The organism is Indiicoccus explosivorum, assembly GCF_002167005.1.
Lineage (GTDB): Bacteria > Bacillota > Bacilli > Bacillales_A > Planococcaceae > Indiicoccus > Indiicoccus explosivorum.
Genome location: NZ_NHTN01000016.1, coordinates 1 through 55268 on the forward strand (window position 1 = coordinate 1; position 55268 = coordinate 55268).

Below are 55268 nucleotides of genomic sequence, written 5' to 3' on the forward strand. Positions count from 1 at the left end.
TCTACGACTACAGCTGATCGCGTTTTGTCAGCGATTTTATGCGCGTTCAGCGGAATTTATGCGCGTTCAGCGGGAATTTATGCGCGTTCAGCGAGATTTATGCGCGTTCAGCTATTTTGATGCTGGATATTTACGATGTATTCACGATTTTTATTTTGATTTCTTTTTTCACTGCTCAAACTCTTTAGCACCCGATACGCGACATCCCGTGATTCCAAACCCCAAAATTCACGTAGCCGCCGATTCGTCAGCGGTTCATCTGTAAATGACACATATTCATGCACCGCATCTTCATGCAGGCGCGCATCCGCATGCCCGCATTTCGCACATCGCCAGCTGCGCCGGTCGCGCTTCACGCTGAGCGTCCGGCACGACGGACAGTACACGCCTCGACGCAAATCACTGAACGGAATACTGAACCGCTCACATAGCCGGTTATGAATAAATGACTGATTCGCTGCTTTCAGCGCTATACTCAGCCGATCAGGATTGCCTTCTGCCGATTTCACTGGCGCCGCTTTCAACAATTCGAGCACTGTATCCGGCACTTGCTGCAGTTTGATGACCCGGCAGTTATGCGGCACATTGAGCAGCAGGGCTTTCGGGGAAGTCATCACCACTGCACCTGCAATTGGCACTGCAAACTGATGCCGCGCGAGCCACTCATTGAGGAGGCGCAAGTTTTTCTTCAATTGCCACACAGGGTTCGGCATCACAGTCACGATCCCGTCTTCTTCGCGCGTGAATTCGCCGGTCTTCTCGTCAAAAGACAGACGGCCGCGGATATTTTTTGATTCCAGCAAGAGGGCACAATTTGCTGCCAAGACGAGGCAGTCCATCTGGAACGGGGTTTCATCGACCGTCAGGCTGACACCAGCCATCACCTCGAATTCCGCAAGCGGTTCGACTTCCTCCAGTTTGTTTACAAGCCAGTCCTCGCCGCGGATTCCCGCCTCCGCCTTTCCAAGTTTTTCGGCGATCACGGCGTGCTTCGGATGATGCACCGGCAGCCGCTCCAACAGGCGGCGGAACCCTTCAATTTTATCGAAAGACATCGCCGTCTCCGCGTTCCGGTATCCTTCCGGCTGCTCCCAAACAGTACTTTCCGATCCGTGCTCACACTTCTCCAGATAAGACAGCATGTGCCACCTCCTTCAGCTCATCAATTACATTATCTGCTTCTGCGGTTTTCCATTGGCTGTTCCGTTTCCATATTGTGCGCATCCCGACCGCTTTCGCCGCCGCGATATCATTCATGGGATGGTCGCCGACGAATATCGTTTCCTTTGGTTCCGCGCCGATCGCATCCAAGGCTTTGTTGAAGATTCGGGGATCCGGCTTCCGCAATCCTTCCCGTTCTGAGATGAGGATCACATCGAAAAAATCTTCAATTCCGAGCGATTGGATTGCTGCCAGCTGAAATGCGGTTCGCCCGTTCGTGATCATGCCCAGTGCCAGCTCGTTTGCTTTCAAAGGCGGAGCATGTCCGTCAGCCCGCGGAAAGGCACACAGAAATCGCTGAATTTATTGATATAATCCGCGAGCAGCTGTTCCGATGTAATATGTGAAATACTGAATTCCTTCACGAGACGGGCATAGACCTCGTCCTTCCATACATAGCCATGCGCGTCGAGTTCGATGAACCGCCGGATGAAATCCGCCGGCGGAATTCCCGGCAGCAGCCGCTCGCGCTGATTTTCCACGAATTGCAGAAGTGATGCATCCCGGTCCAGCAATGTTCCGTCCAAGTCGAATAAGACCGCTTTTTTCAAAATAACAGCTCCTCGTCATAATCTTGTTTTCAATCGGGGGGTTCTCGGGTAGAATGAAATAAGAACATACGTTCCTTAGGGGGTGTCACGTATGGCAGTCGTTCAAACGGAGGATTTGCGGTATTTCGAGAAGATGATTTATTTGCCGATGGTGCTGGCTGTGCTTGCGCTCGACCGCGAAGCATTCGAAAAAGGCCCCTTCAAGCTGAAGCGGCCTTATGTACAGCTGGTCGACCGGACCATCCAGCGCGTGCATGCTGAACTGCGGGAGACGAAAATCTATTTGCATAAGCGTCAGATGCGGGTGCTCCGCGGGAAACGTGACGATACGTTCACCGAATACATATTTTACAGGGCCGGTTCTGAAGAGCACCGCCGCTACTTGAATCTGCGCCTCCGCAACCGGGTGGAGGAGCTGATCTGCGTTTATTTCGAAGAAGCTGACAAACTCGGTCAGTCCGTGAAGTACTTCCGCTGAGCGGATGACGGTTCACTGATGAACATCTGGCTCCGGAGCGAGCGCCGGCTTTCTTCGAAGTATTTAATGAGAAAGGAACTGTAGACATACTGCCGGGTGAGCGACTGGATCGATACACTCACCGGAATGGTCAAGCCGTTCACCAGATGGACGACGCTGCTGCCTGCGACTTCCGAAGGTTCGAAGAATGTGATGCCGTGGAAAGCGAACCAGGTGGTGTCTTTGCGCATCGGTGAGCTGATCGGGAAAAACGCGCACGGCGATCCATATTCATGGCCGATGATGATCGGCGGCTTGTGCGGAATGCCGATGGCGTCCTGCGAATACCTGATAGCCTGACGAAGACTCCCGCCGTAGAAACCGCACGTTTTCGAGATGACGCCATAAGGGGAGTCTTGCGCGATGAACTCGCTCCGGTCTTCAATGACGCGCGTGAAGATCCGGTGCCCGTCCATATAAGGCTCCAACACGAGTGTATTGATTGATACAAAGTAATGCAGGGGTAGTTTTTTCCGTCTGCTCAACGCAGCACCTCCTAAAATAGTCCTGCTTTCATTGTAACTTTATTTGGAAACTGCACAAGCTACTTTCAATGAATTATTTTATTTTCAATTTCATTGGAATTTTCAAAAAAATTGTTGCCTCCCCCTTGATTTTCTTGTATACTAACAAAAAGCATTCGGGGTGAGATGAAAATGGAAAACTATCATTCATATGCTGACTTCATGAAAGCCATGAGCCAAACGAAGAAAATGAGCGAGGCTGAAAAGCTGCTCAATGATATCTATCTGGATCTCTTCCTGAAGCACGTGCACCGCTCCCAGCTGGAGGCACTCCTAATGACGAAAATCGATAATGCCCTTGATTCGCGGGATGAAGCCGCGTTTGTGAAATACTCACTTGAGCTGCAGCAGCTGCAGCAGGAGGACGAACTGTAAGCAATGCAGACGGAAAGCGCCGCAGTGATGCGGCGCTTTTTCTTTTCGTCTATACTTCTTGTGAAGGGAGTGATGGCTATGGTGAAACATGCACTTGTCATCGGAGGCAGCGGGATGCTGGCAGGCACCGTCCTTTGGCTTGCCGATGAAGGCGCGCGCGTCTCCGTTGTTGCACGGAATGAGGAAAAAATGCAGCGGATGCTCGCCCGGTCGGTGAACACGGAACGGATCATGCCTGTCTACGCCGATTATACGAACGATCCGGAGCTTGAAGCGGCACTGACAGAGCAGATCCGGAAATACGGGCCGCCTGGGCTGGTGGTTGCCTGGGTTCATTCCAATGCGCCGGAAGCCCTCCCGTCTGTCATCCGGCTGATCAATAAAACCGGCAATCCGTGGAAGCTTTTCCACGTGCTCGGCAGCAGCACGGACCTGGCTTCGATCCAAGAGGGACTGACAGTACCGGAAACTTGCGATTATCACCAAGTACAGCTCGGCTTCGTTCAGGAAGACGGAATATCCCGCTGGCTGACGAATGAGGAAATTTCGGACGGAGTCATTGAAGCGATCCGGGCGGATGAACGGGTGAAGACAGTGGGCACCTTGGAACCATGGGATGAACGACCGTGAAAGGAATGGGGACGATGGAAGTGAAATTGAAGAACGGAGAGGTGATCCACGTCCGCCCTTATGAGGAACAGGATTTCAGCCACATTCACCGGCTGAATGAAAAAGAGGGATGGAAAGGGCTCGCCGAACGGCATGAGGACACAAAAGCGGGCTGGATGAACTCCAATGCGTCGTTCATCGCAGAGAAGGAAGGGCGCGTTATCGGCTGCCTGCGCGGCATGACGGACGGTTTCATCACACTGTTCATTTGTGAACTGCTCGTCGATGCGGACTTCCGGGGCTGGGGAATCGGCAGCGCGCTTCTTCAGTACGCGCACAGCCTCTATCCGGAGACGAGAATGGAGCTGCTGGCCAGCAGCACATCGAAATCTTTTTACGAGAAAGAGCGTTTCCGTCCGTTTTACGGATTCCGGAAGACGATTGGAGAATAGGCTGATTAAAGGGGGAAAAGTGTCAGCAGCTGGACGATTAGCCCGGCTGACGGAAAGGAGGGAGGGGGAGCGATGATGGATTGGACCGGAGCAGCGGGCATCTGTACGAATGATAAAGGGGAACTGCTCATGGTGCTGCAGGGGGCGCCGGGAGAACCTCGGAAATGGACGGTTCCGTCGGGCGGGCTGGAGGATGGAGAAACGTACGGGGAGTGCTGCATCCGTGAATTCCGTGAAGAGACCGGCTACGAGACGGAAGTGGCAGGGGTGCTCCATGTCAAAAAAGGCACATACGAAGAGATCGGCGTAACGTTCACTGTCCATTATTTTCTCGTGGTCATAACAGGCGGCGAACGGTGCATTCAAGACCCGGATGGGCTCATCCATGATGTCGCCTGGAAATCTGCGGACGAAATTGAAGGGCTCGACTTGAGCTTTCCGGAAGATCTGGCATTTATTAAGGAACATTTAATGAAAATTTGAACAAACGGAACAGGAGGTGCTGTCATGATCAGACGGATTCTCACGGATCGGCTCATCTTGCGGGAATTTAAAGTCGGCGACTGGCAGGCGGTGCATGCCTATGCATCCGATGAGGAGGTGTGCCGGTATCAGCCTTGGGGACCGAACACCATCGCGGAATCGCGCGGCTTCGTCCGGCAAGTGCTGATGGACCGGGATAAGGAGCCCCGCACGCGTTTTGCATTCGCCGTAACGACGCGGTCGGAAAAAATGATCGGCGCGGGAGAGCTGAACATCCGGAGCTTTTCACATCACACAGCGGAGATCGGGTACGTCATCCATCCGGACTACTGGGGGCAGGGACTGGCAACGGAAGTCGGGGAACTGCTGCTCGGATTCGGTTTCAAAAGGATGAACATGCACCGTGTGTATGCGACATGCGATGTCCGCAACACGGGTTCCCGGAAAGTGCTCGAAAGAATCGGGATGACACAGGAAGGGAAACTGCGCGATCATTTATTGCTGAGAGACGGATGGCGGGATTCCTATGTCTACAGCGTGCTGGAACATGAATGGAACGGGGGGAGAAAGAATGGCCATTAACGTACGGCGCGCGGCCGCGTCAGATGAGGATGATTTATACATATTAATGAAACAGTACATCACGGATTTCTACAAAAAGGAAGAACCGGCGGAGAAGGACCTGAAAGGACACATCCGCCATCTGCTCAGCCAGCCGAACGAGGGGCTCCAATTTGTGGCAGAAGAAAACGGGCGGCCGCTCGGGTTCGCCACCCTGTATTTTTCCTACAGCACGCTCCAGCTCAAACGCCAGGCAATCATGAATGACCTGTTCGTAGCTGAGGATGCGCGCGGCAAGCGGATCGGTGAGCAGCTGTTCCGGGCGTGCCTTGCCTATGTCCGCGAACATGATTTGGCTTATATGCTGTGGGAGACGGGACGGGACAACACGAAAGCGCAGGCCTTCTACAAAAAGATGGGGGCGGAGCCGGCAGAACAGGTTTTTTACGAAATGGAATAAGCCTGGCTGAAGAAAAAGATCGGCATGACTTAACGTAATAACCTTTTGACAGAGCAGATTAAAAGGAAATTGCCGTCCGGCTATAGAAATGTAATAGTTGAGAGGAAATGAACAGGGGGAGAACGGGATGATCCAATTGAGGGGAATGACAGCGGAAGAGTTTGATGAATACCTGTCCCATGCTATCCCGACTTATGCGGAAGAACATGTGCGGTCTGGCAGATGGACGAAAGAGGAATCGCTGGAGAAATCGAGGCAGGAATATGCAGAACTCCTGCCGGACGGCAAAAGTACAGAAGGGAATTACTTATACACCGTCACCGCGGATGAGCCGGTCGGCATGATTTGGCTCAACCAGAAACAGAACGGTGATGGGTTCATCTTTGATATTTATATTTGGGAGCAGCATCAGGGCAAAGGGTATGGAAAACGGGCGATGCAGCTCATCGAGGAAACGGGCAGGGAACTCGGAATGGAAAAAATCGGTCTGCATGTTTTCGGGCACAATAAGACCGCGCGGGCACTTTACGAAAAGCTGGGCTATGAGACGATGAATGTGATCATGTCGAAGAACATAAAGGGATGAATAAAACAATCCACCGTGCCGATCAGCATGGTAACCGGATTCAATCGGCAGGAAGGAGTCGCCCATGAAAGAAAAAGTGCTGGAAAATACGATAGTGCTCGCGGTTGCAGCTGCGCTGTTCCTCCTCCTGTTCCAGGGACTGAAGTTCGTCTGGAATGCCTGGGTGCCGTGGACAGTGACCACCGACGTACTCGGACTTTTCGTGATTTTGCCGATTCTGCTGATTGCGAGTTACCTGACCTCTGCCCTGGCGGTGGAAAAAATAAAAGAAGCCAACAAGTAGGATCTGCATGCAGCAGTGCCTTCACGATGAGGAGGAAGCCGGATGCGGCCGCGCGCGAATACGCTTGGTTTATTGGAAAAAGACGGGAAATTCCTCGTCGAAGAACAAAATGGGAAACATTCAAAAGGGGACGGCTCCTTTTACCGGCCGATCGGCGGTACAATCGAGCTCGGCGAGTATTCACAGGAGACGCTGAAAAGGGAGTTCCAGGAAGAAATCGGCGCCGGAGTTTTGATCGACCGATACTTGGCATGTATCGAGAATGTGTACAGCATCGGAGAGCTTATCGGACACGAAATCACGCAGCTTTACGCTGTCCGCTTTGAGGATGACCGGTTTTACCGGCAAGAAATGTTCCGCGTGATGGAACCCGGATATAAAACAGTGGCGAAATGGGTGGCAAAGGAGGAACTGCTGGCGGAGGAAACGGTGCTGTACCCCGACGGACTGGCGGAATTGATTGAAAGAGAATTCTAAATCCGGGCGGCTGACTGCATTCAACAAAAGGGGCAGTCGGGTGCCGTTTTTTGGACAGGCGGCACAAAAATGGACTGTATCCATCCTTCATCTTCCGGGTTCTCCCTAGATAAATAAAATACCGATAACTGAATAGTCGGTTTTTGCGTTATAATGAAACCAACTTGCACATGAAGGAGGTGTTGTCATGTCGGCATCTCGTCGATTTGCCGAATACATACAGAAAAACGCTGAATCGCTGGCTTCTGAAGTGGTGGCGGCAGTCGTGGAGCGGATGGATCTGAAAGTGCCTGAGTGGGAGAAGGAACAGGCTTTTGAAATGTTTGTCGGCCTGTTTCATTTTTTCGGTGAATCCATCGTGAATCCGGATGAAGACAGCGTGCCAAGGACCCTCATCGCCTGGAGTAAAAAGAATGCAGCCATGCAAGTGAAAACGGAGCAGGCAGTATCGGAAATCATCGTCCGATATCCGCCGACACGCTCGATTTTCAATGAAATCATTACCCGGATCAGCCTCGAACTCGGCCTGTCGGTCCGGGACAATGCCAACTTGATCTGCCGTATTGATGAACTGCTTGATGCGAGTCTGAACGAAACGATTTTCGCTTATGAACGGTATACGGAACAGCGGAAGCGGGAGACGCAGCAGGAGCTTGCCAAATTGTCCGCGCCGATTGTCCCGGTCAAAGACGACATCGTCATACTGCCGCTGATCGGCAACATCGATATGGAACGGGCCAACTATATTTTGGATCACATTGTGCCGCAGCTCGCCGAACGGGGAGTCACACACGTCATTTCGGATTATTCCGGCGTGTACACGATCAACGAGCAGATAGCGGCGGCGATGGGGAAAATCGGCAATACGCTCCGGATCATGGGCATCCGTGTCATCGTGGCGGGACTCCGGCCGGACCTTGCCCAAGCCATTGTCAACAGCGGACTGGAACTGAAACGGATGGAACCGTATGCGACAGTAAAGCAAGCATTGGAAAGCATCGAATCGTAAACGGAAGAAAAATTCCACAATATATCCTCTGAACTTGAAGCGGCTCCATCCGAGTCGCTTTTTAAATTGTCTGAAACTTATTGGACCTGCTCCCGTATTAATTAATAACGAAAAATAAAATTACCAGTTACCTACCAAAAACTTCAAAGGAACGATAAAATGGAAAGTAATTGACATGCAATTCTGAATACATGGAAGGAGGATGAGAATGAAAAAAGGTTTGCTGGCCATATTGGCGGCTGTCCTGTTGGCTGGCTGTGAAGAAGGTACAGGCGGCGCGCCGATTCAAGTGGAAATGAAACCGCCGGACGTACAGCAGGAGCAGCTCCAAACCTTCACCTACGAGGATTACCGGGGGATAGCGGATCGGGCAGCTGAAAAAATGAAGAAGCTGGCGACCGGGAATGAACTCACGGACCGATGGATTTTCCGCACGACCGCAGCCGATGAACTGCTGTATTCGACGGATTTTACGGACGATGAACTCGTCAAGTTCGCCATTTACGAAAAGGAGAAAAGTGAAGCGTGGAAAGCGTACGCCAAAGAAGCATATGACGTTACAGCGTCGGAGGAAGAAGTGGATCGATTTATAAAAGAGGGGCCGCTCGCAAGTTTCAGGCAGGAAAGCGAAGCTTCCTATAGTGAAAGCGATGTGGCTGAATACCAGGCGACAGCGGATGCGCTCGGACTGACAGCCGAGGAATTTTCCTTTGATTTCCAGCGGGATTTGTATGAACGCAACGTGATCTGGGAAGAGCTGAAACCGAAGTTAAGAGAAAAGTACGGAAGTCAGGCGGACTTGCACGAAGCTTATAATGAAGAACTCGCTGACAACACCAACAAATAAGGGGGACATCATGACAGGCATTTTTTCTCTGTCATCTTTTACCTCATTTCGCTCTATGTTCTGTACCTCATCATCGAAACCGCTGTGAAAAATGGCATCAATAAATCCCGGATCGGCCGCCGGCTCGCGGCGGAATCCGATAAGGAACAGACCCCGCCTTTTCTGGCTGGCGACACGGAACATGACTATTGAATGCCGAAAAGCAGGAAGCATTCCAACAGACCTAATGAAACGAAAGGAGTTCCGACGATGAAACTATCCAAAATCCGATCCGTGCTTTATTTGTCCGCCCGCATTCTGGGGGATATCTCAGCGGTGAAAAATGGCACCATCCACAAACGTGTCGCCCGTCGGACGCTCGGCAAAGCGGCTGGTCGGATCATCGGAAAAATCATCAAGTGATGGACTGAGCACTTAAGGGAGGGATTGATGTGAAGAAAATCGCCTGCTTCCTTGTCCAGGCAGCCAGTGCTGCCAGCATGGCGCTCTGGATCATCCTGGTTTTTTTCAATCCGTACTCGGCCGTGACAGAGTATGAGCCCATTGTGAACACTTTCTTCATGCTGTTTCTGCCCGCGGTCCTTGCGCTTCTGTCCATATTTAAAAGCAAAAAAAGCTGGCTGTTCGCGGCTTTTCTCTGGTCACTGCCGATCAGTCTTTACCTGGCTGGTACACCTGGCATCTTCGCCTTTTTCGGATTGACGAGCCTGGCGTATCTGATCGGGTTTATCCTGCTGCTTTCAGCAAATAAACAGCCGTTTCCGGCAAGGAAGGAGGTGGAATGATGATCATTTACATTTTGTTCGGAATCATCCTGCTCGCCGTGCTGTTCGCTGCGGTGCTGGACTGGCGCCGCAAAAGGCGGCGGGATACCGCTCAGAAATCGATCAATTCCCATGCGAAGGAAGGGGAAGACTCGAACTATACAGGCGGCGGACAAGGCGGTTATGGCGGCGGACTCTAAGAAAGGGAAGCAGGTGGGGAAATGAAGTGGATCATCGCTGCTCTGCTGGCGGTCTCGATGGCTGCCGGCTGGTACGGCTATCAAGGAATGACAGATGAGACACATGCGGGGATGTCCATCATCCCTGAAAAACATGATGATATTCCTTTGTACGAAGGCCTTGAACCGCAACGGAGCCATTATACAGTCCCAGGCGACAAGTGGCGGGAAATCCGGAGTTTTTATGTTGAAAATTTGCCGGAGCTGGGCTGGCGGCTGACATACGAAGGATCTGCATTGGATGACAATGATCCCGGCAATGATTCGAGCGGCTTCATGACGATATGGCGCAAGGAAGGCTTCGATGGGGAGCTCCAGATTTCTGGCGGCTACAACCCATACGAAAAGGCGACAGAAATCATGTTCGACAAGACTGGGATCGTCGTTCAGACGCCCTGGCTGGAATCTATTCCTGACAGTATCTGCATTTACGAGGATGAGACGGCTGATGACTGCGCGAAGACGGAAGATCAGGACATCATCAGGGTCCTGACCGGTTTCGTGAATGAAGGGATTGATCATCATCAGAAAACAGAGCTCGACAATGTCCTGGCGGTGATCGATTTTGGGGATTTGGAAGTGAAAGTGGCGCAGCCTCATGGAAAAGAGGTTTATCTTCAATCGGGAAAAGGACTGAAAGTCATGAAGCCGGAACCGGAATTTCTGACTTTGCTGGAATAAAATCAGATGGATGAACAAAAGCTCCCGGACTGTCGGGAGCTTTCACAGTCAAGTATTCACTTCCGCGGCTTCTTCCGTCCGGACGACAAGGACATCACACGCGCTTGTCCGCACGATGGATTCTGAAACACTGCCGATCAAAAATCGTTCCATATTGCTGTGACCGGTGGCGCCGCAGACAATGAGATCCGCATGGATTTTCTTGGCGATATCCCGGGAAATCGCTTTTTTAGGGGAACCGACAGACACGAGTGTGTTCACTTTCTGCACACCGGCCGCTTCCGCTCTCTGCCGGTACTTGCCGAGGAGCTCTTCGCACCTCTTGTGCGAAAGGTCGGCGTATTGCCGGTCGTACACTTCGATGGCGTCCACACGCGGGTCGATGACAGTCACGATGTTGAGCTGTGCGTCATTCCGTTTGGCGATTCCGATCGATTTCTCCAGTGCCCATTCCGCTTCCTTAGAACCATCGACAGCGACGATAATCTGCTTGTAGTGAATTGTCACGACAGGTATCCCTCCTTCATTTGAATACAGCATAATTGGTGGCGGAAAGAAAAGAAGTGATGAAAATCACTTGGATAGCGGCGGATATGACAAAAAATCAAAAAAGATTGGCCGCTTCCGTTAAGAATAATGTAGCACAAAAAGGATAAGAAAATGTTCATTTTTTGAAACTTTCTGATGACGTTTCCGTAATATGATTATGGAAGTCATCTTACATAACAGGGGGAGAACAAAATGGAAACAGCAGGGGTCATTACGGTCTTTATCGGGGTGCTGGTTATTGCAGCGCTTGCCGGAGCCGGCTATTATTTCTGGATGAAACTCCGTTACCGGACGGCGAAATCGAATGAAGCACTGATCATCACAGGACCGAAACTCGGAAGTCCCGAAAAAGATACGAACATCTTTACAGATGAGGAAGGCCGGTCGATGAAGATCATCCGCGGCGGCGGTTACCGGCTGCGCCGGTTCCAGACATCGACGCCGGTCAATTTGACATCATTTCAGCTGAAACTGTCGACACCGCGCGTCTATACGAATGGCGGAGTGCCGATCGTGGCGGATGCGGTCGCCATGGTGAAAGTTGCGGACACGCTGAACGGCATCGCGAACTATGCGGAGCAGTTTCTCGGAAAAGCACAGAGTGAAATCGAGTCGGAAATCATTGAAGTGCTCGGCAGTAACTTGCGGGCGATCCTGTCTAAAATGACAGTCGAGGACATCAACAGCAACCGTGAGAAATTCAACGCCGACGTGCAGGAAATCGCCCAGCAGCAGCTGGACCTCATGGGCTTCAAGATTACGTCGCTCGGACTGACGGATATCCGGGATGCGGATGAGCAGAACGGATACTTGGACAATCTGGGCCGTCCGCGCATCGCTGAAGTGCGGAAACAGGCGGAAATCGCGGAAGCGAACACGGAACGCGAGACGCGGATCCATCGGGCGCGGACCGATCAGGAAGCGAAAGAGGAAGAATACATCCGCCAGATCGCGATTGCGGAATCGAAGAAAGCGAAAGATCTGAAAGATGCGGCGTTCAAAGAAGAGACGGAGCGCGCACGGGCAAAATCGGAACAGTCGTATGAATTGGAAAGAGCGAAACTTGCGAAAGAAATCCAGGACGAGCAGCTGAACTTGAAGTTCCTCGAGCGTGAGCGCGCAGTCCAGCTGGAAGCGGAAGAAAGCAAGGTCCGGAAGACGAAAGCCGACGCCCAGTACTACGAGACGACCCGTGCAGCGGAAGCCTCAGCGCGCAAAGCGACTATCGACGGGGAAGCGAAAGCGAAAATCCGGCGGGACGAAGGAGCCGCGGAAGCCGAAGTCATCCGCGAACGCGGGAAAGCGGAAGCGGAAGCCCGGAAACTCCTTGCTGAAGCGATGGAAGAACACGGCGATGTCATCATCACTGAGAAGCTGATCGAAATGCTGCCGGTGTTCGCGGAAAAAGTTGCACAGCCGCTCAACAATATCGATTCAGTTAAGATCATTGACTCCGGGAATGGACAGGGCATCCCGTCATTCGGCAAAAGCGTGACGAAGACGATGGTCGATATGCAGGAGCCGCTGCGGGAAATGACCGGCATCGACATCGGCGAACTGTTGAAATCCTATGCAGGCGGAGACAGGAAAAAACAAGTGTTTTATTCCCCGGGCGGTTCATTGCCGGCCGGATCTGAAGAAGCGGCCTCATTGGAAATAGAAGAAGAGAAGGATGATTCAGAGAAGTAAAGCGCCGAACGAAAAGGGTGATCCGCTCCGGATCACCCTTTTCATGTGGAGGTATATTGAAACACAAGACCAACACGGAATGGAGTGTTGCTATTGTGGAAGGAAAGGAAATTCCGTATATTCCGCTCATCGAAGGGTAGGAATGTTTCAGCTGTGATGGATTTCCATCGGCTTCAATAGATAAAAAGGATTTCAGTCCGGTCTTATCGAAAGAGAAGGCGTTAGATTAAGCGGAGATGAAGGGGGTGGAGGACAAGTATGAAGAACATTATACTCGTGATGGCAGCTTTAGTTTTGAATGGCTGCAGTGAAATTGAGGAGACACAGAATCCGGAAGCGGGAGCGGCTGAGGTGCCGGTGGCGGAACAGCCGGCTGCATCCGCAGAGCCTGAAGAACCGCCGGCAAAAACACCGAACGAAGCAGATGCTGCTAAACCAACAGCGCAGGAAGAAGCGATACCGATCGGGACACCGTCGTATACGATCGGTCTGGCTATGGATGAAAGCGGCGAATTTGATATTAGGGCACAGGTCAGCCTTGTGAATGAATCCGGAGAACCGCTTCAAAATCTCGGGTTTTATTTTGTGCCGAACGTCCTGACAGAAGAAGGCGGACTGGATGTACTTCAGGATTTCGCGGAATTGGAGATAACGGCCGTGACAGCCGGCGGAATGGAGACCGCATATGACTTGAGCGGCAACCGGCTGATTGTCCAGCTTCCGGAAGTGCTGGAACCCGGCGGGGAAGCTCAAATCCAAGCGGATTATGCGATGACGCTTCCGGAAAACAGCGGGCGGCTTTCCAAGGAAGGGGACAGCTATTTCCTTGCACAGTGGTATCCGATGCTCGGCCGCTATAACGGAGACTGGATGGTCGAGGATTTCGATATTAAAGGGGAATCTTATGATGCCATCTATGGGGATTTTCTGCTTGAATACAAGTTGCCCCGCCCTTACTTAGTGGCAAGTTCGGCGGTAGATGAAGCCGATGAAGCGGTGACTTCCGGCACACTGGAAGGCAAGATGATCAAAGATTTCTATCTCGCATTCCTCGGACCGGATGACTGGACGGCGATTGCAGCGGAAGCGAATGAGACAGAACTGCGGATTTTCATGCCGTCCGGGACAGATTACGCCTCGAAAGTTGCGGATTCGGCAGTCGAAGCGTTCACTTTTTTCGAACAGCGGATCGGTGATAATCCGGCTATGCAGCTCGATATCATCGCCAACAATGGCGCGATGGAATATCCCAATATCGTGGAAGTGAGGGATGCACCGGAGGAGTTCGAGCCGACGCTCGTGCATGAGATCGGGCATCAGTGGTTCTACTATTTGGTTTCGAATGATCCTTTTCATGAGGCGTTTCTGGATGAAGGGATCACCGAGTGGGCCTCTGCCATGTACTTGGAGGATTTAGGAGACGACCGGGCGTTTGAACTGTCCCGAAAATTGATGGAACACAATCCGGTCCGGGAAACGGTGAACATGGGATTGGATGAGTTCGATCAGGGCGAGTACTATTCGACTGTCTATGGGAAGGTTCCGCTATTGCTGGAAGAGTATTTCGATGCGAACGGCGGACATGAACAGGCGTATGAGTTCCTGGCGGCATACTACGACGAATTCCAGTATGAGTATGTCGACACGGAGACGTTCGCGGCTTTTTTCGAACAGCAGCTGGAAGGGGATCAGCAGACGTTTTTGAACAGCTGGCTGAAGCTGGAGGAATGAAGACGGGGACCGAAGCGGCCCGGCGGTAACGGAATGACTGGTGATTCTTAATAGGGAAGGACTGAGGAAATGGAACCGAAAGTGAAAGTGCTGGAAAGTGACAAGATTTATTTGCGTCCGTTCGAACCGGGAGATGCACCGATTTTGTACCAAGCAATGAATAGCGATAAAAAATTGCGGCGCCTCACAGGGACACATAAGGTTTTCACGCTCCAGGAGATCGAGGATTTCATCCGCTCTTCAGCGGCGGACAGCACCCGTGTCGGATTCGCGATCGTGACACAGGACGATGATACACTTGTCGGTGATGCGGCGCTGAACGAAATGGTGTTCCCGAATAACCGGGATGCGAATTTCCGGATTGCCATATTCGATGCTTTCACGAGTAAAGGCTACGGCTCGGAAGCGGCTGAACTGATGCTCGAATACGGATTCGGCATTTTGAACTTGCACCGCATCGAGCTGGATGTCTATTCCGTCAATGAAAGGGCGGCGCACGTATATGAAAAACTCGGTTTCAAGAAAGAAGGCGTGAAGCGGGAGAACTGGTATTATGATCACCAATATTACGATTCGGTCATGATGAGCATTCTGGAGCATGAGTATCGGGAACGGAAAAAGAAATAAATTTTTCCGCAGCATTGCGTGCTGAACCTTTGAAGGAGGACAGAGCTACTGAAATAAAAAACCAATACGGTCAGCGGGGACGGAGAAAACCGTCCTCTTTTTATTGGAAAGATTCGGTTAAACTGGGTCATTAGAACCTTTTTCCGCTAAACTGCTGTAATTTACAGGAAAACGTGTTTTCATGGAAGAAATAGATAAATGGATATGAAATGGAAAAATGTTCACTGACGATAAAAATTTTTCTCTCACCTGTAACTAATTTTAAGCTGAAGAGTCAAATCGATAAATGGAAGAGGAAGAAAAAATGGAATAGCTCAGGAGTCACCAGTAGAACGGCAACAGGTCCTTATTCGGAAAGGAGAGCGGAAATGCCTTTTTTGAACGAAACGATCGGGCAAATCACGGTTTACGGAAGTCTGTCGATTGCGCTGTTTTTCGGTTTCTGCTTGCTGGCAGCAGAAGGGGTGAAAAAATAAAACAGGACATCCAACGGAACGGAAATTCTCTTTTAAACGTGGTAATACCAGTCAGGTCGGATACAGACAAGAAAAAGGGGGGAGAGGAGTGGCCAGGAATGCACTTCTGATTTTGTCGCTGCTGATTGCCCTGGCGGCCGGGGGGTATGCAGTTGCGAACGCCAGCTCTCCGACGCAATCGGATTCGGAGATGCAGGTAGCGGCGGTGAACACCGGACTCAATGAAGACGGGGACGCAGTAGTAAAAGTGTTTTTCACGTTCGATTTGGACAAAAAACAGATCTGGCCGCGACAGCACATGGTACAGATCAAGTGGACGGAAGGATGGGACCTCGCCAGCTATAACCTAATGGAAAATGGCAGATACGAGAATCAGGATATTCCGGCGGTGTCCCCGGAAGGACTGGGGTATTTGGATGTTCCTCTTGAACCGGAGAGGCACTTGGACGGACAAGGCCGCGGACAAGGGTATTTCATCCTGACTTCAGGGGATAAGGACATCATCCGTCAGCGCGTCAATTCGAGTGTCAGCGTCGGCTTCTATTACCAGAGTTTTGTCAAGGAGTTCAAGTTGGCCGATTCGACGGCTTGGAATAACCTGACCGCCCTCGGCTTTTATTGAACTTGCTGGAGTCCGGAAAGTCATCTGCAGTTCAAAATGCTTCAACTTAACAGGTTCTTGAAGAAAACTCAGCCGTCAGCCGGCTGAGTTTTTTTGTTCATTAAATAATGGAAATAGTGAAACGAATTTCCATCTGCCTCGTATAAATAACTGAGGGGAGGAGAGGTCGGATGAAACATATAGGGACGCTGGCAGGTACACTCGCGGTTCTTTCGCTGATCAATTGGGGACTCACGCTTTTATTTCCGGTGAATTACGTGGATATCGGTATCCCGCTCGCGGTTCTGGCAGTATTCATCGCCCATAGTTTCGGCAATAGCGGCGGCGGTATAGGAACCAGGCAAGTGGATATGGAAGTGCGGGGAGAGACCGGCATTCAAATGAAACTGGAAAATCAGACTTCCGAAAGGTCCTTCATCTTTTTCGGTACACTCGTGTATTTGTTGGGGATTCTGCTGCTGGCCGTCGCAATCTATTGGGAATACTTTTTCTCCTAAATAAGCGGAACGCGTATTTTGTCAAAAAAGTATGACAAATGACGGATCTGCTATGGTAGGATGAAGGCAAAACAGCGACGGAAGCGCAGGGATTGAATGGGGAGGACAGAACAGGATGACGGTGACGATAAGGAAAGCTGAACAGGAAGATATTCCGGGAATCCAGCGTACAGCAAAAATCAGCTGGCAAAACACGTATAGAGCGCTGATCCCAAGCCACGTACAGGAGCAGTTCATTGAGAATGCCTATTCCGATGAAATGATGCAGAAGCGACTGGAGCGGTCGATTCTGATTGTAGCGGAAGAAGACGGAGAGATCATCGGTTTCGCGAACGGGTTTACGAACAGCGAAAAAGCGGAACTCGCAGCGATTTACCTGCTGCCGGAAGTGCAGGGAAGAGGGATCGGAACCCGTCTGCTGGAAGCGGTCGTGCTGAACCTGGACGGCTACCAGGAACTCTTTGTTGAAGTTGAAAAGGGGAATGATAGAGGAGAACAATTTTATGAAGCGAAAGGATTTCGATTTGTAAGGGAATATGAGGACGAGCTGTTCGGACATAAACTCCGGACTAAGCAGCTGGTACTTCCAATCAACTGAGTGGCAGGAAGATGGGGCGGATTTTTCAGACAGCGGCTCCGAAGTCATTGGAATGCGGAATCCATAGTGTGACTGATTGTATAGCGGGTATAACAGAAACCAAAGACCATTAATCCGGCAGAAGGAATGGAGGGGTTTTGGTGACAAGTGTGCCTTTGATTATGCTGTTGCTTATCGGTTATGCTGTCTACATGTTCGATAACAACGAAAAACGGTTTCCGATTCCGGTGATATTGCTGCTGGTCGGTATCGGTCTCTATTTTATGCCTTTTTTTCAGACGATCGAGCTGACGGAGACACTGATTTATCATGTTTTTTTGCCGGGTCTTTTATTCGCGTCAGCTTATCAATTTTCGACTTCGGCGCTGAAGAAAAATGCGCGTGTCATTTTCACGCTAAGCACATTGGGACTGCTGCTGACAGCAGTGCTGCTGGGCGCAGGAATTTATTACATCGGCAATTTTTGGTTCGATATTTCGTTCATCGAGGCGATGGTAGTATCGGCTGTACTTACACCGACGGATCCGGTATCCGTCGTAGCGATTCTCAAACAGTCGACGGATGATGAAAGCATAGCGAATATCGTGGAAGGCGAATCGCTCATCAACGACGGAACCAGTATCGTCCTGTTCACTGTATTGGCTGAGATGTACATAAGCAAAAACACATTCCAAATCGGTTCATTCACATGGGAATTCCTTTACGTATCCATCGGCGGGGCGGTGACCGGATTGGCTGCCGGCTGGCTGCTCAGCCGGGCCGTCCATGCCACCAAGCACCGCGACTATCAGGTCATGCTCAGTATCATCGCCGCTTATGGAGCATTCGAGGCGGCGGAACAGATGGAATTCTCGGGTGTTCTGGCAACCGTGGCAGCCGGGATCATGCTGTCCTGGCAGCTGGATCATTTTAATAAAGAAGATAAGTATAAGGAAGCGCTGTCCGGGTTCTGGTCAGTCATTGAGGATTCTTTTCTCGTGCTGCTGTTCCTGCTCATCGGTGTAGTGGCCACTGAATACTTGATCCATGCGGATTGGCTCATCGCCCTGTTCATTTTCCTGCTGTCGCTGGCTGTCCGGTTCGTGACGGTTTTCGGGTCGCTGCAGCTGTTCAAAGGGTGGCGGAAGATCGTGGATTGGAAGAAAGCATTCTTGATTTCCTGGTCGGGCATCCGGGGGACGATGTCGGTTTTCCTGCTGCTTACCTTGAGCGCCATGGTGTTCGGGGATACGAATAAACTATTGCTGCTGTCATTCCCGGTCGTCTGCCTGTCGCTGGTCATCCAAAGCGTCGGTATTTATCCGCTCTCAAAGTGGCTGGATGATTGAATGTAGGGCGGAAAAGGGGATTCGGCTGATAAGAAACTGTACAGGAGGCGGTCGTATGGACCATGCGGCACTCATTCTAGTGGATATCCAGAAGGCGTTTGATAATCCGGTATGGGGAGAGCGGAACAATCCGGACGCGGAAAAAAAGGCGGGGGAACTCCTGACCTGGTGGCGAAGCATGGGAGGGGCGGTTTTCCATGTGCGTCACCTGAACGATGCGCCGGGCTCCCCGTTCCATCCGGAAGGCGAGGGTTTCGAATTCAAGGAAGAAGTGCTGCCCATATCCGGGGAACCGATCATCACAAAGACGGTGAACAGCAGTTTCATCGGAACGGACCTGGAAGCCCGGCTGAGGGAAAAGGGTATCCATACAGCCGTGATTGCAGGTCTGACCACACCGCATTGCGTCTCCACGACGGCACGGATGAGCGGTAACCTCGGCTTCCGAACATACCTCATCGAGGACGCTGCAGCGGCGTTCGCCCTGGAGGACCATCAAGGCAGAGTCGTTGATCCCGAAACAGTCCATTCGCTGTCTCTGGCCACATTGCACGGGGAATTCGCGGAAATTGTCACGGTCGACGAGTTAAAACGGCAGTTCGGGCAAAGTTGATACTACAGATGAAAGGCCGGCGAATATCCGCCGGCCTTTCGTTATCTGCTGCTGAGTGCAGCTGCAAGTTCTTTGCCCATCCGTTCCGAAGAGAAGGGATCACGGCTTGTGACAATCTGATCGTCCGCCCACACGGCATGGTCTTTTTGCTGCAAGTCGCCTTGGTCATAGTCGGTGATTTTCCGCATTTCCTGTTCCAGGCTGAACGGCAGAATATCCAGCAGCCCTTCCGGTTCAATTTCATCCGGGTAGCCGGTCACTTTTTTGCCGGCAATTATGCTTTTGCCATCCGGCCGTGTCGTGTAAATCAGCGGAGCGGGACCGTGGCACTCCGCTGCAACGATTCCGCCATTGTCATAGACCGCATTAATGATGCTATGCAGGTCTTCATCTTTCGCCAAGTCATACATGGCACCATGACCGCCGACAATCAGCACGGCGTCATAATCTGCGGAATCGACATCTGATAACTTCTTTGTTTCGTCCGCCTTCCCCGACTCATACAATTCCTTGTAAATCCGGTCGGGATCGTAATCCTCGCTCAGGCTCGCCTGGTCGATTGCCGGTTTGCCGCCGAGTGGGGAAGCTAAGTCCACACGGTGACCCGCCTCTTCCAAAATCTGCATCGGTGCGAATAATTCTTCCGCCCACCATCCGGTCTCGTACCGGTTCTTTTCGTCTTTGTATCCGCTTGAAAGTACTGCCAGAACAGTAGCCATGCGATTCCCTCCTGTTGGTTAATGATGTGTGTTCCCTGCAGGTTACTGTACCCGATTAGATGGACCGGCAATCTTTCGCCCCGGTTTGAATTGTGCTTGGATGAATGGCTGTGTCGTTTTCGTCACTGCAGGGCAGGAAAGCAGCAGCGTGACAAAAAAAGTGAGCAGCAGAAGTGCGGGCAGTTGGGCCGGTTGGCTGATTTCCCTGACGCCTGGGAAAGACAGGATGAATTTAACCGCGAAGCCATGGAGCAGGTAGATGAAAATCGATTTGCTGCCGAGTCGGGTGATCAGGGATTCTTTGGCAGGTGAAAGCGCAAAGAAACTCGCGGTCGCCACTGCAGCCCCGATATACCAGAAAAACCGGAATGCTGTGCCTTCCCACCAGGATGCGCCGAGTGTCCCGTAAGACACCGATCCCAACAGCCAGCCGGTCATGTCGTTCGGCAAAGCGAAGTGATTAAAGCCGGCAACCGCCAGAAGCACGAACACCGCTGCGATTCTCACTCCCTTCCTCTGCAATTGGGTAAAGAACGGCCGGCTGAAGTAGTACCCGGCTAAAAAGAGGGGAAAGTACACCAGTGTACGCGACAGGCTCAAGAAACTGCCGACACTGTCAAACCAGCCTGCGACCAAACCGAGTGCAACCGCGGGAATGATCATTTTTGGTGATTTGGCGAATAAAGGAAGCAAAACATTCCATAAAAAGAGACTCAACAAGAACCAGAGTGTCCAGTAAGGATCGAGCCAAGTGAAACTGAGTGTTTCGTGTTTTCCTGAAAAGAAGTAAAAGAACGAGTAGATCAGCTGAAAGATCGCATAGGGAATGAGCAGGGATTTGGTGATTTTCAAGTAATACCCTTGCTTCCGGAACCCTTTCGCAAAATAACCCGAAATCAGGATGAAAGCCGGCATATGGAACAGATAGATGGTTTCATAAATGGAATAGAAGAAAGGATGGTTCTCTTTCAGGCCAGTCAGCAAGTGCCCGAATACGACAAGGAAAATCAGCACATATTTTGCATTGTCGAAGTAAGGATCCCGTTTTTTCATGATCTGCCTCCGTGGAAAGGTATTCAGTCAAAACGTATTTACCCCTTTGGAAGCCGGGAAACCTGGAAGCATGAAACCGTAACCGGTTTGTCAGCAAAACGATACAAAGTTATGGAAATGACACAAAAAAGCCGGCAGTTCGCCGGCTTTTAACAATTCAGCAAGGAGCGCAGGTGCAACCGCAGTCTACAGGCTGCTTTTTCATTTGGAATCGCTCCAAAAGGGAGCGGTGGCTTTTTCGGACAGGAAGCGCCTTTTCAAACTTCCATGCTTCGCGCGCCCGGAGCTCGACTTCCTCTTTTTGAATCTGAAACAGTGCCTCGTACTGTAACATGATTGAATCCCTCCACGTTTCGAAATTATTATTAATCAAAAATAATTGATTAATACCGTAAAAAAATTCAGCAGCAATCCGTCTTGAACAGACAGCAGAGTTTATCTGAGAGAATACCATTGATCTCATTTTCATCGATTCCGTAATAGCTCCATGTTCCCCGCGTCTCTTTCACGATCAGTCCAGCATCAAGCAGTATTTTCAGATGGTAGGACAGTTTGGACTGCGGCATATCGATCAGTGGAGACAAGTCACAGACGCAGATACTTTTCTGTTTCGTCAGCAAATGTAAGATCTGCAGTCTCTTCCGGTCTGCAAGCGCTTTGAATTTCGCTTCATACTTTTCGAATTCAAGATCCAAGGACACATCCTGCAATTGAATTTCCATAGAACTCTCTCCTGTTAAATCAAATTTATTTGATGAATAAAATATAAACCGAAAATTCCCTGCCGTCAACCCAAAAATTCTGATAAAATAAAAAAAGATTAAACTTGGAGTGATACCGGATGAAAAAAATATTCTCAAGATACTCCCATTGGTTATTATTCGTACTTGTCGGTACAAGTCTTTTGACTGGCTACAGCACTGCGGAAAGTTTCCGTGAAGATAAAATCGCCATGGTGTTCGGAATGACTGGCTTTACGGCAATCGCGTACTTAACCCTATTTTTGGAAGGAAAGAAGCGGCAGGAAGCGCGGGAAAAATAGAAGGATCTCCTTCAGACTTCGAGTCTGAAGGTTTTTTTGAAAATGAAACCCAAAAACTCTCATTTTTGTCTAACTATTAACAGCGGAAGGAGGGGCGGGATGGATAAAGGCGAAAAAGACAGGCGGATAAAGAAGCAATGGAGCAATTCGGACAAGGAGAACCCGGCGTTGTCACGGGGACGTCTGCAATCCAAAAAATGAACGATTACGTGAAAACGCAATTCCAAGATTATTTCATGAAAGCCGGTTATGAAAAGTTCGAAGCCAGGGCAACAGCGTTCTTCACGGAATTTCCTGCAAAACGGTCCGGTAAAGTGTTCGACGTTCTGTCGGTTGAAATTGTAAACCAAAAAGCGCCGGATTCGTCATTCGATTCCACACCATACAGAATCACAGCTGTTCTGAAAGGGACTAGTCCGGATGGGTCCGTTACAGAGGTTGAGATGAAAGGCAATGCGGTAATTTCAAAAGATGAATTGATCAAGGAGATCAAATTTAGGGCGACTTCAGAATTTCAGGAGTATGTTACGACTGAGTGACAGCAGAGTGGCTGATTCGCATATGAACCAGCCACTCTTTTTTTAGTATACTGAACTTGTAAGGAAAGGAAGGGCATCATGGAATTTGAGTTCAGGGAAATGAGCCAGGAAGAAGCGGAAGAGATCGCTTTCGGCTGGCATTATGATGGCGTGTATGCCTTCTACGATGTGGAAGCGGATGAAGAGGATCTGGCGGAATTCCTGGATCCGGCAGAACGGGATGGGACGGTTTTTGCGGGTCATTCCATACATGGGCTCTCCGGTTTCTTCAGTATCAGTCAAGTGAACAATGAAGCAATCGAAATCGGGCTCGGTTTGCGGCCGGACCTGACAGGACAAGGAATCGGGGCGGCATTCGTGGAAGAGGGACTGTCATTTGCTAAGAAACAGTTTTGCTTTTCCCGTGTGACATTGTCCGTCGCTTCATTCAACCAGCGTGCCATCCGGCTTTATAAAAAGATGGGTTTCATCAGGGAAACCACCTTCCTGCAGAAAACGAATGGCGGGGAATACGAATTCGTAAAAATGCAGAAAAAGCTGCAGGATTTTATCTGTAGCGGAAAACAAGAACTGAGGGGCTGCTTTTTGGACGGGGACAGAAAAAAAGAGGGCCGGTAACAGTAAACCAGGAGGATCAGCATGGAAACAGAAGTGTATCTTGTCCGCCACGCGCATTCTATCTATACACTCGAAGAACGGTCCCGGCCATTATCTGAAAAAGGGCGGAAAGAAGCCGATAAAGTGACGGATTCATTAACCGGCGTCAGCGTGGACCATGTGGTGTCGAGTCCATACTTGCGGGCTGTCCAGACAGTCGAAGGGGTCGCGCTGGAACGGGGACTCCCCATCCGGATGGTGGAAGGCTTGCGTGAAAGACAGCTTGCAGAAGGAGCGGTACAGGATTTTGACACGGCAATTCATAAAGTCTGGACGGAACCCGGTTTTGCATGGCCGGGCGGTGAATCGAACGATTCAGCCCAGCAAAGAGGCGTTGCCGCTTTTGAAGATGTCATAAAGCATTTTGAAGGGGGAACAATCGTCATCGGAACCCACGGGAATTTGATGGTGCTGATCATGAATTATTATGATCCACAGTGCGGATTTGAATTTTGGAAACAGCTTACTATGCCGGACATCTATCGTTTAACGTTCAATGGACTCCGGATGATTGGCTGTGAAAGAATGTGGCAAGACTTGTAAGAAGAAAGGAATGGAAATCCTATGCCGAAATGCGATAATTGCGGCAGAAGATGGCCGTGGCGGGATGCCTTCTTAAAGTCATGGTTCCTTATCGGCGGCAAGCGCTGTCGTTTCTGCGGAGTGAAGCAATATGTCACACCTTCCTCGAGGCGCCGAATGAGTTTTTTGTCGGTTGCGCCGGCCGTTGCCGTCCTCTTGTGGGGAACAGCTGCGGAAGTGGACATTCTGGACCACCTGTACATGGCAGCGGCCATTGTAGTGATTGTCATCGCCCTGCTGCCGTTTGCCATGGAACTGACAAGCGAAGAGCAGCCGCTTTGGTGAAAAGAAATAACAGGAGAAATGATGGCATGACCATGCCTGTACACAGGAAACACCTTCCGCAATTACGAGCCGGAAGGTGTTTTTCTGCCTGTCCCCAGGCTATTCTGTCTTCGCTGCATAAAACATTCTCGACATCACAATACCGATGACCCCCAGTGTGATGAAGAGGAATGAGCGGATGACGATCGAAACGAAATGCATGTCGACGAACAGCAGTTTCAGTAAAGTGACAAAAATCAGCGCAATGCCGAAAATGCGGATCTTCCTGTTGCCTGTTTTCATGCCGTAAAACACGGAGCTGATCGAGAACAGTCCCCAGACGACAGAAACCCCCATGCTCTGCAAATTCCCGCTGTACGCCTGAAGTCCGACGTCCGCCACAACGGTCAGGAAGACGAGAAGTGTCCCGACAAGAGACGAGCCAAGAAGGAGTCTGCCGGTTTTTCTGGAATCGCTGCTGATAATTGTGTCTCTGTCGTTAAACAGCCGGTATATCGTACCAAGTGCTGCGAGAAGGATCAGGAACGTCAGTGTTTCAAATGACCACACCCGCTCCATCAGGAGGCCTTCCTCAATCGTCATCCAGCCGCTGAAGAACAGCAGAAGGAAGGCCCCCGCCCGCTGGAACCGGCTGTTGATGGTGATGGCGAGATAGTAAAGGATGACCGACTCGACCAGGAAGACCGCTTTCAGTTCATACATATCGATCAGGCGGAAAAGACCGACCGATAAGATGAAGACAGCGACCGAACTGAATAAAACCAGTTTCCCGCCGGTTTTATTCCTGACGGAAAGGAGCGACAGTGCGGTGTAAAAGAGAAAAAGGCCGATCCAGAATCCGTCATAAGCTGTGAAGAAATCGTTTGAAAAGTCGACATATGCCGCGCCCTGAAATTGCGCTGGCCGGGAATTGAAGGCCACATAAAGCCAGGGGAGCGTGACAGCCGCACTTGAAAAGAGCAGCGGGAATTCCTGCGAATGGAACCGGTCGAATTTCGCGAGGACTGCAAGTGTGATCAACTGCTGGAGCAGCACGGATACGGCAATGACTTTCAGCGATGTGATGAGTTCAGCAGGCGCCAGCCCGAAACCCGAAAAGGCGGCATACGCGGAATACGTCAAATGCAGGAAAACGATGGACGAATACAGCAGTATGATAAACCGTTCTTTTAATGACAGGGCGAACAGCGACATATACAGAAGGAACACATATGCGGCGAATAAATAGACATTGCCCTGTTCGTTCTCGAGAAGGAACGGCACGAGATAGCCGCCGGCCGCCACCAGGATTCCGAGTGCCTGTGATTTGTGGCGGACGGTGAAATAAACACCGCCGGCGATTCCGAGTACGTTCAGCACCATTGCGGGATAAATGGAGATGAAGCTGTAGAGCACATGAGCCGCGAATGTGCTCAAAATGAATGTCGTCACCGCACCGCTCAGCAAGGTGATCCCGAGCACTTTCCGATTTCCCGATATCTGCCGGTCTCCGAGGAAAGCCAGACCCGCTGCGGCTGCGAATCCGAGCAGCACCCGGACCGGTTCGGTGATCAGGCTGTTGTCGGCTGCCGCTTTGAATGCCCAGATGACACCGAGCAGTAAGACGAAGATGAAGATTCGCGGCAGCCATACCTGTCCGATTCGCTTTTCCCAGTCGATCGGATCTTCCCGGATCGGTTTCGGATTTCTGCTGAACTGCCAGGAGGGCTTATCCGTTCGGACAGGCTGATCATAGGTATGTGTTGGCTTGGCTGGATGACCGATGTTTTTGAGTTCGGCCACTTGCTGCTCTAAAGCGGCGATGCGCTTTTCCAGTTCAAAAATTTTCTGTTCCGACATGTTCCTTCCCCTTTCGGTTTCTTTCTTCATTTTCCTGAATTTCACAAGGAAAGTCTGCTAATTTTCCGTCTTGATTGAGCAGCTGAATATTAAAAAACATTCTTATGGAAATAGACTGGTTTTCCAGCTGAAAAGATTCATGAGAACGAAAAATGGATGAATAGGCAGTCTGCTTTAAAAACAGGTCATCCAGGACAATAAGTCGAATAGTAAAGCTGAAAGCCCCCGTTCGACGCTGAATGGCGGAAAACAGCGGCGGCCCGGCTACTGAGGCTTTAGTTGATTTTATTAAACGAGGGAGAGATTCAATTGGCGGAACTTACAGGTAAAGTGGCAGTCGTCACGGGAGCAAGTCGCCTAAAAGGAATCGGTGCAGCGATCTGCAGAGAACTGGCCCAAAGCGGGTGCCATATCTTTTATACATATTGGACCGAATATGACCGCGAAATGCCTTGGCAGCTGAGTTCCGATGAACCAGAGAAGTTGAAGAGAGAGTTGGAGAAAACGGGCGCAAAAGTGAATTGCATGGAATTGGACCTGTTAGAAGCCGATGCACCAGCAAAACTGATGAACAAAGTCGAAGAACAGTTCGGAAGGTCCGATATTTTAGTGAATAATGCCGCCTATTCAACACCGGGCGATTATTCAAATCTGACGGCGGAGGAATTGGATAAACATTACCGAGTGAATATCCGGGCAACTGCATTGCTTAGCAGCCAATTCGCTAAAAACTTCAAGGAAAAATCAGGGGGAAGAATAATAAATATTACATCTGGCCAATTTCAAGGACCGGTGCCGGGGGAACTGGCATATGCAGCAACAAAAGGAGCTGTGGATGCGTTGACTGTCTCACTATCCGCGGAACTTGCACCGCTCGGGATAACAGTTAACGCAGTGAACCCGGGACCGACGGATACCGGTTGGATGACCGATGAAATAAAACAGGAACTGCATCTGCTGTTTCCATTCGGCCGGATAGGTGAGCCAGAGGACGCGGCGAAAGCTGTGAAATTTCTCGCAAGCGAGGAAGGGAGCTGGATAACCGGACAGATCATTCATTCAGAGGGCGGATTCAAACGATGGGGCTAAGCGGAAATACTTTTAAGGAATCATTTTATGCCATGGTGAATTTTTTAGGTGAAATTGGGGAAGGGCTTCGATGAACAACCCATAATTTTTTCTCCGAGGACTGTAATAAAAAGGAGTTTGATTTGTAAATAAAGGAGAAAAAAAGATGAACTGTTATAACTTTCTGCTAATCGGTAAAATTCCTAGTAATTCAAAAATGAGGAATAAGACTAGTTTGATTTGTTTGAAAACATAACTATTATACCATTTAAAATACACAGAATCTTTTTATACTTGTAAACAGGCAGAAAAAATCCCATACATCAGAGAGGAATGGACAATTTGATCAAAGTCTTATCGACATCAGCGCTGGCAGCAGCGTTAGCCGGAACAGCCGTATTTGCAGGCACAGCGGGAACGAGTGATTCCGCAGCGGTACAGCCGGAAGCGAAACACGGTTTGGAACTCGCCCACTACGTGGGAGCTTCTCCGGAACTTGCACAAAAAGCAAAAGAACTCGGCGTGGATGTGTCCAAAGCGGACCCGGCTGAGAAAATCCAGAATGTAGGGACTAAGTTCCAGCAGGCTGGCGATAACCATGTTGCATATAAGCATGCGACAGGAGACGTTCCAGTTCTCGTAATCCTGGCGAAATATGCGGATAGCGATGAACCAGTAGGCGATATGGAAGGGCAAGTTCCGGCCAAGTATTATGAGGATTTGATCTTTGGCACAGAGTACAATCCTTACGAACTTCCGCAGTTCGAAAAATATGCAGTATCTCCAGACGGAGTGCCGGCTCCGACAAACAGCACGATGCAGAACATCTATAAGGAATCAAGCGATGACCGCATCAATCTCGTCCGGAAAGAAAATACGGAATACGTCTGGGTGGAACTCCCGCATGGCGCTTCATACTACTTGGATCAGACTGGTAAGCATGCTGAAGGCGGCGCCTACAAGTACGGCAACGTCAACGGGGATGCGCATACAGGTGAATTCGTCCGCGATTTGCTGAAAGCAGCGGATGAGCAAGTTGATTTCTCTCAATATGCAGTAAAAAACGAAGAAACGGGTGAGTCTGAAGTTCCTTCTGTATTCATCGTACACGAAGGGACAGGGGCGGAATTCAGCCGCGACCCGGCACAGTTCTGGTCGCACAAATGGGGTCTCTTGAGCGCGCTGTACTATGGCAAATACTATGAGACAGGATTCGTGGCTGCGGATGCAGACAGAGACGGAAAAGTCTCGGATGCTGAATGGGAAGCGTGGGCAACAGCAGTTGAATCTGATTTGACATATGATGGTGTAACGGTTAACACGTACAACATGCAGCCGGGCATCGGCGGTAACGTCGCCGGTTACGACCTGGCCACAGGCGGATACAAAGACGAGCTGAAAGAAGGTCCATTCCCGGCACAGGCGGGCGTGTATGCACACGAATTCGGCCATGCGCTCGGACTGCCTGATTTCTACGACACTACTTACACGTCACAAGGCGTCGGGAACTACTCGATGATGGCTGGCGGATCATGGATGCGTTATCCGAATGCTGCAGCATATTCAGGCAACTCGCCGACAGCATTCGATCCATTCTCGAAAATCTTCCTCGGCTGGTCTGAACCAATCGAAGTGACACCGCAGGAAGGTGTACAGGAAATCACACTGCCGCCGATCAACGCAGCGACAGCAACGAACGGCATCGTCAAGATGGAAGTCCCTGGCTCGAATGGCACAGAATACTTCCTATTCGAAAACATCCAGCAAGAAGGCTTCAATAAAGGCTTAATCCGGCAGGGTGCAGATTCTGAAGGACTGGTCGCTTGGCACGTTGATGAAAATGTCATCTCTAAATATCAAACAGCCGGACTGCGCGTAAACAACGTCGCTAACTACATGAACAAGCGCTTTCAGTACAATGAGTCTGCATTTGCTTCTGATGGTTCGAAAATCACACACTACGGTCTCTCTGTCGTCCAGGCTGACGGCAATTACGACCTTGAGAAGTACGTAAACCGCGGTGACGCGGGTGACTTCTTCAATGAAGGTGAAGAACTGACGCCTGTATCCAGCAATGTCCATTCCGGTTCTTACTACTTCTGGCAAGACAGCGGTGCGGTTCCTGGAGACACGGGAATCCATGTAACGGATATTAAAGAAAATGAAGACGGCTCTATCACAGCGAATTTCTCTTATAAAGAGACAGCTGTTAACACTGGAGCAAAAAAATCTAAGTAATAATGTGAAAATCCCGGTCTTGAGTTTCCTCAGGACCGGGATTTTCTAATTATCTGAAGAGAAAATATAAAACAATGATCACCACAACAATCAATCCGCCCCATGTCGGGAATCCGAAAAATGCGCGGTTATAGGTGTCGTCGCCTTTCCCGATGTCACTGTCGCGATTTCTATCCCGATTGTGCTTCATTCTTTCCCTCCCAACTTCAAAGAGATTTACATGTAAATTATTTTCCTTATTGTAACTTTTCTTACGGTTTCCAGTCTAATGGGTAAAGAGAGGTGGGGCCGGTATGAGGAAATTTTTCGCCATCACAACCATAGCTGCTATGCTGAGCGGATGCGGGATTTCAGAAGAAACATCTCCGGTGTCTTCTGAAATTCCTGGAACGGATTTGGAGATGCCATCTTCTGAAACACCGCCGGATTTGGAAGTCAATGCTGCTGGAATGAAAATTCCTGTCTTTCCTGGTTCCTATTCCTGGACTCACCTGGATGAAAATGGCGGTTTTGTTTCGACGGAGGCATCCGGCGGTGCACCAACAGACCTTGTCGATATGGAATCTCCATCTCAAGTGCCTTCCGGCGCTGAAGTGGATCTTCTATTCGAAGAAGAGCCGCTCAGGTATCGAACCGAAATCTGGCGGGAGAATGGCGAAGTGATCACGCTTCCAGGTGAAATTGAACTGGAGGGTTTGAATGGTGTTACTGTATTCAATGTCATTGCAGAATGGGAACATGGAAAAGGCAATTATTCTTTTGCAGTGGATGTGCAGCGTTGAACCGTAACGTAGTAATGTGAAAGGGGAACTGGTTATCTTCTGAACTAATCGGAGAGGGGACTGACTATGTGGAAATCGATCGGTTTATTAGGACTTCTCTTCTTAGGGATTTGGGGGTATAACGCTTACGCGGATTCGCAGGCACATCCTATTCCCGAAGTTACGGCGAACGGAGAAGCGCTGGAAGTGAGGGAAGGCTCTTACTGCTGGGACGGATTCATCAATTCAATGTGTGCCGATATGGTCTATACCTCCGCTTTCGAGATGGGTGACCGGGAAAAGGCTCCGGCACTTTCAACAACTGACGTCATCCGATTTGAGTTTGACCGTGAACCGATTCCCGGCACACTTGCTGCCGAGCTATGGAGCGGAATGGAACAGTCCGTGCCTATTGAATTTAAGGACGGAACAATCTCCGTCCCTGATCAGGAAGGCTATTATGTCGTGCATCTGTCCGCACGGTGGGAACAAGGGACCGGCAATTACGGATTCGGTTTCTTTGTAAATGACTCAAATGAGGAAACAAGTATTGCCGAATCTTTTCGCCGGCCGCCGGATTTGCTGGTTCATGCAGGAAATGAAGTGATGACTATCGGTGCAGGTATGTATGAGTGGACGCATACTGACCCATCCGGTGGGAAGATCAGCATCAGTTCGCTGGCGCTGCCAAGGAAGGAGGTAATAGCTTCTCTGGCTCCGCTGCCGGTCGAATCGAGCGAAGAACTCTCATTCGATTTCAATCTTGAACCGAACAAGGTGGATATGGAAGTATGGAAAAAGGATGGCAGTGACTTACCGATATTGGACGAACCGGATCTTTCGGATTTTGAAGGGGTCACCGTCTTTCAGTTGACGGCTTTCTGGAAACAGGGAACCGCACAATTTGTATTTGCGCTGGATGTTCAGGGATGAAAAAGATATGTTACAATTTGGAAAAATAGAAAGAAGTGACTCGATGAAAAAAGGAATTGCCTTTTTGGTCTTAGCAACGATGCTCTGGGGCGGCAATTACATCTGCGGCCGGTTTCTCGCCGATGCCCTGCCTCCGACTTTATTGAATACGATCCGCTGGGCCATTTCTTCCGTCCTGCTGTGGGCAATCCTGCTGGTTAAAAGGAAGTCTCTTCCACTTCTTTCTATGTGGAAGGAATTCTTCATTCTCGGTTTTTTCGGCGTTTTCGCTTTTTCAACACTTGTCTATGCAGGGCTTCAGTCCATCAGCGCCTCATCCGCAGGAATGATTACAGCTGGCATTCCTGTCGCGATTCTGCTGTTTACGCCGCTGATCCTGAAAGAAAAAATCAGCATGAGAGCTTGGATCGGCACCGGGATTTCGATTTTTGGCGTCATCCTGCTGTTCCAGGGAATGCAGGGAAGGGATACGGATGACTCTTTCACCGGACAGTTTGCAATCCTGCTGGCGTGCATCGCCTGGGCATTGTATACCGTTTATGGAAAATACTACGGACGGAAAACGGATCCGCTCACGCTGACTGCCGGTGCTGCTGTGTACGGCACAGTGCTTAGCGCTTTCAGCTGCATCGGCACTGTTGATCCGCAGGCGGTTCATTTGGACGCTGCTGCCATTCTCGCAATCCTTTATGTCAGCACATTCGCTTCCGTCATCGCCTATCTTGCATGGAATGCAGGAGTCCGGGTGGTCGGCGCAGGGACAGCTGCGCCGTTCATCAACTTACTGCCTGTCTGGACGGTTGTCTTCGGACTTGTGCTGCTGAATGAAGAACTGGCTGTTTTGACGCTGGCCGGCGGCATCATCACCATCACCGGTGCTCTCCTTGCGAGTTATCGTGGAACTGCGGCACAAGGAGCGAAGAGGGCGTCGGACTGACAGCCACTGCCCGGCGCACGGGCACCGCTACTTGAACCAGCCGAGCCGGCGGAACCAGAGATACATACCGATGGCTAGGATCACCATGATGGCGAGCACCATGAAATAGCCGTATTGCCAAGTGAGCTCCGGCATATTCTCGAAATTCATTCCGTAAATCCCGACGATGAACGTGAGCGGAGCGAAGATGGATGTGATGATGGTCAGCACTTTCATGACGTTGTTCGTCTGATGGGAATTGAGCGATAAATAGCTGTCGCGTATATCCGCTGTGATTTCCCGGTTGGCGGTGACCATTTCTGAAAGCTTAAGCAAGTGGTCGTAAATGTCTGAAAAGTACTCCCGCCGTTCCCGGATCTCCGCGAGGTGGTGGGAGTTCATCATGCGGTACAGGAGGTCCCGCATCGGATGGATGGTATGCATTAGGCCGAGCAGCATGTAGCGCGCATCGAACAGGTCTTCCATCAGGTGGTCCATCGATGTGTTTTTTGTGTTGTCTTCAATCCGGTCGAGATCATCTTCAATGGCATACATCAGCGGAAAATAATTGTCCACGATTTTGTCGAGGATCTGATAAAAGACATAATACGGGTCCCACTTATCCAGCAGCTGCATGCCGATCAGCCGTTTCCGGACATAAGCTACTTCGTCGGCCGGCGTATTATGGAATGTGACGATGAACCGGTCGCCGACGAAGAAATCGACCTCTTCCTTCAAGGTCTCTTTTTCTCCGGCACGTACCGTATGAGTCGCATAAAAAGTATGGTCGTCATAGTAATCGAGTTTCGGCCGCTGGAGACGGTGGATGCAATCCTCAATGGCCAGCGGATGGAATCGGAATGTATAGGCAAGGTGGTAAAGTTCCTCATCCGTCGGCTGATCGAAGTCCGCCCAGACCCATTTAAAGTCATCAAAACGGAAAGTATCTACTGACAGGTCCGTCACTAACTCATTTTCTTCTGTGATTCCGAGAATATTGATCATACAGTTACACCTTCTTTTTTCATTGAACCTCAGTTTATCATAAAATTCCGTGCGATGATTTATTCCACCGAGGCTGAAGGGTATTCCCGTGATTTTAAGGGTAAAAAGAAGACAGGAGGGATTAATATGCTTGAGAAAAAGTTCGGGGACCGGGATGGCTGGGAACGGATCCAGCGGAAAGAAACAGCAAAAATGGTGAAGGAGGACGACCACGGATTTTCGGGACATGTCACTCTGCTGCAGGCATTGCAAGTGACGGAACCGCTCGTCTTCACTTACCGGGGGAAAGATGTGAAAGTGCTGGATGACGGCTATGTATGGGTGCAGCATTTCCCGGACGACAAGCGGTTTTCCCTGACGACGATGTTCGATGATCAGGGTGAAGTCGTTCAGTGGTATGTCGATGTCTGCAGACAGAACGCCACAGAAAACGGCCGGCCTTATATGGAGGACTTGTTTTTGGACATTATCATCCTGCCGGACGGCGAAGTGATCCAGGCGGATACAAAAGACTTGGAAGAAGCGTTGGAAAAAGGGGTCATTGGGGAAGACTTGTATTCGACTGCCTGGAAAGAACTTGACAGACTTTACGCAGCGGTAGAAAACGGAGAATTTGAGCTGCTGAAAGTGGCAAAAGCCCATTACCAGGAATTGATGGAGAAGCTGAAGACTCAGTGAGACCGGTTTCGGAAAGAGACCGGTATTTCGGTTTGCAATCGGCGACTTTTGAAGGCTTTTCTTGCGGAGAATGGAAAGAATGGCGATGAAGGTTGGAAAAGCAGCTAGAAAAGGTTACCATTAAAATATAGAAGGATAATTTGGGAAATGAGGTGGGAACATGGTTGGAAAACCGGCGGACAGCAGGATCCCCAGCAAAGAGAGAGAAGAAATGTACCGTCAAATCGTGGAGTGTTCGTATGAAACGACCATCATTCATGCGGACCATAAGGTTCTTTATATAAATGAACCCGGTGCCGCATTCCTCGGCGCACCGAAAGAAGAAATAATCGGTGCGAATGTGATTGAAATTTTTCCGGTTTCGATCCGGGAATCCATCGCAAAACGAATTCAGCGTGTTGCGGGAGAGAACGAAGTCGGGGAGCTCTTGGAAGCGGTACTCTTCAAAGCGGACGGCACGCTCGCTGATGTGGAGCTGTACTGCCATCCGACGACTTTCGGCGACCGTCCCGCCATTCAGTCGATTGTCCGGGATGTATCTGAGCGCAAAGCGGCAGAAAAAAGGCTCCGGAAATCTGTGATCGAAGTCGGGACCCCGGTTGTGCCGGTATCTGAAGGGATTTCCGTCGTTCCGTTCGTGGGGGATATGGACGAAATGCGCATCGCCCACCTTCTTGAAATGATTCCGAAACAAGTGCAGGGTAAACAGCTGAACTACCTGATCCTCGATTTTTCAGGGATTTATACAATCGACGACACAGTTGTGGATTTCATGTATAAAATCGATTCGACGCTGAAACTCCTTGGTGTTTCACCTGTCTGTACGGGATTGCGGCCGGAAATGGCGAAAAAAGCCGTGGAAGCATGCGACGGGATCGCTTCTCTTCGGACGATGGCAACAGTGAAGCAGGCGCTGAGCCGGCTGGCAACTGAAGGGCAGTAAAGGAAAGCGTGCAAGGCCGGATGCAGACCATAGAGAAGAGAACCACTGTGCCGAACCCATCGGTTTCAGCTGAAAGTTGTCCGGAGCGGCAGCTTTTTTTATTGGTTGCTGCTGGTATCCGCACGAGAATCTCCCAGCTCAGACAGGATGGCAGGAAAAATCGGCAGGAGTGCCGAATGGAGTAAGGAAAGGTGAATGAAAAAATGAAATGAGGAGGGGACATATGGCAACAAAAGCACGGCAGTTGTTTGTAAACATGTCCGTCAAGGACCTGGACCGGTCCCGGTCATTTTTTGAGAAACTCGGGTTTGAGTTCAATGAGACTTTTTCCGACAGCAATGCAGCCTGTATGGTGATCAATGACAGTACCTTCGTGATGCTGCTGCAGGAAGCGTTTTTCAGCACATTCACGAAAAAGAATGTGACAGACAGCACAACATCCACAGAAGTCATCATGTCGCTGTCGGCGGAAAGCCGGGAAGCGGTTGATGATTTGGTCAATAATGCCTTCAAAGCCGGCGCCATGCCTTCAAATGAGCAAATGGACCACGGGTTCATGTACGGCTGGAGTTTCCAGGACCTGGACGGGCATTTATGGGAAGTGGCTTACATGGAAGAGCCGGAGCTGCCGGTGGAATAGCGGACGGAACGAGACACAGCCGGATGACAGCTGTGTCTCATTCCGTATCCCGATTTAAAATTGAAGGAGAGGAAGAAATGGGGAAGTTTTTTTCAGCGGTATATGATCCGGTGATGCAGCCGCTTGAGAACAGCCGCTTCGGCCGGATCAGGAAAAATCTGATCCGAAAAGCGAAAGGAAAGGTCCTCGATATCGGTTCGGGTACCGGATTGAATTTCCCTTACTATACGGAAGCGGTCGAATCGGTGGATGCCATCGAACCGGATCCGGCGATGAGGGGACAATCGGTTGAACGCGCCCGGGATGCGCCCGTACCGATCCGCTTGCATGCCGCCCGGGCGGAAGACCTGCCATTCCCTGATCAGTCCTTTGATTCCGTCACAGCGGCACTCGTCTTCTGCACCATTCCTTATCCGTCTCTTGCACTGCGTGAAATCGAGCGGGTCTGCAGGCCGGGAGGCGAAGTGCTGTTCTGGGAACATGTCCGGCTCGATCAGCCGGTGCTCGGGAAACTGCAGGATATACTGACGCCCGGTTGGAAACGGGTAGCGGATGGCTGTCACCTGAACCGGGACACACTGAGTCTTATCCGGGAATCCAGACTGGAAATAAAAGAAGTCGAGGAATATTACAGCGGCCTGTTCCTGGTCATCCGGTGTAAAAAGCCGGCATGACCGGCAAGGGCAGGAAGCTTTTCGGAATTAAAAAAAGGACCAGGGCGTTCTGCTCTGGTCCTATTCTTTCACTCTTAGAAGCCGCAGTCCGTTCAGCGTCACCAGGAGTGTGGCGCCCATATCGGCGAAAATGGCCATCCAGAGCGTCAGCCACCCCGGAATCACAAGCAGCAGTGCCAGCAGTTTGATGCCGAGCGAAAACGAGACGTTCTGCTTGATGATCTGAAGCGCTTTTTTGCTGAGCTTGATGGTGAACGGCAGTTTCTCCAAATCATCCGCCATCAGCGCGATATCCGCCGTTTCAAGCGCGGTATCCGTGCCGGCGCCGCCCATCGCGATGCCGACCGTCGAGGCTGCAAGTGCCGGCGCGTCATTGACGCCGTCCCCGACCATGGCGACCTTCGAATTTTCCGAGCGGAGCTGTTTGACGAATTGCAGTTTATCTTCCGGCATAAGTTCCGCCTGGACTTCATGGACGCCGATGGATCGGCCGATGGCTTCAGCCGTCGCCCGGTTATCGCCCGTCAGCATGACCGTCCGGGTTATCCCGAGCTCATGAAGGGCTTGTACCGTTTTCCTCGACGTTTCCCGAACTTCATCGGCGACTGCAATCAGGGCTACGAGGGCTGTTTCCGTTCCGAGCACCATGACCGTTTTGCCGCTTTGCTGGAACCGGCGGATCTGATCATCTGTTCCGGAAGGGATTCGATCCCCGAAATAGACGGGGCTTCCGATCGTATAGGTTTCACCATGGATCCGTCCTTTGACGCCGCGGCCGGTCAGGGACGTGAAATCGCTGACTTCAGGGAGCAACAGTCCGTTTTCCGCCGCTTTTTTCAGGACAGCGGAAGCGAGCGGATGGCCGGAGCCGCGCTCCAGAGCCGCAGCGAGGCGAAGGGCTTCCAGATCCGATTTGGCGCCTAGGCCGATCAGGTCCGTCACTGCAGGGATTCCTTTCGTAAGGGTCCCGGTCTTATCGAAAGCTACCGCATTCAGCGCTGCTGTTTCTTCCAGATAGACGCCGCCTTTCACAAGCACGCCATGTTTCGCGGCGTTGCCGATAGCTGTGACGATGGCGACAGGCGTCGATACGACAAGCGCGCATGGACAGCCGACCACCAGGACAGTGAGTCCGCGGTAAATCCATTCGCTCCAATCCGCTCCGAATGCGAGCGGCGGCAGGATTGTGAGCGCAATAGCGAAGACAATGATCGCAGGCGTGTAATACCGGGCGAACTTGTCGACGAACGCCTGCGAAGGAGCGCGCTCCGCCTGTGCTTCTTCGACGAGATGGATGATTTTGGCGATGGTCGTGTCTTCAGCGAGTTTGGTCACTTTCACTTCCAAAAGCCCTTCACCGTTCAGCGTCCCGGCGAATACATCATCGTCCGTCATCTTGGCGACAGGGACGGATTCCCCGGTGATCGCCGCCTGATTGACTGAGGAAGCGCCCCTGATGACCGTTCCGTCCATCGCCAGTTTCTGCCCCGGCTTCACGATCATGATATCGCCGATTTCGATTTCACTGACAGGGACGATGATTTCATTGTTTCCCCGGCGTACAAGCGCTTCATTCGGTGCAATCTCCATCAGGGACCGGATCGACTGGCGGGCTTTGTCCATCGAATAATTTTCTAACGCTTCACTGACAGCGAACAGAATGACGACAACCGCACCTTCGCCCCATTCGCCGATAGCAGCAGCCCCAAGAACCGCGACAGTCATGAGGACATTCATATCGAACTGCAGTCTGATCAGGCTTTTTGCGCCTTTCCAGAACAGCTTGTATCCGCCAATGACAATGGCAAGTCCATAAAGGAAAATCGAGGGCATACTGTCGCTTCCGGCGGCAAGCGCTCCCAAAAGCAGCAATGTGGCGATCAGGACCCGGATGTTGTCACCCTGTTTCCAGAACGGTACCTGGCGTTCTTCCGCACGTTCGCGTTCCGGACGGATCTTTAGGTTTTCAAAAGCGCCCGCTTTCTCGATCTCCGGAATTGTGGCTGTTCCGGTGACCGATACTTTGGCGGCGCCGAAATTCACTTTCGCATCCCGGACCCCCGGCAGATTCTGCACGTTCCGCTCAAACTGAGCGGCACAATTCGCTCAGGACAGCCCCTGAATGCGGTAAACGTTCCGGTCTTGTTTATGCTCTGACTGCATGGTCATCGGATAGCACCTCCTCCCGGTGGGCGAGCGCAATGATCATGAGCTGCCGCACATGGTCGTCATCCAGTGAATAAAAGGCGAGTTTTCCTTCTTTCCGATACTTCGCCAGCCCCATCGATTTGAGCGCGCGGAGATGATGGGAAGCCGTGGCGACGGAGGATCCGATGATGCTGGCGACATCACAGACGCACAATTCCTTTTCTTCACAGAGCGCAAAAACGATTTTTGCCCGGTTTTCATCTCCGAGCACTTTGAAAATCCTTGCGGCTCCTTCAATGTCCTGCTGTGCTGATTTTTCCTGGACTTTAGCTACTGTCTTTTCATTAAAACAAGTGACATCGCAGCTGTCTTTCGGCATCATGACCGCCTCCTTTCATTCAAATGGGTGTTTGACTATAGTATAATCAAGAAAGCCGGAATAATCAAATGCCGGTTAGAATATGGTTTTATTCAAAATTTCAAGGGAAACTGTCGGATAAGGGGGCGGGCGTATGAAAAATCGGCTTTTTTCGCTGACATTGAAGCAATCGTTCCTCATTGTGCTGACGCTCAGCGCACTTCCTGTCACAGTTATCCTCCTGAACATGGAAGCCGGCTTTTCAAGGCTCGCCGCAGCCGGCCGGACAGGTGCAGTTTATTTGTTTTTTGCATTCATTCTTTATGGGTTTCTTGTGGCGGTCCGCAAGTTCCCGAGGGGGCGCGGACACAGGAAACTCGTCGTGTTCACAAGAGTCTACATCCGGTTCCATATCGCGTTCGCCGTCACCGGAGCCGCCCTGGTTCTTTGGCATGCAGCGGGGATGGTCCTGCAGGTGTCCATCTCCGGCAAGTCGGCGTCAGGGTTCCTGGCAGTCGGTGCCCTCGTCCCGCTTCTCTGGACCGGATACCGAAGGAAACAGAAATCGTCGGGTAAACGGCGGCGTCATCACAGATACACCGCATTCGTTTTCATATTGATCGCATCCCTGCATATTCTGCTTTAAAAAGGAGCTGACAAGAATGAGCGGACACCACCATCACGGAACACAGCGGGAAGCGAACCGGAAAGGGCTGACGATTGCGCTGGCCATTACAGTGGGAATCATGGTCCTCGAATTTTTCGGCGGTCTTTTCACCAATAGCTTGGCCCTTCTGTCGGACAGCGGCCATATGCTGTCGGATGCCAGTTCCATCGCGCTCAGCCTGGCAGCCATCTGGTTCGCCGGAAGAGCCGCCTCGCCGAATAAAACGTACGGCTATTACCGTTTTGAAATCCTTGCGGCGCTGTTCAACGGCGTGACGCTGTTCATCATGGCCGGTTTTATTATTTATGAGGCATTCGAACGGCTTTCCGAACCGCCGGAAGTCGCCGGTGCGGCGATGCTCGGGATAGCAGCCATCGGTTTGGCGGCGAACCTGCTGAGTGCGTGGTCATTGCAGCGGAAATCGGACGTGAAGGACAACATTAACCTGAAAAGTGCGTATCTACACATTTTGGGTGATGCGCTCGGCTCGGTCGGTGCGATTGTCGCCGGTATCCTGATGATCACGCTCGAGTGGTATATCGCCGACCCGATCATTTCGGTTCTCGTTTCGCTTCTCATTCTGAGAAGCGCCTGGGGGGTATTATGGGAAAGCGTGAATATCCTGATGGAAGGGGCGCCGGCGACCATCGATCCGGAGGAAATCACCCGGCTTTTGGGCGGCATCAGCGGCGTTGAAGATGTCCATGATCTGCACGTCTGGACAGTGACGTCAGGCATCGACTCGTTTACGTGCCATCTGCTCGTCATACCGGATGCCGATGAGCAGCGCGTATTGGAAGAGGCTGTCGGAATCATGAGAAGTGAATTCAAGATAGAACACACTACCATTCAAGTGGAGAAAAAAAGATTCCAGCATACGGATTTGCCGGTCTGATTCCGTTGACAGGTCCGATGTGCCGTGTTAGTATACCCCTATGAGGTATAAAAGCAAGGGAGTGGCGCAATGGAAAAAATGACTGTCCAGCCGAACAAGCAGCAGCTGCTGAACCGCCTCAGGCGGATTGAGGGACAAGTGCGGGGCGTCCACCAAATGGTGGAAAATGACCGTTATTGTGTCGATATCCTGCATCAGATCAGTGCAATCCAGTCTGCGATGAATAAAGTATCGCTTGCGCTTCTCGAGGACCACGCGCACCATTGCGTATCCCGCGCGGTCCGGGAAGGCAACGGAGAAGAAGCCATCGATGAATTGATGGATGTCATGAAAACCATGACAAAAAGGTGAGAAGGCATTTCAAAATCACCAATCCCGATCAAACAGGAGGAATAGGAAATGAATGAAACTTTGAAAGTACAAGGCATGTCCTGCGGTCACTGTGTCAATGCGGTTGAAACAAGTGTCGGGGAACTTTCCGGTGTATCGAATGTGAAAGTCGACTTGGACAAAGGGGAAGTGGCTGTCGCTTATGACAAGAACCTCACCTCTTTATCACAAATCAAAGAAGCGATCGAAGACCAGGGCTACGATGTAGTCTGAACCGGTGTCGGGCCTTACCGTGGAGGTATGGCCTTTTCTTGGTAAATTTTATACCCCTACAGCGTATCGGAGGGAAGGGAAATGGCGACGAAAGAGAAGACGCTTCAGATCAGCGGAATGACGTGTGCTGCGTGTGCGAACCGGATTGAAAAGGGCTTATCCCGGATGGAAGGCGTCGAAAAGGCGAATGTCAACCTGGCACTGGAACGGTCGACGATCGTATATGATCCCGAGAAGACGAGTGAAGCGGACGTTAAACAGAAAGTTGAAAAGCTCGGTTACGGAGTGGTGGAACAGACCGCGGAGTTCGATGTGTCGGGGATGACTTGTGCGGCATGCGCGAACCGCATTGAAAAACGTGTCGGCAAAATGGATGGCGTATCGGGAGCGAACGTCAACTTGGCGCTTGAAACGATGACTGTCCGTTACGACGACAGCGAGACGACAGCGGATGATATGATCGCTGTCGTGAAAAAGTTGGGTTATGGTCTCGTGCCGAAACAGGAAAATGAGGAAAAGCTGGATCATAAAGCGCAGGAGATCCGTAAGCAGACCCGGAAGTTCGTGCTGTCGCTCGTGCTGACCCTGCCGCTTGTCTGGACGATGGTCAGTCATTTCGACATTCTGTCCTTCCTCTACGTGCCGATGTTTCTTCTGAATCCTTGGGTTCAGCTCGCGCTTGCTGCGCCGGTCCAGTTCATCGTCGGAGCCCAATTTTACCGGGGCGCTTATAATGCCCTGCGGAATAAAAGCGCGAATATGGATGTCCTGGTCGCGCTCGGCACCAGCGCCGCGTTCTTCTACAGTCTTTATTTGACAGTGGAATGGGCACTCGCCGGAAGTGACGGCATGGCGGAACTGTACTACGAGGCGTCGGCTGTCATTATCACGCTGATCGTTCTCGGAAAATTGTTCGAAGCACGCGCGAAGGGAAAGACGAGCCAGGCGATCCAAAAACTGCTCGGACTGCAGCCAAAAACGGCGCGTGTGCTGCGTGATGGGGAAGAGACCGAAATACCGGTCGAACAGGTCGCGGCCGGCGACATCCTTTTAGTGAAACCGGGAGAGAAGATTCCGGTGGACGCGGAAGTCCTGGAAGGCCGGTCGGCGGTCGATGAATCCATGCTGACAGGCGAAAGCGTCCCGGCAGATAAAGCGGCCGGCGATACAGTGATCGGGGCGACAATCAATAAAAACGGAACACTGACGCTGAAAGCTGTAAAAGTAGGGAAAGACACAGCGCTCGCCCAGATTGTCAAAGTCGTGGAAGAGGCTCAAGGTTCTAAGGCGGATATCCAGCGTCTGGCCGACCGGATCTCCGGAGTGTTCGTGCCGGTCGTCGTCGGGATCGCGCTGCTGACGTTCCTTGTATGGTTCTTCATCGTGACACCGGGTGATTTCCGTTCAGCGCTCATCCCGACCATTTCCATCCTGGTCATTGCATGTCCGTGCGCCCTCGGTTTGGCAACGCCGACGTCCATCATGGCGGGTTCCGGCCGTGCAGCTGAAATGGGGCTGCTGTTCAAAGGCGGGGAACATTTGGAAAATACACAGTCCATCGATACGGTCGTGCTCGATAAGACCGGAACGGTCACAAAAGGCGAACCGGCGATGACGGATGTGTATGCAGCGCCTGGTTTTACGGAAGAAGAAGTGCTGCGGCTGATCGGGGCGGCGGAAAGTGCTTCCGAGCATCCGCTTGCTCAGGCAATCGTGGACGGCGTCAGACAGCAAGGCCTTCCTGTCGGCAAGCCGGAAGCGTTCGAAGCGCTTCCGGGTTTTGGAATCCGCGCCACGGTCGGTGGCAGAGAAATCATCGCCGGCACCCGGAAATTGCTTGCCCAGGAATCCATCAGCAGTGAAGGAACCGAGGGCATGATGAGCGAATTGGAGAACGCCGGTAAGACCGCCATGCTCGTTGCGGTCGATGGGAAGGCGGCAGGGGTCGTGGCGGTGGCAGACACCGTAAAGGAAACTTCCAAAGAAGCGATTGCCCGCATGCAGCGGCTGGGCCTCGATGTCATCATGCTGACTGGCGATAACACCCGGACAGCAAGAGCGATCGCCGAACAAGTCGGCATCGAGCAAGTGATAGCTGAAGTTCTCCCCGAGGAAAAGAGCGAACAGGTGAAAAAACTGCAGGCGGAAGGGCGGAAAGTCGCCATGGTGGGCGACGGGATCAATGATGCGCCTGCACTTGCGACCGCTGACATCGGCATGGCGGTCGGAACCGGGACGGACATCGCAATCGAAGCGGCGGATGTCACGCTTATGCGGGGCGATTTGAACAGTGCGGCGGATGCGGTGATCATGAGCCGGAAAACAATGCGCAACATCAAGCAGAATCTGTTCTTCGCGTTTTTCTACAACACGATCGGCATTCCGGTCGCAGCCATCGGACTGCTCGCCCCTTGGGTCGCCGGAGCAGCCATGGCGTTCAGTTCCGTCTCTGTCGTCTTGAATGCCCTGCGGCTTCAGCGGACGGATTTATCGAAAACGCCGTAACAGCGAAAGGCCCCCGGAACGCAAGGCGCGTTCCAGGGGCCTTTTTTGCTTACTTCCGTATCAGGCAACGTTTCTGCAGGCTTCGGCGCATTTCCGGCAAGCTTCGGCACAGCGTCTGCAATGTTCATGTTTGTCCGCATGTTTTTCACACTCGTCTCCGCATGCTTCGCATACATCCGCACAGAATTTTGCCAGCTGCGGAAGATGGCTCGAATCGCGCATGGCTGCCTGTTCGGTGAAAGCGCATGTATCCGCACATTCGCGATCAAGCCGGATGCATTCCGCCATCATTTTAACATTGTCTTCCTTCAGGCATTGATCAAAGCAATAGTTGCATGCCGCTGCACAGTCGTGAAGCGCCTGGATCAGCTCTTGATGGTGCTGTGTCATTTCCATTCCTCCATTCATTTTGTTTTTGGAAAAGATTCACTTTTTGTTTTCCCCTTCTCAATCAAGAAATAAACAACGAGGCGAAGGCAGCGGAGCGGAATTTCATGCAAGACTGAGAAATACAGCACCCAGCTAATCTCCTGACACAGAATAGTCGAATGGGGACTCCCTTTTTGCACGGTCATCGGTTATGATAGGGGGTGGTCAATTAAAGATGTATGATATCTGCAATTTTGCAGTGATACAGAGGGGGCAATTCCAATGAAGAAAAAGCTGCTGATCTTTCTCCTGGCCGTATCGGCTGCAGCCGGCTGTTCGGAAACAGACGGGCAGTCTGCCGCCGGGAAACCTGCTGAAAAAGCGGAGACAGCAGAGATGGCGGATTCGGCTGTCGCGTTTGCTGATACAAAAAAAGAGAAGCAAATTCCGGCAGTTGAGACGCCGATCACAGAAGAAAGCGGGTTTAAATTTACCCATATCCACGGCTTGGGCATCGCAGCTGAAGATGAGGCGGTTTACGTACCATCGCACCGAGGACTGAAGATTTTCCGGAATGGCAGGTGGTCCAAAGGGGCAGGTGCTCCGCACGATTATATGGGATTTTCCATGGTAGATGATGGGTTCTACAGCAGCGGCCATCCGGCGGCCGAAACGGAATTGGCCGACCCGTTCGGTATCGTCCGTTCGACAGATCATGGTGAATCACTCGCTTTGTTGGATTTGTTCGGCGAAGTCGATATCCACTTGATGGCTGCAGGCTATCATTCCCATACTTTATATGTGGTGAATCCGCAGCCCAATACACGGATGGATTATGCCGGCGTCTTTTATTCCGAAGATGATTCGGCTACATGGACACAGAGCCAGGCGGAAGGGCTGGCCGGCCGGCTGACATCGATTGCCGCTCATCCCGAAGATGGCGGAGTGGTGGCCATCGGAACGGATAAAGGCCTTTTCCTGTCAGAGAATTTTGGTAAAAGCTTCGAGACGGTGAGCGACATGCCGACAACCGCAGTGGCGTTCACAGCAGACGGGCGCCTGCTGGCAGCCAGTACGGAAAAAGATCCGATCATCATGTCCTACCATCCCGATTCAGGGAAACAAGTGATTCTTCATATTCCGAAACCCGATTCTGCAAGCAAGATCACTTATTTGGCTGCGGACGACGAGCGTTTGTTTTTTGCAACGTCAGCGAAGAATATATTTATGACGGAAGATGCGGGAGCATCGTGGATGCAGATCGCAGATCGTGGAATCGCGCTGAACATCCGCTGATCCTTTTAATAAAGGAGGAAGTTTATATAATGGTAGATATTCGGAAGGTGATCCTCCTTGTCCTGCTTTTAGCGGTGCCGGCGGCTGCGGTCTCTGCCCATTCCTCACTGGAAGAGACGATTCCGGCAGCGAATGAGACGGTGTCGGAAAGCCCTGAAGTACTTGAATTCCACTTCCGGGATCCGGTGACGCTCCACCCCGGTTCGGTGGTCCTGACAAGCAGCGGCGGAGAAGAGATCCGGCTGGCAGGGACTTCGCTGGATGAGAGGGATCCGAGTAAAGTCATTGCACAAATCGGCCAGCCGCTTGCACCGGGATCTTATACGGCCACCGTCAGTGTCGTGACACCGGATGGTTACGTCATGGAAGAGAAATTATCTTTCCGTGTGGCGGAACAAGAGACGGAATCCGCCGGCCAGCCGCTTGAACTGATCAGCCATTCGCCGGCGGCCGGAACCATCACAGACGCTGCACCGGAGGAAATCGAACTCCGGTTCAACCAGCCGGTTACGCTGACCGCAGTCGGTGTCTTCGATGATAGGGAACAGCCCGTCGCCATAACGGGAGATGCGGTTACGGATCCGGCCGATCCTGCACGGGTAGTGATCGGGCTGCCTGATGATCTGGAAAAGGGCACCTACCAAGTCATTTGGCATGCACGGCCGACTGATCCGGAAACCCCGGTTCCGGATACTATGGGTTCTTTTTACTTTGCGTCGGAAGTCTATACGGCCATTCAATCCGAAGACGGAATCGATGAGACGGCCTTCGACTTGTTCGGCAATGCTGGAATCAAACAGGCCGGTTATTGGCTTTGGTTTACAGGTCTCCTTGCAATTTTCGGTTTGCTGTTTTTCCGGACTTCGATCAGCCGTTCTCCAGTATCAGAAAAGCGGGGGGCGGCGGCCATAATACTTTTTATTCTAACGGCAGCCGGTATTTTTACCGTGCTGGCTGTACAGAAATCGGAACTGCCGGATCTGTCCTTGCCGGCCTTCGGCGGCTTAAAATTCGTCTGGGTGCCGCTCCTCCAGCTGATCCTTTTGGCAGTGGCCATTTCTTGGCGCAGAGCCGGTCCCGTGTTGGCGGCTGCAGCCCTTCTTCTCGTGCCGCTCGTATCCGGACATGCCATTTACCCAAAGTACGGCGGCGCCATATCAGCGGCAGTAAGCGCGCTGCATCTCTTGTCGGCTGGGATCTGGTTTGGCGGACTGCTCGGTCTGATCCTCTTTTTAAAAAAATTCAGAAAGGGGGAAGTGCCTGAAGGCGTACTTCTGCGCTTTTCCAAGTGTGCTCTTATCAGTATTGGGACCGTCATCCTGACCGGTCTTTATATGGCAGGCACTTTTGTGCCTTCCTTCTCGATTGAGAGCTTTCTCGGCAGCGACTGGGGTCTGGCGGTCGCGATCAAGATCGGGTTCACGTTCCTGGTCCTGATCGTCGGTTTCATTCAGCGGAAAGCGATCCGCCGGTATGCCGAACGGGCCGCCGGTCAGATCGGGAACCGGGCGAAAGCGGAAACGGTCTACGGCATCATCATTCTGCTGGCGGCCTCGCTCCTGGTGGTATCGACGCCCAAAGCGGCGGAGCAGGGGCTGTATCCGGAGACGACGGAACAGGAAGGGCTCGTGCTGCAGGCGGAAATGGAGCCGGTCGAAGTCGGACTCAATGAACTGGTCCTGTCATTCAGCGGCCGCTATGTAGAAAAAGCGGCAGTCAATGTCACCATGCCGCCCCATTTTGAAAACGAATTCCAGGCATTCCGGACAGGGGATGGTGAATTCCGGGTGACAGGCGACCTGTTACACGGCGCGGGGACGACTTACTTCACGGTGACCGCCGTGACTGAGGACGGCCGTGAAACCGTGTTCGGACTGGAAGCGGCCGCTCCGGGAGATGTATATAGTGAGGAATAAGCAACAAGCTGCAGGACCGCCTTCACCCGGCGGTCTTTTTTACGTACGGCCCTTCCCTTGAGCTTCAGCCGGAAGGGCCGATGATGGATTTTAAAACATACGTTCGCTTTTCGTTCGAGCTTTTTTCGGGCATATGATAAACTAAAGGCATTGAACAAGAACGGGGGAACACAGAATGAAACAGGAATTCAGACTCCAGGCGCCGTATCAGCCAGGCGGTGACCAGCCGGCGGCGATTTCACGTCTCGTTGAAGGGGTGGCGAACGGCAAACGCCATCAGACACTTCTCGGAGCTACGGGAACAGGGAAGACATTCACGATATCGAACGTCATCCAGGAAGTGAAAAAACCGACTCTCGTCATTGCGCACAACAAGACGCTGGCCGGCCAGCTCTATAGCGAGTTCAAGGAGTTCTTCCCGGATAACGCTGTGGAATATTTTGTGAGCTATTATGATTATTATCAGCCGGAGGCGTATGTGCCGCAATCGGATACGTTCATCGAGAAAGATGCGAGCATCAATGATGAAATCGACAAACTCCGCCACTCGGCGACGAGTTCGCTGTTCGAACGGGACGATGTCATCGTGATCGCGTCCGTTTCTTGCATATACGGCCTCGGATCGCCGAAAGAATACAGGGAACTGGTCCTGTCGCTCCGGACGGGGATGGAAATTGAGCGGAACCAGCTGCTGCGCAAACTGGTAGACGTGCAGTACGAACGGAATGATATCAATTTCATCCGCGGGACTTTCCGTGTCCGCGGCGATGTCGTGGAAGTCTTCCCGGCTTCCCGGGATGAGCGCTGTCTGCGGATTGAATTTTTCGGGGATGAAATCGACCGGATCCGCGAGGTGGATGCCCTGACGGGGGAAATCCTTGGGGACCGCGATCACGTGGCGATTTTCCCTGCTTCCCACTTTGTCACGAGGGAAGAAAAGATGGTGAAAGCTATTGAAAACATTGAACAGGAACTGGAAGAGCGCCTTACCGAACTCCGGGCTGAAGATAAGCTGCTGGAAGCACAAAGACTGGAACAGCGGACGCGTTATGACTTGGAAATGATGCGTGAAATGGGTTTCTGTTCCGGCATCGAGAATTATTCCCGCCATCTCACGCTGCGCCCGGCCGGCGCCCAGCCATATACGCTGCTTGATTACTTCCCGGAAGATTTCCTGCTCGTCGTCGATGAGAGCCACGTGACACTGCCGCAGATCCGCGGCATGTTCAACGGGGACCAGGCACGGAAAAAGGTGCTGGTCGATCACGGGTTCCGCCTGCCGTCCGCTATGGATAACCGGCCGCTCACATTCGATGAATTCGAAAACCATGTCAGCCAGGCGGTTTATGTTTCCGCCACGCCCGGTCCATATGAGATCGAGCATACGCCGGAAATGATCGAACAGATCATCCGGCCGACAGGGCTTTTGGATCCAGAAGTCACCGTGCGGCCATCGAAGGGGCAGATCGATGACTTGCTTGATGAAATCCAGATCAGGAGCGCCCGGAATGAACGGGTGCTGGTCACGACGCTGACGAAGAAAATGTCGGAGGATCTGACGGATTACCTGAAAGAAGCGGGCATCAAAGTGAATTACCTCCACTCCGAAATCAAGACGCTGGAACGCATTGAAATCATCCGGGAACTCCGGATGGGCGTCCATGACGTGCTGGTCGGCATCAACTTACTTCGGGAAGGACTCGATATCCCGGAAGTGTCGCTTGTCGTCATCCTGGATGCGGATAAAGAAGGGTTCCTGCGTTCGGAGCGCTCGCTGATCCAGACGATCGGCCGTGCCGCGCGGAACGCGAATGGCCAAGTGATTCTCTATGCGGATAAAGTGACGGATTCCATGCAGAAAGCACTGGATGAGACGGCCCGGCGACGGTCCATACAGGAAGAATATAATGAAAAGCACGGCATCACGCCGACGACCATCAGCAAGGAGATCCGGGACGTCATCCGGGCTACGGTGGCGGCGGAGGAAGAAGAGACTTATACGGCGAAAGTGTCGAAAGCCGCAGCCGGCAAAAAGCTGAATAAAGCGGAACGCCGCCAGCTGGTCGACCTGCTTGAACAGGAAATGAAAGAAGCAGCGAGAGCGCTCGACTTTGAACGGGCGGCAGAACTGCGCGATACCGTGCTTGAACTGAAAGCGGAAGGATGAGGCCGATGAAGAACCAAGTGATCCGAATACAGGGCGCCCGCGCCCATAACCTGAAGAACATCGATGTGGAAATACCGCGGGATGAGCTTGTCGTAATGACCGGGTTGTCGGGGTCTGGCAAGTCCTCGCTCGCGTTCGATACCATTTACGCTGAAGGGCAGCGCCGTTATGTAGAATCCCTGTCGGCATATGCCAGGCAATTCCTCGGACAGATGGATAAGCCGGACGTGGACTTGATTGAAGGACTTTCACCGGCGATCTCTATCGACCAGAAAACGACAAGCCGCAATCCGCGTTCGACAGTGGGGACCGTCACGGAAATCTACGATTATCTCCGCCTTTTATTCGCACGGGTCGGGAAGCCGATCTGTCCGATCCATGGAATCGAAATCTCTTCACAGACTGTCGAGCAGATGGTCGACCGGATCTTGGAATATCCGGAACGGACCCGGATGCAAATCCTCGCACCTGTCATTTCCGGCCGGAAAGGGACCCATGTGAAGCTTCTGGATGATATCCGGAAACAAGGGTATGTCCGCGTGCGGGTGGACGGGGAGCTGCGCGACCTGGATGATAATATCGAGCTGGAGAAAAACAAAAAACATACGATTGAAGTCGTGATTGACCGGATTGTGCTGAAAGAAGGCATTTCCGCACGATTGAGCGATTCACTCGAATCTGCGCTGAAGCTTGGTGAAGGGCGGGTTCTGGTGGATGTCATGGAACACGAAGAACTGCTGTTCAGTGAACACCACGCATGCCCGATCTGCGGTTTTTCCATCGGCGAGCTCGAGCCCCGGATGTTCTCGTTCAATTCGCCGTTCGGGGCTTGCCCGGAATGCGACGGGCTCGGAATGAAGATGGAAGTCGATCCCGCGCTTGTGATTCCGGACAGCTCCAGGACTCTAAGGGAACATGCGATTGCGCCTTGGGAGCCGACGAGTTCACAGTACTATCCACAGCTTCTCGAGACAGTGGCGAAGCATTACGGAATCAATATGGATGTGCCGGTAAGCGAACTGCCGGAAGAGGAACTGCAAATCCTGCTGTACGGCTCCGGAAAAGAGAAGATCCGGTTCCGGTACGAGAACGATTTTGGGCAGATCCGGGACAACCACATATTTTTTGAAGGGGTCCTGCCCAACGTGGACCGGAGATTCCGGGAGACCGGTTCAGACTGGATCCGGGAACAGATGGAAAAATATATGGCTGAACAGCCGTGTCCCGCCTGTCATGGCTACAGGCTGAAACCGGAAACACTCGCGGTCAAAATCGGCGATCTGCATATCGGTCAAGTGACCGGATTTTCGGTCGCCGAAGCGGACGAATTCTTTGCGGGGCTTTCCCTTTCAGAAAAGGATATGCAGATCGCCCGCCTGATCTTGCGCGAAATCCGGGAGCGGGTCGGATTCCTCATCAACGTCGGACTCGATTACCTGACGATGAGCCGTGCCGCCGGGACGCTGTCCGGGGGCGAGGCGCAGCGGATTAGGCTGGCCACACAGATCGGCTCCCGGCTGACCGGTGTCCTGTACATTCTGGATGAACCTTCCATCGGGCTCCACCAGCGGGATAACGACCGGCTCATTGCGACGCTGAAGTCGATGCGCGATATCGGCAACACCCTGATCGTGGTCGAGCATGACGAAGATACCATGATGGCTGCGGATTATTTGATCGATATCGGTCCGGGGGCAGGCGTCCATGGCGGCGAGATCGTAGCGGCCGGCCCGCCGGAGGAAGTCATGAAAAACCGGAATTCCATCACAGGCCAGTACTTGAGCGGAGAAAAATTCATTCCGATTCCCCATGAACGGAGAAAACTGAATGGCCGGTCGGTCTCGATAAAGGGAGCGAGCGAAAACAACTTGAAGAACGTCGACGTCGATATTCCGCTCGGTGTATTCACTGCGGTGACCGGTGTTTCGGGATCGGGGAAAAGTACGCTCATTAATGAAATCCTGTATAAATCCCTCGCCCAGCAGCTGAACCGCGCAAGATTGAAGCCGGGAGCGCACAAGTCGGTGGAAGGGAAGGAGGAACTGGAAAGAGTGATTGATATCGATCAGTCCCCGATCGGACGGACCCCGCGCTCCAACCCGGCCACGTATACGGGTGTATTCGACAACATCCGGGATGTCTATGCTTCGACGAATGAAGCGAAAGTGCGCGGCTATAAGAAGGGCCGCTTCAGCTTTAATGTGAAAGGCGGCCGCTGTGAAGCCTGCCGGGGTGATGGCATCATCCGGATCGAAATGCACTTTTTGCCGGATGTCTACGTTCCTTGTGAAGTCTGCCATGGGAAACGGTATAACCGGGAGACACTGGAAGTGGAATACAAAGGGAAGAACATTGCAGATGTACTGGACATGACTGTCGAGGACGCATTGGACTTCTTCGAGAATATCCCGAAAATCAGCCGGAAACTGAAGACGATCGTCGATGTGGGACTCGGATACATCAAACTCGGACAGCCGGCGACCACGCTGTCCGGAGGGGAAGCGCAGCGTGTCAAACTGGCTTCGGAACTTCACAAACGGTCGAACGGAAAGTCTTTCTATATCCTGGACGAACCGACTACAGGCCTTCATGCGGACGATATCGCCCGTCTGCTGAATGTCCTGCAGCGTCTCGTCGATAATGGGGACACGGTACTGACGATCGAACACAATCTGGACGTCATTAAAACCGCCGATTATATCATCGATCTCGGCCCTGAAGGCGGGGATCGGGGCGGCATGATTCTCGCTGCCGGGACGCCGGAAGAAATTGCGGAAACCGGCCGGTCGCATACCGGGCATTACCTGAAACCGATACTTGAACGGGACCGCCAGCGGATGAAGGAACAGCTCGAGAAAGCGGAAAACAGAAAACAGCCGGTCCAGTGAAACCTTCTGAGTGTTGAAACGTAATAGGTAGCGAATGAACAAAAGGAGGAAGAAGCGATGGGAGACGAAAAAGAGCGGATTCTGGATATGGTCGAAAAAGGGACGATTACAGCCCAGGAAGCGGTGGAGCTGCTCAAGGCGATGGACAGCAAGCAGGATCCGCCTGTCATGGATGCATATGGCGGACGCAGCGAGTACCGCGAAAGGCAGGGGAGATCCAAATTCGGGCCGGACGATTTTGTCCGGAAACTGGCCAAGGATTTTTCGCGCGACTTCTCCCGGGACTTCTCCAAGGAATTCAAACGTGACTACTCGAAGGATTTCAACCAGTTCGGCGATAAAATGATGCGCTTCATGCAGGAGTCATTCGGCAAACTGAAGAACATGGATTTCGAATCACCGCTAGGGGAAGCAGTGACGTTCACACAGACGTTTTCAGAGGAAAATGCAGAAGTGGAAGAAATCATCGTGGATATTTCCAACGGACAGTTGGAGGTCTTTCCGCTGCCTGGGAATGAAGTGAAAGCGGAATGCGTCGTGAAAGCGTACCGCGCTGAGTCAGAGGCGCAGGCAAAGCAGGACTTCTTCGAAAAATTCGTGTTTGTGGCAGACGGCAGGAAGGTCCGGATCATCAGTGATTTGAAAACAACCCAAGTGAATTTGGTGCTGTATGTCCCGGAGAAGGACTATGAACTCCTGACTGCCCGTCTCTTCAACGGCGGTTTCACGATGAAGCGCCTGAATGTCGGCAAGTTGCGGGTCAAAACTGCGAACGGGAAGATCGAAGTGAAGGATGGCACGGTGCAGGATGCGGAATTGGAAACAGCGAATGGGGCCATTCAGGTCCAGGAAATGGCTGCCGGTGAACTGGAAGCGGAAACCTTTAACGGCCGGGTCTATATTGACGGCGATATGGAATCCGTTGAAGCGAAGTCCTTGAATGGCAACGTGGTCGTGACGACGAGAAGCGATAAAGCCAGAAAAATCGAAGCGAAGACTGTCGCCGGCAACGTCGAAATTTATGTGCCGAAACACCTTCCATTAAAAGGGGAAGTCACTTCGAACCTGGGCCGGATGGATGTGTATCTCGAAGATGCAGAACGGGTCCATGAAACGGAACAGCTCCTTCAGAAGTCGATCAAGTTCACGAAGAACACGGAAGCTGATTCTGAAATTCCGCTCCTTGTTTTCGGGGAGACGAAGACAGGATCGATCCTAGTCCGTTATTTCACTGCCGAGTGATGATCCGCAGCGGCTTTCAGCGGTTGCCCTGATCATCAAACAGCCAACAAAAAAGACGGGAAGAGGAGTACATTTCCTCTTCCCGTCTTTCTCTGTTTTTCGGCCTTTTCAGCAGCACCCGCTTTTCCTTCCATAGGACAGCAGCCCTGCCGCGATGGCATCGGCGCAGCGCTGGCGGTAGGATCCCGATTTAAGCAGCGCCAATTCACCACGGTTTGTCATGAACCCGCACTCGAGCAGAACAGCGGGCATGACCGTTTCCCGGAGGACAGCGAAATCCGCTTTTTTAATGCCGCGGTCCCGGAGCCCTGCTGTGCTGACCAGCCGGCTGTGGATGGCGTCGGCAAGCAGGGTGGATTCCATAAGAGGACGTGTGTAGACATATGTTTCAATCCCGCCGGCTGAGTTGAAAGCGGTTCCGAACGCATTGGCATGGATGGAAACAAAAACATCACCCTTCATCCGATTCGCGAGACGGACCCGCTCATATAACGGGACATCCCGGTCGGCCTGATGGGTGAAGATGACCGTCTGGCCGGCTTGGAGAAGCAGTTTCTTCAAGGTCGCGGCCACACCGGCATTGAAATGGTATTCCCGCATCGTTCCGTCCGGCGACCGTTTGCCCCGGGTTTCCGGACCATGTCCCGCATCAACAATTATTTTCAAGTTATCCCCTCCCGATCTCTATATAGGAAAAATGACGGGAGATGGAGACACCGTACTGTTAAAAGAGTGTCAGCGTGGTAGAATAAGGCGTAGATTGACTGAAAGATAAATAAAGGAAAAGAGGGGCGGTTATGGGGCAAGTAACAGTTAACGACGTTATGGATACATTCCAGCTGGCGCTTGTCAGCGGCGAAGAAGGAATCGGCCGGCATATCACGGTCAGCGATATTTCACGGCCGGGGCTGGAAATGGCCGGGTATTTTACACATTATCCCGCAAATCGGGTCCAACTGCTCGGAAAAACAGAACTTTCCTTTTTCTCCATGCTGGATGAAGAAGAACGGAAGTCCCGGATGATCAAGCTCTGCACAGATGATACGCCAGCTGTCGTCGTCGCACATGGCGAGGAAGTCCCTCCCGAGCTGGTGGCGGCATCGAATTTCCGTCATGTCCCTGTTCTGAGCACCGCGATGACGACGACCCGCTTTTCAGGGAGACTGACGAACTACTTGGAAAGCCGGCTGGCACCGACTACTGCCGTCCATGGCGTACTTGTCGATGTTTACGGGATCGGAATTTTGATCACAGGCAAAAGCGGTGTCGGAAAAAGTGAGGCTGCGCTGGAACTTGTAAAAAAAGGACATCGGCTCGTAGCGGACGACTGCGTGGAGATCCGCCAGGAGACTGAGAACACGCTTGTCGGCAGTGTGCCCAAGCTAATCGAGCACTTGCTTGAAATCCGCGGGATCGGAATCATCGACGTCATGACGCTTTTCGGCGCCAGTGCTGTCCGGAACCATAAACGGATTTCGCTTGTCATCGACCTGGAGATCTGGGACAGCGAAAAGACTTATGACCGGCTCGGACTGGAAGAGGAGAAGACGAAAATCATCGATACCGAACTGACGAAACTGACCATCCCGGTCCGACCAGGACGGAATTTGTCTGTCATCATTGAAGTGGCAGCCATGAATCATCGGCTGAAACAAATGGGGGTCAATGCGGCGGAAGATTTTTCGACGCGGCTGGACCAAGTAATCTCGAATAATCCATTGTAATGACTGGAGAGGAGTTCATCATGCATTTTACTGTTGCTGCAATCGATCCGATCGCGGTGTCGCTCGGACCGATTGACGTCCGCTGGTATGGCGTTATCATCGTCACCGGCATCATCCTGGCTTTCCTGCTCGGCCAGCGGGAAATAGTCAGGAGAGGGTTCGACGAAGACTTTCTGACGGATATGCTCTTGTGGGCCGTTCCGCTTTCCATTCTGGGCGCCCGTCTTTATTATGTGATTTTCAAGTGGGAATATTACAGCGAGAATCCTTCACAGATTTTCCAGATCTGGGAAGGAGGCCTTGCCATACACGGCGCCATTATAGCTGCAGTGATCGTGGCATATTTATTCACGAAAAAACGCAATGTGCCGTTTTTGAAAGTCGCAGACATTTTGGCTCCCAGTCTGCTGCTCGGGCAGGCGATCGGCCGCTGGGGAAATTTCATCAACCAGGAAGCCCATGGCGGAGAGGTGTCGCGCGCTTTTCTGGAAAATCTTTTGCTGCCTGACTGGATCATCAGCCAAATGTACATAGAAGGGGCTTATTATC

65 protein-coding genes (1 of these 65 running past the window's edge) are annotated in these 55268 nt (G+C 51.7%); 50 read left to right on the forward strand and 15 right to left on the reverse strand.

Annotated elements, in window-relative coordinates; genetic code table 11:
- Positions 1 to 107 precede the first annotated feature (107 nt).
- The 3 genes from CCE92_RS04965 to CCE92_RS16340 are packed head-to-tail and all read right to left on the reverse strand — an operon-like array spanning position 108 to position 1772.
- On the reverse strand, positions 108 to 1142 hold the full coding sequence (locus tag CCE92_RS04965) for an NERD domain-containing protein (protein WP_088006424.1): 1035 nt from the start codon (positions 1140 to 1142) through the stop codon (positions 108 to 110).
- Positions 1117 to 1446 (reverse strand): HAD family hydrolase, encoded by a 330-nt coding sequence (locus CCE92_RS16335; protein WP_338152459.1) that lies wholly within the window; start codon positions 1444 to 1446, stop codon positions 1117 to 1119. Before CCE92_RS16335 ends, CCE92_RS04965 begins: the two co-directional genes overlap by 26 nt.
- Positions 1447 to 1469: 23 nt before the next feature.
- A complete protein-coding gene (locus tag CCE92_RS16340; protein ID WP_338152460.1) occupies positions 1470 to 1772 on the reverse strand; it encodes an HAD family hydrolase in 303 nt (100 codons plus the stop codon).
- A gap of 91 nt (positions 1773 to 1863) precedes the next feature.
- On the opposite strand from CCE92_RS16340, the gene CCE92_RS04975 reads away from it, so the two are divergent.
- Positions 1864 to 2250, forward strand: coding sequence for a YhjD family protein (locus CCE92_RS04975; RefSeq protein WP_088006425.1), 387 nt, complete (start codon positions 1864 to 1866; stop codon positions 2248 to 2250).
- On the opposite strand, the gene CCE92_RS04980 is transcribed toward CCE92_RS04975, so the two are convergent.
- Positions 2226 to 2774 carry a competence protein ComK gene (locus tag CCE92_RS04980; RefSeq protein ID WP_088006426.1) on the reverse strand — a complete coding sequence of 183 codons (549 nt, stop codon included), beginning with the start codon at positions 2772 to 2774 and terminating at the stop codon, positions 2226 to 2228. The two genes, CCE92_RS04975 and CCE92_RS04980, sit on opposite strands and share 25 nt — an antisense overlap.
- Positions 2775 to 2945: 171 nt before the next feature.
- On the opposite strand from CCE92_RS04980, the gene CCE92_RS04985 reads away from it, so the two are divergent.
- From CCE92_RS04985 to CCE92_RS05050, 15 genes are all read left to right on the forward strand, one after another.
- Entirely contained in the window at positions 2946 to 3188 is a 243-nt protein-coding gene (locus CCE92_RS04985) for an IDEAL domain-containing protein (protein ID WP_088006427.1), read from the forward strand.
- Positions 3189 to 3266: 78 nt separating this feature from the next.
- Positions 3267 to 3818: a short-chain dehydrogenase gene (locus CCE92_RS04990; RefSeq protein ID WP_241535884.1), complete on the forward strand. Its 552-nt coding sequence runs from the start codon at positions 3267 to 3269 to the stop codon at positions 3816 to 3818.
- Positions 3819 to 3823: 5 nt separating this feature from the next.
- Positions 3824 to 4249, forward strand: a complete 426-nt coding sequence (locus tag CCE92_RS04995) for a GNAT family N-acetyltransferase (protein WP_241535889.1) — start codon at positions 3824 to 3826, stop codon at positions 4247 to 4249.
- Positions 4250 to 4321: 72 nt separating this feature from the next.
- The gene (locus CCE92_RS05000) at positions 4322 to 4732 is read left to right on the forward strand and encodes an NUDIX hydrolase (RefSeq protein ID WP_088006429.1); all 411 of its coding nucleotides are present in this window, start codon (positions 4322 to 4324) and stop codon (positions 4730 to 4732) included.
- 24 nt (positions 4733 to 4756) lie between these two features.
- Positions 4757 to 5314 (forward strand): GNAT family N-acetyltransferase, encoded by a 558-nt coding sequence (locus CCE92_RS05005; protein WP_088006430.1) that lies wholly within the window; start codon positions 4757 to 4759, stop codon positions 5312 to 5314.
- Positions 5304 to 5753, forward strand: a complete 450-nt coding sequence (locus tag CCE92_RS05010; protein ID WP_088006431.1) for a GNAT family N-acetyltransferase — start codon at positions 5304 to 5306, stop codon at positions 5751 to 5753. Before CCE92_RS05005 ends, CCE92_RS05010 begins: the two co-directional genes overlap by 11 nt.
- A 127-nt stretch (positions 5754 to 5880) precedes the next feature.
- Positions 5881 to 6339 (forward strand): GNAT family N-acetyltransferase, encoded by a 459-nt coding sequence (locus CCE92_RS05015; protein WP_088006432.1) that lies wholly within the window; start codon positions 5881 to 5883, stop codon positions 6337 to 6339.
- 64 nt (positions 6340 to 6403) lie between these two features.
- Positions 6404 to 6622: a hypothetical protein gene (locus CCE92_RS05020; RefSeq protein WP_088006433.1), complete on the forward strand. Its 219-nt coding sequence runs from the start codon at positions 6404 to 6406 to the stop codon at positions 6620 to 6622.
- Between the two features lie 42 nt (positions 6623 to 6664).
- On the forward strand, positions 6665 to 7099 hold the full coding sequence (locus CCE92_RS05025; protein ID WP_088006434.1) for an NUDIX hydrolase: 435 nt from the start codon (positions 6665 to 6667) through the stop codon (positions 7097 to 7099).
- 187 nt (positions 7100 to 7286) lie between these two features.
- The gene (locus tag CCE92_RS05030; RefSeq protein WP_088006435.1) at positions 7287 to 8108 is read left to right on the forward strand and encodes an STAS domain-containing protein; all 822 of its coding nucleotides are present in this window, start codon (positions 7287 to 7289) and stop codon (positions 8106 to 8108) included.
- A gap of 208 nt (positions 8109 to 8316) precedes the next feature.
- Complete coding sequence (locus CCE92_RS05035; RefSeq protein ID WP_088006436.1) at positions 8317 to 8955, forward strand: hypothetical protein; 639 nt, start codon at positions 8317 to 8319, stop codon at positions 8953 to 8955.
- 249 nt (positions 8956 to 9204) lie between these two features.
- A complete protein-coding gene (locus CCE92_RS16030; RefSeq protein WP_164474939.1) occupies positions 9205 to 9357 on the forward strand; it encodes a hypothetical protein in 153 nt (50 codons plus the stop codon).
- A gap of 29 nt (positions 9358 to 9386) precedes the next feature.
- Positions 9387 to 9740: a hypothetical protein gene (locus CCE92_RS05040; RefSeq protein WP_241535885.1), complete on the forward strand. Its 354-nt coding sequence runs from the start codon at positions 9387 to 9389 to the stop codon at positions 9738 to 9740.
- On the forward strand, positions 9740 to 9919 hold the full coding sequence (locus tag CCE92_RS05045; RefSeq protein WP_088006437.1) for a hypothetical protein: 180 nt from the start codon (positions 9740 to 9742) through the stop codon (positions 9917 to 9919). Before CCE92_RS05040 ends, CCE92_RS05045 begins: the two co-directional genes overlap by 1 nt.
- A gap of 21 nt (positions 9920 to 9940) precedes the next feature.
- Positions 9941 to 10639 (forward strand): hypothetical protein, encoded by a 699-nt coding sequence (locus CCE92_RS05050; protein ID WP_088006438.1) that lies wholly within the window; start codon positions 9941 to 9943, stop codon positions 10637 to 10639.
- A gap of 48 nt (positions 10640 to 10687) precedes the next feature.
- Here the strand turns inward: CCE92_RS05050 and CCE92_RS05055 are convergent, their stop codons facing one another.
- Positions 10688 to 11146, reverse strand: coding sequence for a universal stress protein (locus tag CCE92_RS05055; RefSeq protein WP_088006439.1), 459 nt, complete (start codon positions 11144 to 11146; stop codon positions 10688 to 10690).
- 234 nt (positions 11147 to 11380) lie between these two features.
- Here CCE92_RS05055 and CCE92_RS05060 point away from each other — a divergent pair, with 234 nt between their 5' ends.
- From CCE92_RS05060 to CCE92_RS05095, 8 genes are all read left to right on the forward strand, one after another.
- Entirely contained in the window at positions 11381 to 12877 is a 1497-nt protein-coding gene (locus CCE92_RS05060) for a flotillin family protein (RefSeq protein WP_088006440.1), read from the forward strand.
- Positions 12878 to 13135: 258 nt separating this feature from the next.
- Positions 13136 to 14608, forward strand: a complete 1473-nt coding sequence (locus CCE92_RS05065) for a M1 family metallopeptidase (RefSeq protein ID WP_088006441.1) — start codon at positions 13136 to 13138, stop codon at positions 14606 to 14608.
- 69 nt (positions 14609 to 14677) lie between these two features.
- Positions 14678 to 15235, forward strand: a complete 558-nt coding sequence (locus CCE92_RS05070; protein ID WP_088006442.1) for a GNAT family N-acetyltransferase — start codon at positions 14678 to 14680, stop codon at positions 15233 to 15235.
- A 564-nt stretch (positions 15236 to 15799) separates the two neighbouring features.
- On the forward strand, positions 15800 to 16333 hold the full coding sequence (locus CCE92_RS05075; protein ID WP_088006443.1) for a hypothetical protein: 534 nt from the start codon (positions 15800 to 15802) through the stop codon (positions 16331 to 16333).
- Positions 16334 to 16503: 170 nt separating this feature from the next.
- Entirely contained in the window at positions 16504 to 16830 is a 327-nt protein-coding gene (locus CCE92_RS05080) for a hypothetical protein (RefSeq protein WP_088006444.1), read from the forward strand.
- Positions 16831 to 16945: 115 nt separating this feature from the next.
- The gene (locus tag CCE92_RS05085) at positions 16946 to 17428 is read left to right on the forward strand and encodes a GNAT family N-acetyltransferase (protein WP_088006445.1); all 483 of its coding nucleotides are present in this window, start codon (positions 16946 to 16948) and stop codon (positions 17426 to 17428) included.
- Positions 17429 to 17568: 140 nt separating this feature from the next.
- Positions 17569 to 18756 (forward strand): cation:proton antiporter, encoded by a 1188-nt coding sequence (locus tag CCE92_RS05090; protein WP_088006446.1) that lies wholly within the window; start codon positions 17569 to 17571, stop codon positions 18754 to 18756.
- Positions 18757 to 18811: 55 nt separating this feature from the next.
- Positions 18812 to 19369 (forward strand): cysteine hydrolase family protein, encoded by a 558-nt coding sequence (locus tag CCE92_RS05095; RefSeq protein ID WP_088006447.1) that lies wholly within the window; start codon positions 18812 to 18814, stop codon positions 19367 to 19369.
- A 41-nt stretch (positions 19370 to 19410) separates the two neighbouring features.
- Here the strand turns inward: CCE92_RS05095 and CCE92_RS05100 are convergent, their stop codons facing one another.
- From CCE92_RS05100 to CCE92_RS05110, 3 genes are all read right to left on the reverse strand, one after another.
- Positions 19411 to 20088 (reverse strand): type 1 glutamine amidotransferase domain-containing protein, encoded by a 678-nt coding sequence (locus tag CCE92_RS05100; protein ID WP_088006448.1) that lies wholly within the window; start codon positions 20086 to 20088, stop codon positions 19411 to 19413.
- A gap of 42 nt (positions 20089 to 20130) precedes the next feature.
- The gene (locus CCE92_RS05105) at positions 20131 to 21141 is read right to left on the reverse strand and encodes an acyltransferase family protein (RefSeq protein WP_088006449.1); all 1011 of its coding nucleotides are present in this window, start codon (positions 21139 to 21141) and stop codon (positions 20131 to 20133) included.
- Positions 21142 to 21542: 401 nt separating this feature from the next.
- On the reverse strand, positions 21543 to 21863 hold the full coding sequence (locus CCE92_RS05110; protein ID WP_088006450.1) for an ArsR/SmtB family transcription factor: 321 nt from the start codon (positions 21861 to 21863) through the stop codon (positions 21543 to 21545).
- Positions 21864 to 21982: 119 nt separating this feature from the next.
- On the opposite strand from CCE92_RS05110, the gene CCE92_RS05115 reads away from it, so the two are divergent.
- The 5 genes from CCE92_RS05115 to CCE92_RS05135 all read left to right on the forward strand — a co-directional run bounded on the left by CCE92_RS05115 (position 21983) and on the right by CCE92_RS05135 (position 24246).
- On the forward strand, positions 21983 to 22183 hold the full coding sequence (locus CCE92_RS05115) for a hypothetical protein (protein ID WP_088006451.1): 201 nt from the start codon (positions 21983 to 21985) through the stop codon (positions 22181 to 22183).
- A 137-nt stretch (positions 22184 to 22320) separates the two neighbouring features.
- Positions 22321 to 22722 carry a hypothetical protein gene (locus tag CCE92_RS05120; protein WP_088006452.1) on the forward strand — a complete coding sequence of 134 codons (402 nt, stop codon included), beginning with the start codon at positions 22321 to 22323 and terminating at the stop codon, positions 22720 to 22722.
- A 78-nt stretch (positions 22723 to 22800) separates the two neighbouring features.
- The gene (locus CCE92_RS05125) at positions 22801 to 23340 is read left to right on the forward strand and encodes a GNAT family N-acetyltransferase (protein WP_088006453.1); all 540 of its coding nucleotides are present in this window, start codon (positions 22801 to 22803) and stop codon (positions 23338 to 23340) included.
- A gap of 21 nt (positions 23341 to 23361) precedes the next feature.
- Positions 23362 to 23922: a histidine phosphatase family protein gene (locus CCE92_RS05130; protein ID WP_088006454.1), complete on the forward strand. Its 561-nt coding sequence runs from the start codon at positions 23362 to 23364 to the stop codon at positions 23920 to 23922.
- Between the two features lie 21 nt (positions 23923 to 23943).
- A complete protein-coding gene (locus tag CCE92_RS05135; RefSeq protein WP_088006455.1) occupies positions 23944 to 24246 on the forward strand; it encodes a TIGR04104 family putative zinc finger protein in 303 nt (100 codons plus the stop codon).
- A 99-nt stretch (positions 24247 to 24345) separates the two neighbouring features.
- Here the strand turns inward: CCE92_RS05135 and CCE92_RS05140 are convergent, their stop codons facing one another.
- A complete protein-coding gene (locus CCE92_RS05140) occupies positions 24346 to 26085 on the reverse strand; it encodes a DUF2339 domain-containing protein (protein ID WP_162287813.1) in 1740 nt (579 codons plus the stop codon).
- A gap of 309 nt (positions 26086 to 26394) precedes the next feature.
- Between CCE92_RS05140 and CCE92_RS05145 the strand changes: the two genes are divergently transcribed.
- Positions 26395 to 27174, forward strand: coding sequence for an SDR family oxidoreductase (locus CCE92_RS05145; protein WP_088006457.1), 780 nt, complete (start codon positions 26395 to 26397; stop codon positions 27172 to 27174).
- Between the two features lie 321 nt (positions 27175 to 27495).
- Positions 27496 to 29391 (forward strand): M6 family metalloprotease domain-containing protein, encoded by a 1896-nt coding sequence (locus CCE92_RS05150; RefSeq protein WP_088006458.1) that lies wholly within the window; start codon positions 27496 to 27498, stop codon positions 29389 to 29391.
- A gap of 49 nt (positions 29392 to 29440) precedes the next feature.
- On the opposite strand, the gene CCE92_RS15815 is transcribed toward CCE92_RS05150, so the two are convergent.
- Positions 29441 to 29581, reverse strand: coding sequence for a hypothetical protein (locus tag CCE92_RS15815; protein ID WP_155522827.1), 141 nt, complete (start codon positions 29579 to 29581; stop codon positions 29441 to 29443).
- Between the two features lie 103 nt (positions 29582 to 29684).
- On the opposite strand from CCE92_RS15815, the gene CCE92_RS05155 reads away from it, so the two are divergent.
- The 3 genes from CCE92_RS05155 to CCE92_RS05165 all read left to right on the forward strand — a co-directional run bounded on the left by CCE92_RS05155 (position 29685) and on the right by CCE92_RS05165 (position 32022).
- Entirely contained in the window at positions 29685 to 30173 is a 489-nt protein-coding gene (locus CCE92_RS05155; protein WP_088006459.1) for a hypothetical protein, read from the forward strand.
- A 66-nt stretch (positions 30174 to 30239) separates the two neighbouring features.
- A complete protein-coding gene (locus tag CCE92_RS05160) occupies positions 30240 to 31085 on the forward strand; it encodes a hypothetical protein (RefSeq protein ID WP_088006460.1) in 846 nt (281 codons plus the stop codon).
- 43 nt (positions 31086 to 31128) lie between these two features.
- A complete protein-coding gene (locus CCE92_RS05165) occupies positions 31129 to 32022 on the forward strand; it encodes a DMT family transporter (protein ID WP_162287814.1) in 894 nt (297 codons plus the stop codon).
- Positions 32023 to 32049: 27 nt separating this feature from the next.
- Here CCE92_RS05165 and corA read toward each other — a convergent pair whose 3' ends face one another.
- Complete coding sequence (gene corA, locus CCE92_RS05170; protein WP_088006462.1) at positions 32050 to 33006, reverse strand: magnesium/cobalt transporter CorA; 957 nt, start codon at positions 33004 to 33006, stop codon at positions 32050 to 32052.
- Between the two features lie 126 nt (positions 33007 to 33132).
- Here corA and CCE92_RS05175 point away from each other — a divergent pair, with 126 nt between their 5' ends.
- The 4 genes from CCE92_RS05175 to CCE92_RS05190 all read left to right on the forward strand — a co-directional run bounded on the left by CCE92_RS05175 (position 33133) and on the right by CCE92_RS05190 (position 35941).
- Positions 33133 to 33684 carry a ribonuclease FAU-1 family protein gene (locus CCE92_RS05175; protein ID WP_162287815.1) on the forward strand — a complete coding sequence of 184 codons (552 nt, stop codon included), beginning with the start codon at positions 33133 to 33135 and terminating at the stop codon, positions 33682 to 33684.
- Positions 33685 to 33844: 160 nt separating this feature from the next.
- Complete coding sequence (locus tag CCE92_RS05180; RefSeq protein ID WP_088006464.1) at positions 33845 to 34627, forward strand: PAS domain S-box protein; 783 nt, start codon at positions 33845 to 33847, stop codon at positions 34625 to 34627.
- Between the two features lie 223 nt (positions 34628 to 34850).
- Complete coding sequence (locus CCE92_RS05185) at positions 34851 to 35267, forward strand: VOC family protein (RefSeq protein ID WP_088006465.1); 417 nt, start codon at positions 34851 to 34853, stop codon at positions 35265 to 35267.
- A 77-nt stretch (positions 35268 to 35344) separates the two neighbouring features.
- Complete coding sequence (locus CCE92_RS05190; RefSeq protein WP_088006466.1) at positions 35345 to 35941, forward strand: class I SAM-dependent methyltransferase; 597 nt, start codon at positions 35345 to 35347, stop codon at positions 35939 to 35941.
- 60 nt (positions 35942 to 36001) lie between these two features.
- Here the strand turns inward: CCE92_RS05190 and CCE92_RS05195 are convergent, their stop codons facing one another.
- Both CCE92_RS05195 and CCE92_RS05200 read right to left on the reverse strand, forming a co-directional pair.
- Positions 36002 to 38110 (reverse strand): heavy metal translocating P-type ATPase, encoded by a 2109-nt coding sequence (locus tag CCE92_RS05195; protein ID WP_088006467.1) that lies wholly within the window; start codon positions 38108 to 38110, stop codon positions 36002 to 36004.
- Entirely contained in the window at positions 38088 to 38471 is a 384-nt protein-coding gene (locus CCE92_RS05200; RefSeq protein ID WP_088006468.1) for an ArsR/SmtB family transcription factor, read from the reverse strand. The genes CCE92_RS05195 and CCE92_RS05200 overlap by 23 nt, the downstream gene beginning before the upstream one ends.
- A gap of 130 nt (positions 38472 to 38601) precedes the next feature.
- Between CCE92_RS05200 and CCE92_RS05205 the strand changes: the two genes are divergently transcribed.
- The 5 genes from CCE92_RS05205 (at position 38602) to CCE92_RS05225 (ending at position 43117) form a co-directional block, all read left to right on the forward strand.
- Positions 38602 to 39093: a hypothetical protein gene (locus CCE92_RS05205; protein WP_088006469.1), complete on the forward strand. Its 492-nt coding sequence runs from the start codon at positions 38602 to 38604 to the stop codon at positions 39091 to 39093.
- Between the two features lie 16 nt (positions 39094 to 39109).
- Complete coding sequence (locus CCE92_RS05210) at positions 39110 to 40009, forward strand: cation diffusion facilitator family transporter (RefSeq protein ID WP_088006470.1); 900 nt, start codon at positions 39110 to 39112, stop codon at positions 40007 to 40009.
- Between the two features lie 69 nt (positions 40010 to 40078).
- Positions 40079 to 40360, forward strand: a complete 282-nt coding sequence (locus tag CCE92_RS05215) for a metal-sensitive transcriptional regulator (RefSeq protein WP_088006471.1) — start codon at positions 40079 to 40081, stop codon at positions 40358 to 40360.
- A gap of 48 nt (positions 40361 to 40408) precedes the next feature.
- Positions 40409 to 40612, forward strand: a complete 204-nt coding sequence (copZ, locus tag CCE92_RS05220) for a copper chaperone CopZ (protein ID WP_088006472.1) — start codon at positions 40409 to 40411, stop codon at positions 40610 to 40612.
- Positions 40613 to 40693: 81 nt separating this feature from the next.
- On the forward strand, positions 40694 to 43117 hold the full coding sequence (locus tag CCE92_RS05225) for a heavy metal translocating P-type ATPase (protein WP_088006473.1): 2424 nt from the start codon (positions 40694 to 40696) through the stop codon (positions 43115 to 43117).
- Positions 43118 to 43177: 60 nt separating this feature from the next.
- On the opposite strand, the gene CCE92_RS05230 is transcribed toward CCE92_RS05225, so the two are convergent.
- Positions 43178 to 43507 (reverse strand): four-helix bundle copper-binding protein, encoded by a 330-nt coding sequence (locus CCE92_RS05230; RefSeq protein ID WP_088006474.1) that lies wholly within the window; start codon positions 43505 to 43507, stop codon positions 43178 to 43180.
- 261 nt (positions 43508 to 43768) lie between these two features.
- Between CCE92_RS05230 and CCE92_RS05235 the strand changes: the two genes are divergently transcribed.
- The 5 genes from CCE92_RS05235 to CCE92_RS05255 all read left to right on the forward strand — a co-directional run bounded on the left by CCE92_RS05235 (position 43769) and on the right by CCE92_RS05255 (position 52995).
- Positions 43769 to 44782, forward strand: coding sequence for a F510_1955 family glycosylhydrolase (locus tag CCE92_RS05235; RefSeq protein ID WP_088006475.1), 1014 nt, complete (start codon positions 43769 to 43771; stop codon positions 44780 to 44782).
- Positions 44783 to 44811: 29 nt separating this feature from the next.
- Complete coding sequence (locus tag CCE92_RS05240) at positions 44812 to 46698, forward strand: copper resistance protein CopC (protein ID WP_088006476.1); 1887 nt, start codon at positions 44812 to 44814, stop codon at positions 46696 to 46698.
- 175 nt (positions 46699 to 46873) lie between these two features.
- A complete protein-coding gene (gene uvrB, locus CCE92_RS05245) occupies positions 46874 to 48865 on the forward strand; it encodes an excinuclease ABC subunit UvrB (protein WP_088006477.1) in 1992 nt (663 codons plus the stop codon).
- Positions 48866 to 48870: 5 nt separating this feature from the next.
- Positions 48871 to 51753: an excinuclease ABC subunit UvrA gene (gene uvrA / locus CCE92_RS05250; protein WP_088006478.1), complete on the forward strand. Its 2883-nt coding sequence runs from the start codon at positions 48871 to 48873 to the stop codon at positions 51751 to 51753.
- A 57-nt stretch (positions 51754 to 51810) separates the two neighbouring features.
- Entirely contained in the window at positions 51811 to 52995 is a 1185-nt protein-coding gene (locus tag CCE92_RS05255; protein WP_088006479.1) for a DUF4097 family beta strand repeat-containing protein, read from the forward strand.
- 108 nt (positions 52996 to 53103) lie between these two features.
- Here CCE92_RS05255 and CCE92_RS05260 read toward each other — a convergent pair whose 3' ends face one another.
- Entirely contained in the window at positions 53104 to 53661 is a 558-nt protein-coding gene (locus CCE92_RS05260; protein ID WP_088006480.1) for an N-acetylmuramoyl-L-alanine amidase family protein, read from the reverse strand.
- Between the two features lie 131 nt (positions 53662 to 53792).
- Here CCE92_RS05260 and hprK point away from each other — a divergent pair, with 131 nt between their 5' ends.
- Together hprK and lgt are read left to right on the forward strand one after the other, a co-directional pair.
- Positions 53793 to 54719, forward strand: coding sequence for an HPr(Ser) kinase/phosphatase (gene hprK, locus CCE92_RS05265; protein ID WP_088006481.1), 927 nt, complete (start codon positions 53793 to 53795; stop codon positions 54717 to 54719).
- 20 nt (positions 54720 to 54739) lie between these two features.
- A protein-coding gene (gene lgt / locus CCE92_RS05270) for a prolipoprotein diacylglyceryl transferase (protein WP_088006482.1) crosses the window boundary here: on the forward strand, positions 54740 to 55268 show its 5' portion. It continues 287 nt past the right edge of the window; only the first 529 of its 816 coding nucleotides appear in the window; it begins with the start codon at positions 54740 to 54742; the stop codon falls past the right edge of the window.

What these genes read in the sequence shown, in the direction of transcription:
- CCE92_RS05200 (WP_088006468.1), bottom strand. Translation starts at nt 38,471, where the DNA reads ATGATGCCGAAAGACAGCTGCGATGTCACTTGTTTTAATGAAAAGACA.
- CCE92_RS04995 (WP_241535889.1), top strand. Translation starts at nt 3,824, where the DNA reads ATGGGGACGATGGAAGTGAAATTGAAGAACGGAGAGGTGATCCACGTC.
- CCE92_RS05085 (WP_088006445.1), top strand. Translation starts at nt 16,946, where the DNA reads ATGACGGTGACGATAAGGAAAGCTGAACAGGAAGATATTCCGGGAATC.
- CCE92_RS05000 (WP_088006429.1), top strand. Translation starts at nt 4,322, where the DNA reads ATGATGGATTGGACCGGAGCAGCGGGCATCTGTACGAATGATAAAGGG.
- CCE92_RS15815 (WP_155522827.1), bottom strand. Translation starts at nt 29,581, where the DNA reads ATGAAGCACAATCGGGATAGAAATCGCGACAGTGACATCGGGAAAGGC.
- hprK (WP_088006481.1), top strand. Translation starts at nt 53,793, where the DNA reads ATGGGGCAAGTAACAGTTAACGACGTTATGGATACATTCCAGCTGGCG.
- CCE92_RS05010 (WP_088006431.1), top strand. Translation starts at nt 5,304, where the DNA reads ATGGCCATTAACGTACGGCGCGCGGCCGCGTCAGATGAGGATGATTTA.
- CCE92_RS05050 (WP_088006438.1), top strand. Translation starts at nt 9,941, where the DNA reads ATGAAGTGGATCATCGCTGCTCTGCTGGCGGTCTCGATGGCTGCCGGC.
- copZ (WP_088006472.1), top strand. Translation starts at nt 40,409, where the DNA reads ATGAATGAAACTTTGAAAGTACAAGGCATGTCCTGCGGTCACTGTGTC.
- corA (WP_088006462.1), bottom strand. Translation starts at nt 33,006, where the DNA reads ATGATCAATATTCTCGGAATCACAGAAGAAAATGAGTTAGTGACGGAC.
- CCE92_RS05135 (WP_088006455.1), top strand. Translation starts at nt 23,944, where the DNA reads ATGCCGAAATGCGATAATTGCGGCAGAAGATGGCCGTGGCGGGATGCC.
- CCE92_RS05155 (WP_088006459.1), top strand. Translation starts at nt 29,685, where the DNA reads ATGAGGAAATTTTTCGCCATCACAACCATAGCTGCTATGCTGAGCGGA.
- CCE92_RS05020 (WP_088006433.1), top strand. Translation starts at nt 6,404, where the DNA reads ATGAAAGAAAAAGTGCTGGAAAATACGATAGTGCTCGCGGTTGCAGCT.
- uvrA (WP_088006478.1), top strand. Translation starts at nt 48,871, where the DNA reads ATGAAGAACCAAGTGATCCGAATACAGGGCGCCCGCGCCCATAACCTG.
- CCE92_RS05105 (WP_088006449.1), bottom strand. Translation starts at nt 21,141, where the DNA reads ATGAAAAAACGGGATCCTTACTTCGACAATGCAAAATATGTGCTGATT.
- CCE92_RS05180 (WP_088006464.1), top strand. Translation starts at nt 33,845, where the DNA reads ATGGTTGGAAAACCGGCGGACAGCAGGATCCCCAGCAAAGAGAGAGAA.
- CCE92_RS05110 (WP_088006450.1), bottom strand. Translation starts at nt 21,863, where the DNA reads ATGGAAATTCAATTGCAGGATGTGTCCTTGGATCTTGAATTCGAAAAG.
- CCE92_RS05015 (WP_088006432.1), top strand. Translation starts at nt 5,881, where the DNA reads ATGATCCAATTGAGGGGAATGACAGCGGAAGAGTTTGATGAATACCTG.
- CCE92_RS05100 (WP_088006448.1), bottom strand. Translation starts at nt 20,088, where the DNA reads ATGGCTACTGTTCTGGCAGTACTTTCAAGCGGATACAAAGACGAAAAG.
- CCE92_RS05130 (WP_088006454.1), top strand. Translation starts at nt 23,362, where the DNA reads ATGGAAACAGAAGTGTATCTTGTCCGCCACGCGCATTCTATCTATACA.
- CCE92_RS05185 (WP_088006465.1), top strand. Translation starts at nt 34,851, where the DNA reads ATGGCAACAAAAGCACGGCAGTTGTTTGTAAACATGTCCGTCAAGGAC.
- CCE92_RS05045 (WP_088006437.1), top strand. Translation starts at nt 9,740, where the DNA reads ATGATCATTTACATTTTGTTCGGAATCATCCTGCTCGCCGTGCTGTTC.
- CCE92_RS05115 (WP_088006451.1), top strand. Translation starts at nt 21,983, where the DNA reads ATGAAAAAAATATTCTCAAGATACTCCCATTGGTTATTATTCGTACTT.
- CCE92_RS05190 (WP_088006466.1), top strand. Translation starts at nt 35,345, where the DNA reads ATGGGGAAGTTTTTTTCAGCGGTATATGATCCGGTGATGCAGCCGCTT.
- CCE92_RS04985 (WP_088006427.1), top strand. Translation starts at nt 2,946, where the DNA reads ATGGAAAACTATCATTCATATGCTGACTTCATGAAAGCCATGAGCCAA.
- CCE92_RS04990 (WP_241535884.1), top strand. Translation starts at nt 3,267, where the DNA reads ATGGTGAAACATGCACTTGTCATCGGAGGCAGCGGGATGCTGGCAGGC.
- CCE92_RS05255 (WP_088006479.1), top strand. Translation starts at nt 51,811, where the DNA reads ATGGGAGACGAAAAAGAGCGGATTCTGGATATGGTCGAAAAAGGGACG.
- CCE92_RS05205 (WP_088006469.1), top strand. Translation starts at nt 38,602, where the DNA reads ATGAAAAATCGGCTTTTTTCGCTGACATTGAAGCAATCGTTCCTCATT.
- CCE92_RS04965 (WP_088006424.1), bottom strand. Translation starts at nt 1,142, where the DNA reads ATGCTGTCTTATCTGGAGAAGTGTGAGCACGGATCGGAAAGTACTGTT.
- CCE92_RS05025 (WP_088006434.1), top strand. Translation starts at nt 6,665, where the DNA reads ATGCGGCCGCGCGCGAATACGCTTGGTTTATTGGAAAAAGACGGGAAA.
- CCE92_RS05160 (WP_088006460.1), top strand. Translation starts at nt 30,240, where the DNA reads ATGTGGAAATCGATCGGTTTATTAGGACTTCTCTTCTTAGGGATTTGG.
- CCE92_RS16030 (WP_164474939.1), top strand. Translation starts at nt 9,205, where the DNA reads ATGAAACTATCCAAAATCCGATCCGTGCTTTATTTGTCCGCCCGCATT.
- CCE92_RS05235 (WP_088006475.1), top strand. Translation starts at nt 43,769, where the DNA reads ATGAAGAAAAAGCTGCTGATCTTTCTCCTGGCCGTATCGGCTGCAGCC.
- CCE92_RS05225 (WP_088006473.1), top strand. Translation starts at nt 40,694, where the DNA reads ATGGCGACGAAAGAGAAGACGCTTCAGATCAGCGGAATGACGTGTGCT.
- CCE92_RS05240 (WP_088006476.1), top strand. Translation starts at nt 44,812, where the DNA reads ATGGTAGATATTCGGAAGGTGATCCTCCTTGTCCTGCTTTTAGCGGTG.
- CCE92_RS05165 (WP_162287814.1), top strand. Translation starts at nt 31,129, where the DNA reads ATGAAAAAAGGAATTGCCTTTTTGGTCTTAGCAACGATGCTCTGGGGC.
- CCE92_RS05035 (WP_088006436.1), top strand. Translation starts at nt 8,317, where the DNA reads ATGAAAAAAGGTTTGCTGGCCATATTGGCGGCTGTCCTGTTGGCTGGC.
- CCE92_RS05080 (WP_088006444.1), top strand. Translation starts at nt 16,504, where the DNA reads ATGAAACATATAGGGACGCTGGCAGGTACACTCGCGGTTCTTTCGCTG.
- CCE92_RS05030 (WP_088006435.1), top strand. Translation starts at nt 7,287, where the DNA reads ATGTCGGCATCTCGTCGATTTGCCGAATACATACAGAAAAACGCTGAA.
- CCE92_RS05070 (WP_088006442.1), top strand. Translation starts at nt 14,678, where the DNA reads ATGGAACCGAAAGTGAAAGTGCTGGAAAGTGACAAGATTTATTTGCGT.
- CCE92_RS05230 (WP_088006474.1), bottom strand. Translation starts at nt 43,507, where the DNA reads ATGACACAGCACCATCAAGAGCTGATCCAGGCGCTTCACGACTGTGCA.
- CCE92_RS05140 (WP_162287813.1), bottom strand. Translation starts at nt 26,085, where the DNA reads ATGTCGGAACAGAAAATTTTTGAACTGGAAAAGCGCATCGCCGCTTTA.
- CCE92_RS05125 (WP_088006453.1), top strand. Translation starts at nt 22,801, where the DNA reads ATGGAATTTGAGTTCAGGGAAATGAGCCAGGAAGAAGCGGAAGAGATC.
- CCE92_RS04975 (WP_088006425.1), top strand. Translation starts at nt 1,864, where the DNA reads ATGGCAGTCGTTCAAACGGAGGATTTGCGGTATTTCGAGAAGATGATT.
- CCE92_RS05065 (WP_088006441.1), top strand. Translation starts at nt 13,136, where the DNA reads ATGAAGAACATTATACTCGTGATGGCAGCTTTAGTTTTGAATGGCTGC.
- CCE92_RS05210 (WP_088006470.1), top strand. Translation starts at nt 39,110, where the DNA reads ATGAGCGGACACCACCATCACGGAACACAGCGGGAAGCGAACCGGAAA.
- uvrB (WP_088006477.1), top strand. Translation starts at nt 46,874, where the DNA reads ATGAAACAGGAATTCAGACTCCAGGCGCCGTATCAGCCAGGCGGTGAC.
- CCE92_RS05005 (WP_088006430.1), top strand. Translation starts at nt 4,757, where the DNA reads ATGATCAGACGGATTCTCACGGATCGGCTCATCTTGCGGGAATTTAAA.
- CCE92_RS05095 (WP_088006447.1), top strand. Translation starts at nt 18,812, where the DNA reads ATGGACCATGCGGCACTCATTCTAGTGGATATCCAGAAGGCGTTTGAT.
- CCE92_RS05215 (WP_088006471.1), top strand. Translation starts at nt 40,079, where the DNA reads ATGGAAAAAATGACTGTCCAGCCGAACAAGCAGCAGCTGCTGAACCGC.
- CCE92_RS05175 (WP_162287815.1), top strand. Translation starts at nt 33,133, where the DNA reads ATGCTTGAGAAAAAGTTCGGGGACCGGGATGGCTGGGAACGGATCCAG.
- CCE92_RS05120 (WP_088006452.1), top strand. Translation starts at nt 22,321, where the DNA reads ATGGAGCAATTCGGACAAGGAGAACCCGGCGTTGTCACGGGGACGTCT.
- CCE92_RS05060 (WP_088006440.1), top strand. Translation starts at nt 11,381, where the DNA reads ATGGAAACAGCAGGGGTCATTACGGTCTTTATCGGGGTGCTGGTTATT.
- CCE92_RS16335 (WP_338152459.1), bottom strand. Translation starts at nt 1,446, where the DNA reads ATGATCACGAACGGGCGAACCGCATTTCAGCTGGCAGCAATCCAATCG.